Origin of the sequence: Martinezella rhizogenes (genome assembly GCF_007002745.1) — a bacterium.
GTDB classification, from domain to species: domain Bacteria; phylum Pseudomonadota; class Alphaproteobacteria; order Rhizobiales; family Rhizobiaceae; genus Agrobacterium; species Agrobacterium cucumeris.
In genome coordinates this window covers 1-57303 of the sequence record NZ_SGNY01000014.1, presented here as the reverse complement: position 1 = coordinate 57303, position 57303 = coordinate 1, and the positions used below count along the sequence as shown (strand labels likewise).

Sequence of the window (57303 nt, the reverse complement as noted above, 5' to 3'; positions counted from 1 at the left end):
CCAACGAAGGGAGGAACGACAGGAAACGCGGCTGGATGACACGGAAACAGGTCCCGCCAGAACAGAAACGTTGAATAAAAGAAAGCGCTGGCCAAGCGCTCCATTTGCTTATGCGGGAATTTCGCTGTCTGTCGTCGCTGCGGTCGCATTGGTGATAACAGCAGTCCTGCTTGATTTCATACCATGGCCGCCATTTACGAGTGTGCCTGATCACACGGCCTCTGTGGTGGTAATAGTTCGGGATACAACGGCAACTGCCGGAAGTCAGGCCGCGCACTATTTGGCACAGGATTTTTCCGAACTTGTCGTCGGAAAGCTTGTAAACCACGGCGGAATAAAAATAGTCGATGCCGCCGGGGAAGCAGCAGACTTCGTCAGCTCAATTGTTAAGTCTCGCCCCGATGACGATGTTTTTACATTTGACAGCCTGGTGCGGGAAGGGGGCGGAGTTCTCTCCGTCCTCTGGAAATTAAACGATGCCCGCAGCGGTGTCGTCGTCTGGGCAACCGAGGAACCGGTCAAAAACGAGGCACTGCGCGACCCCAATGCTGTCGCGGACGTCGTGATCGGACGCCTGGTCGGGCTCGAAGGGGCAATACCGACTGTGCTTTCGATTATATACGGCGATCACGCTGATCGTAGAGAGTGCCTGACGAAACCACAAAGAATTGCATTTATTTATCACTCAGCATTTCAGCAAAATATGCGGCAATGCCTTGAGAAGGTCGTGGAGAAGGATCCAGCTGATGCGGAGGCCTGGGGCGTGCTTGCGCAGTTGTATCACAGGCTCGGTCGAAACGCTGCGTCTTTTGGAAAGGATACAAGCGAGTTCAGTCAGTTGTTAAGTGACGCAGCCCAGAAAAGCGTAGAGCTCGCCCCTCAATCGTTTCTCGGAATGCAAGCATCGATGTATGCTGCTTACGACAAGAAGGATTTCCAGGGGTTCGAATTTGTAGCCAGACGAATTCTAAGCCGTTTTCATGACCCTCATCTTAAAATCAGGATCGGTAATGCCTTCTCGAACATTGGTCGGGACGATGAGGGAATTCCGCTCACACGAGAAGGGATTGAGGAATCAGGTGAACTGCAGGGCCTGGGCTACCTGTCGCTCGGCTATGAACGATATTACCGGGGAGACATGCTGGGTGCGCTTGAAATGTTAAGCCGCGTTAACGCGGAGGATTATTACCTCGTGCCGTTATTACGCGCAATTACGATGGCGCAGCTCGGTCGATCAGAAGAAATGAACCAGGCAGTAAGCCGGTTGCATGCGTTACGCCCCGATTATGAAGAGAATCTCTATTACGACTTTAATCATAACAACGTTACAAAGCCCATTATCGACAGCATTGCGGTCGGATTAAGAAAAGCCGGGTTGCAGGTCGTTGATCCTCAGGCCCAGCTAAATTGACTGCCGCCAAAAGCGATCGTGACGTCTGTGCAGGAATTTCTGGCGGGAGCCGTGTGTTTGGGGCCTTCCTCCGAAGCGTTAAAACAACAGGCTCTGACGAATTGGGTCTATCGGCGAATGCTCAGGTAAAAAACCTTTCGGCCTTGGTTTGCAAATAAAATAGCCCTGCACATGTGTCGCACCAGCTGCAGCCGAGCGTATAAGATCTCGAGCGTCCTCAACCCCCTCAACGACGACCAGCGGCGCGACGGCTTTCGCAAACCCGATAATATGATGGAGCGAAGAATGGTTTTGCCCGCTCGATCGGATATTTCGTAGCAGCGACTTATCGATCTTCACAATATCGACTTCAAGTCTCAAAAGCATAGCTGGTGACATGTAGCCATCGCCAAAATCATCCACGGCAATGCGGCATCCCAAGCTGCGAGCCTGGGCAAGATTTTCAATGAACGCGTCAATATGCGCGATCGGACGAGTTTCGGTTATTTCGATGATCAATCTGTCTGCGAGATGAGAATTTTCTGCGATGATTTTGTAAATGCTGTTCCAGGCGTTGTTGTCCTGGATGGTATCGACAGAAATATTACACCCAAGTGCGCCCCGTTCGGTCTGATTGAGATGGGAAAGCGCAAGTGTGATCATGTGCTCGTCTAACAGGCTGATGTTGCCGGCAGCCTCCAATTGCGGAATGAAGGCATCGGGGGCCACAAGGCGTCCTTCGCGGTTCACCATACGGACGAGACATTCACCGTATAGTTCCAGCGTGTTGTCCAGTGCGCAGGAAATTGGCTGAACAACATAAGTCATCCGATCCTGAGCCACCGCAGATAGAAAGTCATCTTTTGCGGATGGCTTTTTGATAAAAGGGAAATTCATGCTTATCACGTTCGACCTACAAATTGGTGGATATAGGACGGGTAATGCTCAGTTGTATCGCAAACGTCCGATGCGCAAATCTGGCATTCTTTAACGGAAAAGATCAGTTTGATACCGCTACAGCACGGTACCAAGCGCGATTGGGCGTCGCGCTCCCGCAGTTCTAATCCGGCATTACCTGAGGTTATGGCGCCCCAGAGCGTGAGGCGAGATATCGCTGTGAGTATTCGGACGTGGGTGAAATCGCACAGCTAAGCAGGGTTCAATGAATGCTGGGCGCACTTTTTGTGCTTGAGGAGAGAAACCTGATTTTGCGAATCTCCGGGATCACTGCGTTCGAAGCAGAATTGTAGATATTCATTACCTCAATAGTCCCAAAACGTACGTCGACGAGTGTATCGCTGCGCGTAGAATTGCCATTAAAAAACAATGGCTTCTATTCTTTTTTCTCCGTTTGCAACATGTCTCGCAACGGTATCACACCTCCCGCACGGTCCTGTTTGAGGTTAGCAGGCGCTTCGCATGCAGCTGGGTCTTCGTTTCAAAATCGTAATCCCGTCTGCACTGAAAATTTTGACGGGCCTATGTCCGGCTTGCAACTGGGAAGAAGTCCATAATTATGAAGCATAAAGCGCAAAGTGCCAAAACTGCAAAAGAAAAGGTTTCTCGTTTTGCAGAGAATTGGTTTGGCAAAAATGCAGATTCCCGTTTCGCACGACGCCGATTGTTCGCCATGCTGCGTATGGCTTACCGGGTTCTCGGCATCAAATCGCGGCGTGGCCTAGGACTTTTGGGAATTGCCGCTGGACTCGGTCTCCCGTCCGCCTCGCTTGTAATGGCGAATGGCATATACATTAATGCAAACACAGACGGGCGGTGCGTGAGCATCAACGATCCGCAGGACAGCTTCGCAGTGGGTTCGCCGACTTTTATCCAGGACGCAACGGCCTATATCAACTTGCGCAACAATGCTGCCGAATGTAACTCGAACAACAAGGCAACCCAGACAAATTCCGTTCTGTTCTACCGTCCAGCAGGTGTGAACGGAGTCGGAGCCACTTCGCTGAGCTTAGGAGGCGAAATTTACGTCAACGGGCTCGCGATGCTCAACGGCTACGTTCATATTCCGATGGCAACTCTTCAGATGGGAAGAGATACAGGGGCCGGATTCAAGATCGGAAGCGCAACAACCAGGACCGTACACGCCGGCGATATCGCGATCGGCGGACAGGCCTCGGCAGACGGAAGTGTCGCGGATGGTGCCGCGCAAGGTTTTGCGGTCGCGATCGGTAATAATTCAGAGGCGATCGGGACCTATGCCCTCGGGGTCGGTACGGCAGCGAAAGCAAGAGGCCAGCGATCCACAGCTGTAGGTCCATCGACGCAGGCGGAGGGATATTCCGCTCTGGCCGCAGGTCGATTTGCACAGGCCTATGGACCCAATACAACTGCAGTCGGACGGAATGCAATAGCAGGGATCGCAAACCAGTTGACTGTCGCAGAAGGCGCCGTCGCTGTGGGCTACGGCGCACGGGCAAGAGCGGAAAACGCGATAGCATTGGGAAGAAACGCCCTCGTTGAGCAGAACATACGCGACGCAATGGCGTTGGGATTCGGAGCCACTGCTGAAAATGACTTCAGTGTTGCGCTGGGTTCCAATGCGAGAACCGGGAACATGGTTGCATATCCAACAGCAACCTTGGCTGGAACAGTCTATAACTTCGCAGGCGGTGCACCACACGCCGAACTCTCAGTTGGTAGTTTGGCACAGCAAAGACAGATCACGAATGTTGCATCGGGGCGGATCAGTTCCGAGAGTACGGACGCCATAAATGGTTCGCAGCTCTTTGCCGCTTTCTCAGAGATCGGGAAAACACACAGTCGGGTCAACGATCTCGAAACAAGGATGGCCGCCCTTCCAGCTGCCGGAACGAACCCCGGACAGACACGTGTGGACGAATCCGTGCGCGCTGCGATCGGAGGCGGCGCGGTGATCAATGAGGCAGGCGGTCTCGTCATGCCGCAAATTACATTGAATAGCCTTGGAGCAAGAGTTGACGGCAACGGAAACACGGTCCCAGCCGAACAACCCGACAGCCTTCTGGGTGCAATCGCCGCGCTCGACAATGAAATGATCAAGAATGACCGCGCCATTGGAGCAATCATTGAAAGTGCGCTGTTGTGGCACCCTGACAAAAAAGCCTTCGATGCTGAGCGCATCGTTCCCCAGCTTGATGGTGATGGAAGGCAATTGCTGGACGGTGATGGCAACCCGATGATGGTGCGTGAAAATGGAAAGATAACAAATCTCGCACCCGGAGCTCTTACCCCGGAATCGTCGGATGCGGTAACGGGTGGTCAATTGTCCGAGACCAACGACCGCGTTACCGATCTTGCCACCAAGGCTGACCGCCTTGGTGAGGATTCACTGCTTTGGAACCAGACGTCCGGTGCGTTCGATGCCCGCCACGGAACATCGGCAACCAGCAAGATCTCCAACATTGCCGATGGCGTGCTTGTAAATGATGCCGTCAATGTCGGGCAGTTGCAAACTGTGGCATTGGCCGCCAGCACCGCGCAGACCGCTGCAGACGCCGCCAAGACTGCCGCTGATAACGCCCAAGCATCTGCCAATGCTGCCCAGACTACGGCCGATGGCGCCAAGACCGCTGCTGATGCCGCGCAAGGTACGGCCGATAATGCCCTGACTGCGGCGGGCAACGCCCAGACGACGGCCGACGGCGCGAAGACCGCCGCCGATGGTGCTCGGGCTGCCGCCGATGGCGCGCAAGGCACCGCCGATAATGCCCTGACTGCGGCGGGCACCGCCCAGACCACGGCCGACGGTGCGAAGACCACCGCCGACGGCGCTAAAACTGCTGCCGATGCCGCGCAAGGTACGGCCGATAATGCTCTGGCTGCGGCGGGCAACGCCCAGACGACGGCCGACGGTGCAAAGACCGCCGCCGATGGCGCCCGGACCGCTGCCGATGCCGCGCAAGGTACAGCCGATAATGCCTTGGTTGCAGCGAGCGCCGCCCAGACGACGGCCGACGGTGCCCGGGTTGCCGCCGATGGCGCTAAGACCGCTGCTGATGCCGCGCAAGGTACAGCCGATAATGCCTTGGCTGCGGCGGGCACCGCCCAGACTACAGCCGACGGTGCTAAGACCGCTGCCGATGGTGCCCGGGCTGCCGCCGATGGTGCAAAGACCGCTGCTGATGCCGCGCAAGGTACAGCCAATAATGCCCTGGCTGCGGCGGGCACCGCCCAGACCACGGCCGACGGTGCAAAGACCGCCGCCGATGGCGCCAGGGCCGCTGCCGATGCCGGTAAGTCCGCTGCTGATGCTGCGCAAGGTACCGCCGATAATGCCCTGGCTGCGGCGGGCACCGCCCAGACGACGGCTGACGGTGCGAAGACCGCTGCCGATGGCGCCCGGGCTGCCGCCGACGGCGCTAAAACTGCTGCTGATGCCGCGCAAGGTACAGCTGATAATGCCCTGGCTTCGGCGGGTACTGCCCAGACGACGGCCGACGGTGCGAAGACCGCTGCCGACGCTGCGCAAGGCACCGCCGATGCTGCTTTGGCTGCGGCCGACACCGCCGGTTCTCAGCTCGCAGGGATTGGTGCCAACGAAACCGTTGCTGGCCGTATTGCCGGCGTTGGACAATCGACCGCCGATGCTCTGGGCGGCGGCTCGTCGGTGAACTCGGATGGCACGGTGACAGCGCCGGCCTACGAGATTGCCACGATAGGGGCGGACGGTACGGCGCAGGACCCGACGGTGCATCACAATGTCGGGGATGCAATTTCTGCACTCGACGGCAATATCGACACGGTCAACACACGCGTGGATGATCTTGCCGATGACAGTCTGCTTTGGAGCGAGGAGGAAGGTGCTTTCAGCGCAAGCCACGCCCTTGAGAAAACAAGCCGCATCGCGAATGTGACGGCGGGTGTTGCTGAGACCGATGCCGTGAATCTGGGGCAGCTGGACTCCGTTCGAAACGCTGCAGATGCGGCGCAGATTGCGGCGACTGCCGCACAAGGCACTGCCGACACTGCGTTGAGGGCTGCGGGCACTGCCCAACAGGCGGCGCAGGGCGCAGAAACCGCGGCTGGCGCCGCGCAGACCTCTGCGAATGCGGCGCAGGTCGTGGCTGATAACGCTCTGGCCGCGGCAGGGGCTGCACAGAATACGGCCGATACCGCACGGGATGCGGCGGCGACTGCACAAAACACGGCTAATGCCGCTCTGGCCGCTGCGGGGAACGCCTCATCCCAGCTGGCCGGGGTTGGCGCCGATGAAACCGTTGTTGGCCGTATCGCAGACCTTGGTCAGTCGACTGCCGATGCGCTTGGAGGCGGCGCGGCCGTTAATTCCGACGGTACGGTGACGGCCCCGTCCTACGGGATTGCCACGATAACGCCGGACGGTACGAAGCAGGATCCGACAGCGCATAATAATGTCGGAGACGCACTCTCCGCACTCGACGGCAATATCGATACGGTTAACAGCCGTGTCGACAATCTGGCTGGCGACAGCCTGCTGTGGAGCGATGACGAAGGCGCCTTCAGCGCCACGCATGGCAACGAAAAGACGAGCAGGATTGCCAACGTGGCGGCGGGTGTCGCTGACACCGATGCCGTCAATTTCGGGCAACTGGAAGCGATCAATAAGCGGGTGAGTGATGCATTTGATCTGACAGAGGAAAGCTCTCAACAAGTTGACGGGCTTAAAGAGGCATTGGTGCAAGCACTTGGTGGAGCCGCGGTGCTGAATGCCGATGGAAGTGTTGCGGCACCGGCATACGGAGTTGGGACCATCAGCCCCGACGGTACGGTGCAGTCCCCGACAATCTTCAGCAATGTTGGCGATGCACTTGGAAGCCTCCGTGGCAATGTCGAAGTCGTCAACAGTCGCATTGATAATCTAGCTGATGAAAGCCTTAGGTGGGATGCAGGCGAGGGAGCTTTCAGCGCTAGCCATGGCGATGACAAGACCAACCGTGTCGGCAATGTCGCTGCCGGTACACGCGACACCGATGCCGTAAATGTCGGGCAGCTGAATGCCGTCAGCGATGCCACAAATGCTGCGCAGGGGACGGCTGATGGCGCCATGGCTGCCGCTACCGCCGCCCAGTCCCAGCTGGTTGGGATCGGACCCAACGAAACTGTTGCTGCCCGCATCGCCGAAGTTGGACGCTCTGCCGCGAATGCGCTCGGTGGTGGTGTCACCACGAATTCCGATGGCACATTAACGACGCCGGCCTATGAGATTGCCATGATCGGAGCGGACGGCACGACCCAGGGCCAGAGGCTGTATAACAATACGGGCAGCGCACTTGCCGCCCTCGGCGACAATATCGGTACAGTCAACACCCGCGTCGACGATCTGGCAGAGGCGCAGGCAGCCAGCCTGACCTACGACGCTACACCGAACGGCTCCCGGGCAAACTCGGTAACATTGCTTGGCGGTGACCCTAATGCCCCTGTCTTGATCAGGAATGTGGCGATGGGTGTCGATGAACAGGACGGGGTGAATGTCCGGCAGTTAAAACAGGCCCAGCAGGAGCTGGAAGCGCAAGATCGTCAACGTGCGACGGAGGCCCGTGCCTATGTTGATCAATCCAATGTTGATACCCTGGTGGCCGGCAAGTCTTATGCCGATGAGGTCGGGTCAAACACGCTGACGACCTCCATGCAATACACCGACCAGTATGTCGGCTCGCTTGCGGGCGATATGAATGAAGGCTTCAACAGGCTCAGCTCAAGCATAAACGAGGTGCGTGGGGAGGCAAGGCAGGCTGCGGCAATCGGACTGGCGGCGGCCTCGTTGAGGTTTGACGACAGGCCCGGCAAGCTTAGTCTCGCGGTTGGTGCAGGCGCCTGGCGCGGAGCCGGTGCCGGAGCTTTCGGTCTCGGTTACACCAGCGAAACCGGCAACATGCGGATGAATGTTTCCGGTGTCATGACCGAAGGGAATTTCGGTGTGGGCGCCGGCCTGAGTTTTACTCTCAATTAATTGGCTGAGCTATGCGTCTCTTTTACACAATGCTGTTGATTTCGATCGTGTCTGCCTTTGATGGCGCAATTGCTGCCGCGGAGGACGGTTCGCGGCAACCGTTTCGGTTGAAGCCCTCCGACGTGGTGGTGCCGGCAGGATCCGTACTTGGCAACTATCAGCGGGTCGTTCGCCCATTTGAGAACTGGGAGCTGATCTGTGACGAAAACCTCGTTTCGATGAAAAAAATCTGCAATGTGACCCAGTCTATCGTGGACGGGGAGGGAAAGGTTGCCTTCAGCTGGTCCCTGGCTGCCACAGACGGGGGCCAGCCTGTCATGATACTGCGGACACGTCCCGATCCGGACGGAGACAGGATGATTGTCTTAAACGTGCCCGGGCGCCAAAAGCCGGTCAGCATCAAAATCCAAGCCTGCGATGTATCCGTCTGTACTGCCTTTTTGCCGGTAGGGGCGATGATGCGTGAGCAAATCCGCCAAAAGGCCACGATAGAGGTCAGCTATTCATCCGCCGCCATGGGCAATGTCAGTTTAAAGGCGCCATTGGCGGGGCTTGTTGCCGCTTTGGCCGCTATCGAATAGTCGCGCCCCGATGAAGCGCGTTGCGGACACAATCTTCCATTTGAACCTGTCAGAGATCGTTGTGCTTATATGAAAACAGTCATGAAAATTACCGCGAGCATCGGAGCTTTCCTTGTCTTGGCGGGCGCCACTTTTTCGCACGCCCAAACACCGACGTCACATACGTTACCAGGAGGAGCGACCTCCGTCCGTGAGGTTTTTCGCGACTGGATCGTCGAGTGCCAGGTGATCGGGAACGCCAGTGACTGCATAATTTCACAGGAGCAGACTCAAAGCGACGGGCGACGCCTGCTGCTGATCAACATCCGGCCTCAGAATGAAGGCACGGTAAGTGGTACGATGGTCCTGCCATTTGGGTTGATTTTGACACAGGGCGTCAGAATCCAGATTGATGAGGGAGCGGTAGGCGATGTGCCACTGCCCTTCCACACCTGCCAGCCTATAGGTTGCATTGTCGAGTTCACATTGAGTGCGGCTCTTGTTAAGGCAATGCGCGCCGGGGCGGCTCTCAACATCCTGGGCACGGTGCCGGACTCAAAGGAGCATCCTTTTCGGATCCCGCTGGGCGGCTTTTCCGCCGCATCCGAGAGAGCCCTTTTGTTGATGCGTTCTTGAGCAGAGCAATGCTTCGCGCCGGATAAATTCCGGTGCATTTGTGGACTGAATATTCCACTAGGTGTTGTGAGAAATTGCTGCACCTCATAAGCGGCGGAAACGGTTTGCATGGAGTTTCGTTTCTAGCCGCTTCGGCTGAGCCGATATGAGCAAGATACGAACAAGTTCTCGCCTGAAGTCCTCGAACGTAAGATCCGTATGACGCTGGCTCACGGAGCAGAACACCCTTCGCGCCAGCCCGCACGACATTCTCGCAAGATGGCTTGGAGCCGGCTTGACCGGCAGCTCGAAGCCCCCGCCACTCAGCAGGCTTTACCTGTTCCGTCACCTGTCAGGGCTTCGCCTGTCGCTTTGTCGGCTGGTCGGCCAGCCCGCCGGCACATGCAAGCTTTGTCCTGGATGCCCGGTCATCGATACGTCGACAACACAGGCGAGTGATGATTAGAATGAAACCACCCGGGGGGCCAAGACGTTTAGGGGAATATACGTGTCAAATTGAATTGCGGGCAACTGCCGGATGGGCCTAGTGCCAAATGGAGCAGATGGTCGAAGGGGTGGAGATGGTAGGAGCTTTAAAGGCAAGAACGGGTGTCTCCGGGTTGGATGACATTCTCGGAGGAGGCCTGTCCAAAGGTCACGTGTTTCTTCTTGAAGGCAATCCCGGAACTGGAAAGACAACGATTGCCCTGCAGTTCCTGCGCGATGGCGCAGAGGACGGAGAACGGGGTCTCTATATAACCCTGTCCGAGACCGATACAGAACTGCGAGAAGGGGCGAACTCGCATGGAATGGAAATCCCCGGTTTAATCGACGTCTTTGAACTTGTGCCGCCAGAAAGCCTGCTTGACGCGGAACACCAGCAGAGCCTTCTTTACTCGGCTGATCTTGAGCTTGGCGAGACGACAAAGCTGATATTCGAAGCATTTGAGCGGGTCAAACCCGCGCGTGTCGTGCTCGACAGCCTTTCGGAAATACGGCTGTTGGCGCAGAGTTCGCTGCGCTATCGTCGGCAGATTCTCGCCCTGAAGCATTACTTCGCGCGTCAGGGGGCCACGGTCCTGCTGCTTGACGACCTGACGGCCGATGTTCTCGACAAGACCGTTCACAGCGTTGTTCACGGTGTTATTCATCTTGAGGAACTGGCTCCCGACTATGGGGCAGAGCGCCGTCGGTTGAGGATCGTCAAATACCGCGGCCAGGCCTATAGAGGCGGCTATCACGATTTCACCATCAGGACAGGCGGCGTGGCGGTGTTTCCGCGGTTGCGTGCCAATGAGCATTTCACAACCTACGACCGCCATCAGGCCCGCAGCGGAATTGCGGAACTCGATGCATTGCTGGGTGGTGGGATCGAGCAGGGCTCCAGCACGCTTGTGCTTGGACCTGCCGGAACCGGTAAAACGATCTTTACCATGCAGTTTGTCGCAGCAGCGATCGCCCGTGGAGAAAAGGCAGCGTTTTTCGGCTTCGACGAAGAGCTGGGGCTTCTGTCAAATCGCATGCGCGGGATCGGTATCGATATCGACGCCATGCGTGAAAGCGGCATGCTGCATATTGAGCAACTCGATGCGGCAGAACTGTCGCCGGGGGAATTTGCCCATAGGGTGCGGGAGCGTGTCGATATTGCCCAAGCCAAGACGATCGTAATCGACAGTATTAACGGCTACCAGGCCGCGATGCCGCAAGAAAATGCACTCATTCTGCATATCCATGAATTGCTGCAATATCTCAACAGGCAGGGCGCCAACACGTTTCTCACTGTTTCCCAGCATGGCCTTTTCGGCGATATGAAATCGCCTGTCGACGTCACCTATCTCGCCGACAGCGTCGTCCTGCTGCGTTACTTCGAGGCCATGGGAAAGGTGCGCCGCGCCGTGTCGGTCGTCAAGAAGCGCACTGGAAGACACGAAACGACAATTCGGGAATACAATATCGGCGAGGGCGGTCTGGTACTCGGCGATCCACTCGCGGGCTTCAAGGGTGTCTTGCGCGGCATACCCCATTTTGTCGGCGAACAGAAAAACATGCTCGACATTGGAGGGAATTCCGATTCCTGATCGTGACAGTGTCGCCCTCATTTACGCCCCGAACGGTCGCGACAGCGTTGTCGCAGCATCCATCCTGCAGGAGCGCGGTATTTCATCGCAGCCGGTGGCAAGCCTTGAGGCCCTGGCCGAGTGCCTTGGAGAAAATGCTCTTTTTGTCGTCGTCGTGGAAGAGGTCCTTCGCTCCAGCAATCTCGGGCCTATCAACGCCTGGGTGACGTCCCAGCCAAGCTGGTCGGATCTCCCTTTCATCGTCCTGACGCACAAAGGAGCGGGGCCGGAGAGAAACCCTGCTGCCGCAAGAGTTGCCCAGGCACTTGGAAACGTCTCCTTTCTGGAACGACCGTTCCACCCGACAACTTTCGTCAGCGTCGTGGAGTCGGCACGCAAGAACCGTCGGCGGCAACTTGAAGCTCGCAACCGCATTATCGAATTGCGTGAAAGCGAGCTCAACCTCAAGACTGCATTGCTTGCAGGGCATCTAGGCACATGGAGCCTAGACCTCTCGAGTTGGGAGCTTGGTTCCTCCCCCGAGTTTCGTCAGATTTTCGGCCGATGTGCAGACAAGGAGCTGAGTTACGACGAGCTTACAGCCTCCGTGCATCCCGATGACAGGCAAGGCCGTGAAGATGGTCTTCGACGCAGCGTGGATGCAGGCGAAGACTACGTCTCCGAATATCGTGTTATCTGGCCGGACCAAAGCCTGCATTGGGCGGAGGTTCGCGGCCGTCTTGTCCATGATCAGCGTGGCAAGCCCCAGCGTCTTATTGGTGTCGGTTCCGACATCACATCCCGCAAGCATGCCGAGGCGGCGCTACGCTCGATGAATGAAACGCTGGAACGTCGGGTCGAAGAACGAACCGAGGCGCTGAAGGCGGAAATAGCCCAGCGGCAGGATACCGAGCAGAAGTTGCTTCAATCGCAGAAACTTGAGGCGATTGGCCAGTTGACGGGCGGGGTCGCCCACGACTTTAACAACCTGCTCATGGCCGTGCTTGGCAACCTCGACCTCGCCAGAAAACATGCTGCCGATGATCCGAGACTGACACGTTTGATCGATGGCGCGCTTCAGGGTGCGCGGCGTGGCGCCTCCCTGACACAGAGACTGCTGGCGTTTGCACGCCGGCAGGATCTTGAGGTGGAGCCGACAGATCTCTCCGAACTTGTGGCAAACATGCAGGAACTGCTGGCACGCTCCGTCGGCTCGTCCATTCAGCTTACCACTGCCGTCGCCGGCGGCCTGCCATTGGTTCTGGTCGACGGCAACCAGGTCGAACTTGCTTTGCTCAACCTTGTCGTCAATGCGCGCGACGCCATGCCGGAGGGCGGCCAGTTGTCGATAAGCGTCCGCGCTGAAGAAAGCGTGGTACCTTCCGAGGGGCTTCCTCTGGGTGCATATGTATGTCTTAGCGTAAGGGACACCGGATCCGGGATGGACGAAGAAACCGTTCGGCGTGCCGTAGATCCGTTTTTTTCCACCAAAGAACTGGGCAAGGGGACGGGGCTGGGTTTGTCGATGATCCATGGTCTGGCTGTCCAGCTCAATGGCGCACTGACACTCACCAGCACACTGGGCGAGGGCACATTGGCCGAGCTCTGGCTTCCGGTGACCACAGAAGTGCGCCGTCAGGTATCGATGCCCGACCCGTCAGATGAACTGCCGCGCGGGCCAGCGATAATCCTGCTGGTTGACGATGACGCGTTGATCGCCATGAGTTCCGTCGACATGCTCGAAGATCTCGGACATCGCGTACTCGAAGCAAATTCGGGGCAACAGGCGCTGGATATCATCAAAAATGAGCCTGCCATTGACCTGATGATTACTGACTTTTCGATGCCAGGCATGAATGGAGCTCAACTCGCAAAGGCCGCACGCGAATTGCGCCCAGCCCTGCCGATCCTGGTTGCGACGGGTTATGCGGATTTGCCGGCCGGGACCGAAATGGGTCTTCCACGACTGGGAAAACCCTACACGCAGGAACAGTTAGAGCGAGAGATCGCCAGAATTCTTTCCTGAACTATAGCGCCCCCTTTTCCGGCGCCACAGCCTCAATCTCGCGAATTTCCCCAGGCGTCAGGTCACGACGACATTGCATCTTCTTTACATCGCCGCCGTTCTTCATCGGTTTTCTGTCAGCCGGAGGAAACCAGCGCCGCTTTCGCGGATTATCCACTGGTAGACATTTAAAGGAGGACATCATGACGATAACCCGACGCACCATTCTCGTAACAGGCGCGGCGGCAGCTGCCGCAACAGTCTTTCCGCTCCCTCACATCGCCCGCGCAGCCTTGCCTTTGAAGCAACCGGCCCTTCCATTTGCGGAAGCTGATCTCGCGCCGGTCATTTCGGCAAAAACGGTTGGCCTGCATTACGGCAAACACCACAAGGCCTATTTCGACAAGCTCAACACACTGGCAGCTGGCAGCCGTTATGCGGATATGGACCTGATCGAGATCGTCAAGGCAGCCGCCAAATCGAAAGGCGCGGATGATGTCAAGATTTTCAACAATGCCGCGCAGGCCTGGAACCACGTTGCTTATTGGGATCAGTTCGTTCCCGGTGGCTCAAACCGCCCGACAGGCAATCTTGCAGCTTCTATTGACGAGACCTTCGGCGGCTATGACGGCTTTACCAAACGCGCCGTTGATGTGTCGGATACGGTGTTTGGAACCGGCTGGGTCTGGCTTACACGCGACGATGACAACAAGCTCGCCCTGATCGGATATGAAGACGGCAACAATCCCGTCGCCGTCGGCCGTCCCGCCTATCTCGGCATCGATATCTGGGAACACGCCTATTACCTGGATTATGAAAATCGCAAAGCAGAACATATCCGCGCAGTTCTCGACAGGTTGATCAACTGGAAGGTCGTTGAAGAGCGTATCAACGCCTGAAGATCGCTGGTGCGAAATCCACGGTGAAAACTCGGCGCTGCAATTCCTGCGCCGATTTCATTTAGCATGCAGGCAACATGGGTCTGCGGCGACTGTCCGGGCACCCATTCATCTTTCTGCAGGTGGGGCAGCAGAGATTTCGGGCGATTGTAGCCCTCGATATCATTTTTCTATCAATATGTTCTCTGCACAGCGCTTCGATCAGGACATGCGGTTCTTCCGTTCGCTCTTGAAGCATACCCGTGCTTCCTAGCTGGTCTGCGAAGCAGCTTCGACTTCAAGCCGGTAGCGGGTGGTGAAAGTCCGGTCTGGCTCGAATGCGATTGCAGTCGCTATGCCGGATGATGCCAGCGGGTTGGCAGCGTTTGACACCGCAGGGCCGAGGTCGAAGGCGGAAGCGACCGGCTCTACACCAAGCGCCAGGTGCCGTCCATTCCACGGATAGGCCTTTCGTCCGTGATTGCTGTACCAGAGGAGGAGGCTGGGAAAGTGCTCCTTCTGCCACGTGAGCCGTGCGCGAAAACCCTCGTCGCGATAGTGAAGCGCCAGCCTGCCATCAATGCCGGAAAGCTGTAGAAGGTCCTCGGTGTTTTCGGCAAGGGGTACTTTCGCTGCATCGACCGTCGAACCGCCGCGCGTCTCGACCGTGCCGAGCGAGGGCCATTGCCGGTGGGGTGCAAACAGCGCAGCACCCGGTTCGACATCGCCGGGGAAACTCCAGACCTGATCGCAGGCGCCGGGCTCGATAATGACGGACCCTGGCCGCGGCGACAGCCGGAAGGTCGGGTGCAGGCCAATCGGAAGGCGGCAAGGGTGCCGTACCTCGATCTCCAGGATGATGTCGATGGCAGCCGCGCTTTGATCCGGAATGATCCTCCGGCGAAGCAAGCGGATCGGATGAAGGTCGGGATAGCGGCATTCCATTGCGATCTGTCGCTCTTCGCAATTGTTCCAGGTCCAATGGACATTCGAGCTGTAACCATGCGGCACGCCCGCGCCGTCGAAACTCTCGCCCGTTGCGGACCAGCCTGGTGGGAGCCTTCTGCCCGCGTCGCTGCCGAAGGGAACGCAAGGCCATTCGCCGCGAAGCTCCTGCAGGATTTCCGGCAGTTTCTCGCGCTCAGCCTCATTGCCCCAGGGTGCGACATGCAGTGGGCTGACCTGCCGCCCGTCAGGCAGCAGGAACAATACCGGACCAAGCATACCGCCGAGCGACTGCACCGCGACGCATCCATGCGCCCAGGCAAGCGCACGTCGTGTGGTCATTCCGCTCATGGTGTCGCTGCTCCGTAGCGGTTTTCCGGAAGGCCGGCAATGTCTACCCGGATGGCATAGAGACTGCCCGCGAGGCGCTCGGCGGGTCCCCCGCCTGCCGTTGTGATGTAGAGCGTTTTCAGATCCACGCCACCGAAGGCGCAGGTGGTGATGTTGGTGACCGGCATATCAATCACCTCCGCCAGGCTGCCGTCAGGTGCGATGCGGGCCAGACAACGGCCGCCATAACGGCAGTTCCAGAGGAAGCCTTGGCTGTCGATCGCCGAACCGTCGGGCGAACCGCGCTCGAAGCCGGCGAAGAAGTGCCGCTCTGCCGATATGGCACCCTTCGATACATCGTAGTCGAAAGCGTAAATTTCGTTCGCGAGCGTATCGCCAAAATAGAAGGTGCTTCGGCCCGGACTCCAGCAAAGCGTATTGGAAATTCCAAGGCCAGCCCGCCATTCGCTGACAGCACCGTCCGGCGCGATCCGGTAGAGGATGCCTTCGCCGGGCGCCACATCGCCCAGTTGACCATCGGGAAGGACGTTGTTCTTCATGGAACCGACCCAGAAGTTTCCGGCCGGATCGGCGCGTCCGTCGTTCAAGCGGACGCGTGGGGCACCGGGCAGGACAAAGCCGTGATCCTTGCGCCGGTCGGTCTGTGGCCACCACCAGATCAGCTTCGAGCCGAGGGCGACAAGCAGTCGGCCATCTTCGTCTGTGAGCGAGATAGCGACCACCGGCTCCTCGAAGAGCCACGTCCTGACGGCGAGTGTTTCCTCTTCGTAGCGATGAATGAGAAAACGGTTGATGTCGGTCCAGTAGAGTGCCGCTTCCGGCGCCGACCAGACCGCACCTTCACCGCAGCGGTCGCCCACGGGCGCGACACAGACAGGTTCGCGTGCCATCCGCACCTCCTATTCCGCCGCCATGCTTGCGGTGATCGACCGCGACGGGCCGAGAGCTTCGGCGTTCTGCACGAGCGCCTTCATGTATCCAAGCGCGAAAGCCTTGCCCGCATGCCAGGAAGCACCGCAGGTCATGGCCGGCGTATGGTCGGGGATCAGCACGCCCTGGTAATTCTCGTCACGCAGGATGCGGATGATTTCGGCCATGTCGATATCGCCCTCATCGACGAAGGTTTCAACATAACGCGGCATTTTTCCGCGCACGTTGCGGAAATGGATGTAACCGATGCGGCCGGAGCGGGCGAAGCGACGAACGTGCTCATAGATGTCGCCGCCCGGCATTTCCTGCAGCGACCCGAGGCAGAGTTCCAAACCGTTCGAGGGCGAATCCACGATCGCCATCAGCCGGTCGTACTTTTCCGGGCGGTTGACCAGCCGTGCCGTGCCGCGCAGTTCCTCTGCCGGCGGATCGTCCGGGTGAGCGCCAAGCACGACGCCCGCCTCTTCGGCAACGGGCACGATCTCCTTCAGGAAACGGCCAAGGCGGTCCCAAAGTTCAGCCGAACTGACCGAGACGGAGGCCGCGTCAGCGACCGCGCGGCGATAGCGCATGTTCCAGACCATACCATCCGGGATCGGTGCGTCCGGACTGGGCGCAATACTGTTTTCGACGCCGAAGCCAACGGATTCCGCGCCGCCGCGGGCATAGGGACCGCGCGTCCACCCATAGACACCTGCAAGGGAGAAATTGTAGCCGATGCAGGGAATGCCGGCGCGTCCGGCGTCTCGGATAAGCTGTTTCAGCCCCTCGATCTGTTGAGCCCGCTCCGGTCCGTCGAGCAGCACGTCATGCCAGAAGCGCGGCGAGAAGTTCTCGATCGCTGCAATCTCCAGACCACCGGCGCGCACGTCCTTCACCAGAGCCGAAAGTTCCTCATAAGACCACAGCCGGTCGCCGGAACAATCGCCCCAGCCACCTGTGTCACCGCTGTCGATCTTGGGATCCTTGCCGGCAAAATAGTTGGTCAGGTGCGCAACGACATGGGTTGCACCCGCTTGCTGCGCAAATTGATAATTGTCGGGGGTGAGCTGCTCCCGGTAAAGTCCAAGGCCGATCTTCATGTTGTCGTTTCCCGTCTGATTATTTGACGCCAATGCCGGCGGTAAGACCACCGTCTATGCGGAAGTCCGAGCCGGTGACGAAGGCTGCGCGGTCGGAGGCGAGATAGGCCACGAGTTCCGCCACTTCCTCCGGTTCACCGATGCGGCCGATGGGGTGCGCGGCGCCGAAGCGGGCGAAGGCTTCCGCTTCGCTGACACCCTCACCGCCATAGGTGCGGGCCGCAAGCGCAAGCAGCGGCGTGCGCACCGATCCGGGGCTTACTGAATTCACCCGGACTTTCGCTGCCGCATGGTCAAGCGCCATGGCGCGGGTCAGTGCATGGATGGCGCCCTTGGAGGCGACATAGGCTGCAACGTTCTGCTGGCAGGCATGGCCCTGTACCGAGGAGATGTTGACGATCGCACCGCCGCCGCGCTTCGCCATCTCCGGAATGCCGAAGCGACCGGTGAGGTAGATGGAGCCGACATTGACGGCGAGGCAGCGGGCAAAGGTCTCGGCGCTGGTATCGAGCACCGTGCCAAAAGGGTGGACGGCTGCGGCGTTGACGATGATATCGAGCCCGCCATGACGCAGGACTGTTTCGCGCACGGCCGCCTCGACCTCTGCCTCCACGGCGACATCGGTGAACCGTGCCGACATCGGCAGGTCGCGCTCCTTGGCGATGCGGTCGAAAATCTCGTTGGTGGCGGCGTCGTTACCGCATGCAAGCACGGTCGCGCCTGATGACGCCAGGCGGATCGCCGAGGCAAGACCGATCCCGGAGGTGCCGGTGACGAGCGCGATTTTTCCCTTGAATTCAGTCATGATTGTCTCCGCGACAGATCGTCATGGTTTCAGTCCGGACAGGCCCGAAACCATAAGCACGATCAAGTTTCATAGGGGAACGATATGCAAGGCGTCTGCCTCAACGCACCCGTTCCAGAACTTGGTTGAGAAGCACGGCGCCGAGGATGATACCGCCGCGCACGACGTACTGCCAATATTCACTGACATTCATCAGTGTCATGCCATTAGAGATGCAGCCGAGGAACAGGACGCCAATGAGAGTGCCCCAGATGCGGCCCTTGCCGCCGAAGAGCGAGGTGCCACCGATGATCACGGCTGCGATGACGTCGAGCTCCATGCCGGTGGCCGTGGTCCCGGTTCCAGCGCCGATCTGCGAGGCGATCAACGTGCCTGAGAGGGCCGTCAGTGCGCCGGTAAGGCCCAGTGTCAGCGCCTTCACCTTCCAGATGTCGATACCGGAAAGGCGGGCAGCTTCCATATTGCCACCAACGGCATAAACCTCGCGGCCGAAGCTCGTGTACTTCATCAGGAAGTGCATGACGGCAAATGTGAGCGCGAAAATATAGACCGGAAACGGAATGCCGAAGAGGTATCCGCCGCCGAGGAAATCGAAGCCGAGCGGGAAGGACGACAGTGGAAAACCGCCGGTGATGAGGTTGGCAACGCCGCGCAGCGCCGCAAACAGGGCGAGCGTGGTGATGAAGGTCGGCACGTTAAACCATTGGCGGAAACGGCCGGTGAGATAGCCGAGCGTGAAGCCGAGCAGGAGCGCCACGGCAAAGCCGACCGCGACTGCGCCCCAATCGCCGAGGACGCCGGCAAAGCGGTCCGCGAACCAGGCGACGATGCAGCCGGCGAGGGCGGCGCCGGCACCGACAGACAAGTCGATCTCGCCGCTAATGATCACGGCCGTCATGCCGAAGGCGATGATGCCAAGCATGGAGACGGTACGAAGCACATTGAGCATATTGGCAGTCGAGGCAAAGCCGGGCGCAACCAGGATGAGGAAAATCACCAGTGCCGCGAGGATGATCTCCATCGGGTAGGTCTTGAGAAGCTTGAGCAGCGTATTCTGGCCACGGGCTTCCGTTGTCGGGTTTACAAGCGTCATTGTCTGGCCCCTTCCATGCATAGGCCGTAAAGTTCGGTAAGGTCGGTTTTTGCCGGGTCCACCTCGGCAACGACTTCGCCGTGGTGCATGACGAGGATGCGGTCAGCCACTTCGAGGACTTCCTCGAGTTCCGTCGAGACAAAAATGCTGGCAAGACCGTCAGCTGCCTTCTGCCAGATGATATCGAAGATCTGGCTCTTCGCCTGAACGTCGACACCGCGGCTCGGTTCATCAAAGAACATCACCGAAGGCTGCCGGTTTAGCCACTTGCCGATCACCACTTTCTGCTGGTTGCCGCCTGACAGCGACGACACGGGCAGTTCGGGGTCACCACACTTGATGTGGAGCGCCGTGATCTGGCGGCGGACAAACGGCTGTTCGCGCCGACGGGAAATGAAACCTCCGCTGGAGATCGGACCAAGGCTCGCCATGCAGAGATTGTCGGCCGTCGAGAGCGATTGCACGAGGCCGACTTCCTTGCGGTTTTCCGGGGTGTAGCCGAGACCGGCCTTGCGCATGTCGCGTGGGCTGGCACCGGTCATATCACGGCCGTTGAACATCACTGAACCGCCGTCAACCGGGTCAGCACCGAAGATTGCCCGCATCAGTTCGGTGCGGCCGGCGCCGAGCAGGCCCGCAATGCCGAGGATTTCGCCGGGGTAAAGATCGAAGGAGACATCCTGGAAATGCCCGGATCGACTGAGGTTGCGGACCTCAAGCACCGGCTCGGCGCGATCGAGTGTTCGCCGTGGCGGGCGTGTGGCGCGTGCGGCATCGCCGAACATCATGCCGACGATGGCCGATGGCGTCGTCTCCTTCATCGCAACCGCGCCGATGTAATGGCCATCGCGGATCACCGTGCAGGTATCGGCGATTTCGAAAAGCTCACTCATCCGGTGGGTGATGTAAATCATCGTTACGCCGCGGGCGCGCAGGCGTTCGATGAGTGCGAAGAGCTGTTTGACCTCGCGGGAAGCAAGCGCCGAAGTCGGCTCGTCCAGAAGCAGGATCGACGGATTGAAGGACATCGCCTTGACGATCTCCACCACCTGCTGCTGACCGACGCTGAGCGCGGACACCGGCTGACGGGAATCGATCGTCAGCCCCATGTCGGCGAGCAGTTCGCCGGCGCGGCGATGGAGCCCCACCCAGTCCACGACGCTGAAACCGGCGCGGCGGCGATGAGGCAGGCGTCCGAGAAAGATGTTTTCGCCGACCGAAAGCTCCGGCACCAGCGAAAGCTCCTGGTGCACCGTGACGATGCCGGCTGCGAAAGCGTCATGCGGCGACGTGAAGCGGCGATCCTCGCCATTGACGCTGATCGTACCGGATGTCGGTTCGGTGACACCGGCAAGAAGTTTGACAAGCGTCGACTTACCGGAGCCGTTCTTGCCCATCAGGGCATGCACCTGGCCCGGCGCGAAACTGTGGGTGAACTCGGAAAGGGCGACCGTCGGGCCATAACGCTTGGTCACGGCCTGAAAGTCCAGCCGTCCCTGCGCCCCTTGCAACGCGGCTGACCTCAATTGCGGATTGCTCATACGGATTTCCTGCTGTCGGGTGCGAAGGCGCGGCGGGCAAAACCCGCCACGCGGCTCACGTCCTGGCCCTATTTCAGGGCCTTCAGGCCTTCCTTGTAGGCAGCGATGCCTTCGGCGTTGGCGCGTGTCAGAGGCAGTACCGGCACGTTGACCTTGGTCTCGATCTTCTTGCCGTCGAGCAGGTTCTGCGCCGCCTCGATCGCCTGCTTGCCGACTTCGAGCGGCTGCTGTGCCGTTGTCGCCTGCAGCACGTTGTCGGAATTCAGGAGCATGTTGGCAAGCTGCTCGGAACCGTCTGTGCCGAAGACGAAGACCTTGCCTTCCAGGCCGGCCTTCTTCACGGCCTGGACGGCGCCAATCGTGCCGCCTTCGTTGGCGGCATAGATGACGCGGATACCCGGATTGGCCGTCAGCATGTCACTGGCGACGGCGAGCGCCTTTTCGGCAAGCCAGGCGTCCTGCTGGGCGACGATATCGACCTGATCGCTAACGACGCTCAGGAAACCCTCGACGCGGGCATTGGACTGTTCGGGCAGCAGCGCCTTGAAGGCGAGCATGCCGATCTTGACCTTCTCGCCGTTGCCGAGTGTCTTCAGGAAATCAGTCGCGGCCTTGCCGGTGCCGATGCCGATATCGCGGTCGGAGCTCGTCACTGTCGCCTGGGCGACGTCGCCATTGGCCGAGGTGCCGTAGGTAACGACCGTAATACCGGCGTCACGTGCCTTCTTCAGTGCAGGAACCGAGGCGTCGGCCGAGAGTGGCGCAACGACGATCGAGTTCACGCCACGGGCGATATAGGTGTCGATCAGCTGGGCTTCCTTCTCGAGCTTGCTATCGCTGTTACCCGCCAGGAGCTCGTCACCGGCAGCTTTCGCCGCCTTTTCCATGCCGATTTGGATGCCACGGAAATATTGGTCCTGCTGAAAAACGATGCCGGCGATTGCCTTGCCACCGGCCAATGCGGCATTCGGCGCAAAGCTTACGGTGGCAAGCAGCGCGGCAAGCGCCAGACGTTTCATGTTGCTCATATTGGTTCTCCTCCCAAAGTGCCCTGTTCGTACCGCCGGACCAACGGGCGAGTGGATCCGGAAAACGGCTGCCTGTACCGCCCACAATGGGAGCGGTTCAGCTAAAATCTCATATGCTCATCACAACGGTTGACCCCGAGGCGCCGCATCGACAAAGCGGATGCCGAACTCCAAGTGACGGCTCATCAGGTAAACATAGGCGATGCGATCGCGAGCCCTCAATGCACGGACGATCTCCGCATGCGTTTCGAAGGTTGCCGCATGCACCGGACGTTCCGTCTTGCCGAGCCGCATGACCTCCTCAATCACCGAGCGCAGCATGTGATAGGCGGCAAGGGTCGTGCGGTTGCCGGAGAGTTCGACGATCGCCGAATGGAATTCGTAGTCGCAGCGCGCTGCCGCCTCGACGCTTTCGGCCTCCAGAATTCGCGCATTGATCGTGTCGAGCCTGTCGAAATCCGCTTCGCTTGCGGTGAGGATGATGTGTTCACCGATGCCGGTTTCAATGATGCGGCGGAAGCCCTGCAGATCTCGGAAGGAGTCCGGCGAAATACCGTTGTGAAAGGCGAAAAGGCGGCGGATTGCCTCGCCATGGCCACCGCTGATGACGGCACCGACCTTTGGCCTGGTCTCGACCATGCCAAAGGCACGAAGCACCTGCAGTGCCTCGCGCACGGTGTTACGGCCGGTCTGAAACTGCTCGCCGAGATCGCGCTCGGTTGGCAGCGCGTCGCCTATCCCAAGGCCGCGTTCCGAGATCATCTCGCGGATCTGATCAACCAGCCGATCGACCGCCGAGGTCTTGCCGGGTTCGACAATCTCCATGCTCGACAGCGCATCTTCCCTTGCAGAACTGCTCACCGATCATCCTCCGTGCAATGGCTTATTTGTTGGTCCAGATTTAAACATCAGTCAAGAGAACCTCTCAAAATATTTTCCTATCAGGGCTTAAATCGCAAAATTACATAATGTCAGGCTTGAATTGTTGGGCCAATTGGACATTATCGGTCTTTGTGGTCCAACAATAGCCACCTGAAGCGGTAGGAGTTCTGCATGAGACTGATGGAAGAGTGCTTTCGCTGGTACGGGCCAAACGATCCGGTGCCGCTCAGCCATATCCGGCAGGCAGGCGCTACGGGGATCGTTTCGGCGCTGCACCACATCTATGATGGCTCGCCCTGGTCTGACGAAGCAATCCTGGCGCAAAAGGCGCAGATCGAAGCTGCCGGAATGCGCTGGAGCGTCGTCGAGAGCATCCCGGTTCACAACTCGATCAAGCTAGGAACATCAGACAGCGCGCGCTATATCGGCTGGTACAAGGACACGCTGCGGGCATTGGCGCGCTCTGGCATTGAGATCGTCTGCTACAATTTCATGCCGGTGGTGGACTGGACACGCACCGAGCTGATGCAGCCCCTGGCTAATGGCGGTTATGCGCTGCGCTTTGACGCGGTTGATTTTGCCGCCTACGATCTTTTCGTGCTGAAGCGGCCGCGTGTCGAAGAAAGTTACTCCAAAGAGCAGATATTCACGGCGCGTCAGCGTCTTGATGGCATGGATCAGGCAAAGATCGACCGGATCGAGCGCAATCTCATTGCCGGCCTGCCGGCAACCGAGCGCCAGTTCAACCGAGCGAGCTTTCTCGCCGCGCTCGCCGAATATGACGGTGTGGCTGCTGATGTCCTGCATGCGAATCTCGCGCGCTTCCTGAGAGAGATTGTGCCCGTTGCCGAAGAGGTCGGTATACGGCTTTGCATCCACCCCGATGATCCGGCCTTTTCGCTCTATGGTCTGCCGCGTATCGTCTCGACGGCCGCCGATGTCAGACGCATACTCTCCGCTGTCGATAGTCCCGCCAACGGTATCACTTTCTGCACCGGCTCATATGGCACACGCGCCAACAACGACCTGCCGGCCATGGTTCGCGAGTTCGGCCCGCGCATTCACTTCGCGCACCTCCGCAATGTCCAGCGCGAGGATGATGGCTCGTTCTACGAAGCCGATCATCTCGGCGGATCGAGTGACATGCCGGCGGTGATCCTTGCACTGATGCAGGAGCAGGAACGGCGCGTAGGCGAGGGCCGCGCCGACTGGCAAATCCCGCTTCGTCCGGATCACGGGCACCTGCTAGCCGATGATATCGGCAAGGATCGGATCAATCCCGGCTATTCCCTGATTGGACGCTTGAAGGGCCTCGCCGAAATCCGAGGCGTGATGCAAGGCATCGCAATAGCTCTCGCGCACAGTGAATGACGAATTTCCCCGTGCCACGAAGCCGTGTCTCCACGAAAATCGCGATAGTCGGACTGGTGTGACGGCTGGTATCGATCGGCCCGTGGGCAGGCGTGGCAGAGCCGCGCTATTGCCCCGAGCCTGTGCACGACTTGGCTCTGGATCGAGAAATGGTGGCGGTCTGCGCCTCATTTGGAGATTCCTTCGCTTGCTGTCTTTGGTTGGCGTACGCGCCGCGGCGGGTGCCCGTTGAGGACGATGGCGGCGGCGAGGCCGATTAGCAGGCCCCAGAACGCCCCACCAATGCCGAGCAATTTGATATTGGCGGCAGATGCGAGGAAGGTAATCAGCGCCGCCTCGCGGGAACTCGGCTCGGCCATCGCTGCCGCAAGACTGCTGCCGATGGTACCAAGAAGTGCAAGACCGGCGAGCGTGGTGATGAAGGTTGCTGGAAACGCCATGAAGAGGGCGGCCAGCGTTACGCCGAACACGCCGACCAGAATATAGAAACAGCCAGCGGCAACTCCGGCAATCCAGCGTTTGGAAGGATCGTCATGAGCTTCCTTGCCCGTGGCGATCGCCGCCGTGATCGCTGCGATGTTGAAGGCATGGGAGCCGAAAGGAGCCATGGCGAGCGAACCAAGTCCGGTCACGGTCACAATGGGATTGGCGCTTGTCTTGAAGCCGTCATTCCGCAAGACCAGCATTCCTGGCATATATTGGCCGGATAGAGTAATCAGGAATAGCGGAAGCGCGACCGACAGCAGCGCATTCAACGAGAAATCCGGCATGGTGAAGACCGGCGCTGCAAACTTCAGGGTGAGGCCGGACAGATCGACGCGACCTTGCGCCAGAAGGAAAACAAGCCCCAGAACCAGAATACCGACCACTGCGTAGCGAGCGGAGAGCCTTTTCAATGCCACGTAGGCGAAGATTAGCGAGCCGACCAATAGCGGATCGACACTTGCGCCAGCGAAGGCTCCGATGCCGAATTGCAGCAGAATGCCGGCAAGCAAACCTGAGGCGATACCGGGTGGAATCAGGCGGATGACTTTCTCGAAATAGCCGGATATGCCGAGCACGACGAAGGCCGCCGCCGAGATCATGTAAGCGCCAATCGCCTCCGCATATGGTGTTGTCGCCAGTGCGGTGACAAGAAATGCCGCAGCCGGTGTCGACCATGCCGTGATGATCGGTTCGCGATAGCGCAGGCTGAGGAAAAGCCCAGTCAATCCGACGCCGATCGAGATCGACCACACCCAGGATGCCGTGAGTTGTGGGCTCAGGCCTGCAATCTTCGCTGCCTGAAAGACCAGAATGAACGTGCCGCCATAGTTGACGATGACAGAGATCAATCCCGCAACAACGGGATGGGGAAGGTCGTCAAGGCGGACGGATGAAGGCGAGAAATGCGGTGGCATAGTCTGGGAAATCTCCTGGAGTTTGAGCAGGCCGTGAACAAGGCGCATTGACATTTAGTCCATTAATGGACTGATTAACCCAGCCAATTTTGACACTGCGAGCAGACCATTTGTTCAAGCATTCCCAACTCGAAACCGTAAAGGCTTGGATTGCCGATCCGGCCCATGCCGCTATGCCGCTTCACGTGCGGATTCAAAGGGCGATCCGCCAATTGATTGTCGGTGGTGCATTGGGTCCGGGCAGGCCTTTGCCCGCCTCACGCGCGCTTGCCAAATCGCTGGAGGTATCGCGCGATACAATCGAAGCGGCCTACGCCCAGCTTCACGCCGAAGGTTTCATCGACCGGCGTGTTGGCAGCGGCAGCTTCGTCGCGGAGATGACGGAGTTCACGCCCGGCCCCCGTCTTTCCCGGCAGGCCATGCTCCTGCGCAGTCAGGCTCCCAGTCTCAGCAGGCGGGGAGCAGCCATGTTTCGCAGCGGCGGCGTTCGCGAGATGCTGTCACCGCAGCCGTTCGCTCATGGGATACCGGAGACGCGCACCTTTCCGCTTCAGGTCTGGGAGCGTCTCGAACGGCAGGTTCGCAAGGAGGTTGGCGCGCAAACTCTGCTTCACGGTGACCCGCAGGGAGCAGAACCGCTTCGGCGCGCCATCGCCGATTATGTCAACCTTGAGCGGGGTGCACGCGCGACTGCCGACAGGGTGCTGGTATTGACCAGTTCGCAGCAGGCTATGTCGTTGTGCGCCAACATGCTGCTTGATCCCGGCGATCGGATCTTCATCGAAGATCCCGCCTATTACGGCGCGCGCAAGGCGTTCGATGCGGCGGGACTGGAATGTGTTTCTATACCTGTCGACCGGCAGGGCGTCGTCATCGAGCAGATCATGGCTCACCCGCGCCGGGCCAAGGCGATTTTCCTGACGCCATCCCATCAATTTCCGACTGGTGCGACGCTGGCTCTGGACCGTCGGCTGGCGCTGATTGAATGGGCGGCCCGGCATCAGATGTGGATCATCGAAGACGACTATGACAGTGAATTTCACTACGCCGGCAAGCCAACTGCCTGTGTGCAAGGTCTGGATCCCCACGACCGGACTATCTACATCGGCACCTTCACCAAATCGCTCTTTCCGGGTTTGCGGATCGGCTATGTCGTGTTGCCGTCCCAGCTCGTCAAGCCGATGACCATCGCGCGCACATTGCTGGACGGTCATACGGCGCCGATGGCGCAGCTGACGCTCGCCCGCTTTATGGAAGGCGGGCATTTCGGAGCGCATGTTCGCGCCATGCGCGGCATCTACGCCGAACGGCTCGACGTGCTGGCTCGTCTCGCCAGCAAGCATCTGTCGGATTTCATCGAGCCGCATGTTCCCGTTGGTGGGCTGCAAATGTCCTGTGTATTGACTGGTGAACTTTCGGAACGCGCTGCCGTTGATGCGGCACGGCGCGTGGGCATCGAGCTTCTAGGGTTATCAGGTCTATACGCTGCCGGTGACCCGAAGGCCGGTTTCCTGATGGGTTTTGCTGCATACACACCTCTCGAGATAGAAGAGGCCATCAAGAAACTGGCGAAGGCGCTTCGGGCGGTGGCAAAACCATGATTTCACCTGTCCCAATTTCCTGAACGGTCATAAACGCACACGTAAGCGCGGTCCAATTGTCAGTCGCGGATTGGTGATTGCGTGGTTAAGTGCTCCTAATCTGCGTCTCTGCGGAGGTCTGACGTTTTCCAGGCCAGGCCGCAAGTGCAAGGTCGATCAGCCGTTTCAGCAAGGCATTGCAGGCGCCGTCGCAAGCCTGGGCGGACATGCCCTGGATGATCGCGCCATAAAAGCGTGCGAGCGTGTCGGTATCAGTATTTGCAGACAGCGCCCCTTCCTCGACGGCGCGGTCGAAACGGGCTTTGAGTGTCTGCATTGACGTTTCGCGCAAGGATGCCGTCATCCGCGCCACGGATGTATTTTCTTGCGCATGTTGCAGGACGGCCGTCGAGACCATGCAGCCGGGCGGTTTGTCTGGCTGGGTGTCTCCGTCAGCGATATCGTAAAGATAGAGCCTCAGAGCTTCATAAACCGGAAGATCCGATTGCAGGATGTTCGACCGGCGGCTGTTTTCACGGGCAATGCTGAAGTCGAGCGCCTGACGGTACAATTCTTCCTTTGAGCCGAAGGTCGAATAGAGAGTTGGCGGATTGATACCCATCGACCTCGTAAGATCGGCGATCGATGTCCCTTCGTAGCCATGTTCCCAGAACAGCCGGGCCGCGATGTCGAGGCCAATATCGCGGTCGAACATGCGGGGTCTGCCGCGTTTGCGGACTGGCTTCTCCATTAAAATAGCGATCCCTATTAAATAGTTGACAGACGTATTTCAGCTCTTATTGTAGGGATCACTATTTATTTTAGCAACGGAGTGATCCATGTCCAAGCGTCTCGCAGGCAAAATAGCCCTCATTACTGGAAGTTCACGCGGTATCGGCCGGGCAGTTGGCCTCGCTTTTGCCAGGGAGGGCGCCGCCTTGATTGGCGTCCACTACACCGCCAATTTGGATGCGGCCAATGCAACGGTACGCGACATCGAGGCGCTTGGCGTCAAGGCCGTCGCGGTGAAGGCCGACCTCAGACAGGGTAAGGAGGCGGCCGACAGCCTGTGGGCGCAGTTCAGTGAAGCCGCGCGTAACGAAACGGGTTCGTCCGGTTTCGACATACTGGTGAACAATGCCGGCATCGCGCCTGCGTTGCCGTTGAAGCAGACGAGCGAGTCTGTTTTCGACGAGGTGATGACGATTAACTACAAGGCGCCGTTCTTCCTGATCCAGGCGGTCGCCGACCATATTCGCGAGAACGGCCGGATCATCAATGTCTCGACCGGGTTTACACGGATCGCGGCGCCGACGCATCCCGCCTACGCTGCTTCCAAAGGTGCGCTTGAGACATTGACGCTTGCACTGGCGCCTGAATTTGCAGCACGCGGCATTACGGTCAATGCCGTGCTACCGGGCGTGACGGAAACGGATATGAATGCCGAGTGGCTGGCATCGCCTGATGCGCGCGCCGGTGCGGAAGCCCTCTCGGTCTTCTCGCGTGTCGGACGAGCGGAAGATATTGCCGACGTCATTGCCTTCCTCGCATCGAACGATGCGCGTTGGACGACGGGGCAGATGATCGATGCAACGGGTGGCGCCCGGATCTGATCAGTCGGGCTCTCCTTTGCAAGGAGGGCCTACGCCTCCTCAACGGTGCAGCACCCGGGTCCGTGGGATGCTGCTGCACGCGCCTTCTATAACAGCCGCGCGCTGCCGACGGCGATAACGGGGCCGGTTGCCTGACCGGTTGGCGATCCGCCGAAGGGCTCCACGCTGATTGCGAAGGTCGTGCCTTCCGTGATTGTGCTGCGCATATCGGCGGGGATGATGAGATCGCCAGACGTGCCGGGCTGGAACACGCCCAGCGAGCGCGTCTTGCCACCATCCATGACCAGCCACAATTCCAGTGATTTTTCGTCCGTCTTGCCGGTTGCGACGGGGATGATGCGCATCCGTCCGGATTCCGCATCGTAGGAGGCAAGAAGATTGACCTGGCTGTCGGTTGTCGCAAGTTCCGCCACCAGCGGGGTGACGCCCTGCCGTTTTTCGGGGAAGGCGGCGTAGACCACGGCGGCCACGGCGGTCGCGCTGGTGGCAACCGATATCCAGCGCCAGAAGGACGCGGAATTCCACAGGCTGCCGTTGGCGTTGATATCCCTGCTGCCGAACAGGCGCTCTTCGATGCGAGCAAGAACAGCCGCATTCGGTACCTGCTCTTCATAATCGGCATTGAAGTCGGAAAATTCCTGCTCCCAACGCTGCACCAGTTGCGCGAAGACCCTGTCGTCCTCAATACGCCGCTCCAGTTCGCGGCGCTTTTCTAGCGGCAGGACGCCCAGCACATATTCGCCGGCGAGGATTTCGTCGCGCGAGTGCATTCCGCCGCTCTGGTCGCCCGTTGTCATCGCTGCATGCACTCTCTGAGTTTGAGAAGACTGCGCCGCAGCCACGTTCTGACCGTGTTCAGTGGCACGCGCAATTCATCTGCCAGTTCGAGATAGCTTAAACCCTCAACATAGGCTCGGCGTACCGCCTTTGCGTGAACAGTTTCAAGTTCACGCATGCAATCCTCGATCCTGCGGCCTTCGTCCGCCAGAACGACCTGCTGTTCAGGATCGCGAATGCCATCGTCGGCCAGCTCATAGGCCTCATCAATATCATCGCCTATGGGTTTACGGGCCCGGATCGTGTCGATCGCGTGGTTGCGGGCGATGGCGGCAAGCCATGTGGCCGGCTTGCCGGCGCTTGCGGCAAATGTGCGGGCGCGCTGCCACACCTTGATATAGATTTCCTGCAGCGCCTCTTCGGCTTCGGTTCTGTCCCGCAGGATCTTCAGGCAGATCGCGAAAAGCTTCGGACTGGTTGCCTGGTAGAGCGAGACGAATGCTGAACGATCACCCATGCCGACACGGTTGATTAGGCTTGCTATCTCTGTGCCCTGCATTCGAACCTTCCTTGCTGCGCTTCCTTTATAAGGTCGTCTTTCACACGAAGACAAGGGACGAGGAAGAGGAAGTTCACGATGGGACCCCCACAGGAGGGCCGCACTTGCGCCGTAGCCGAGAGGAAGCGTCGTCATGATATGCCCGTCGAATTTTCCAGCGGGCCGAGGAGGCGCACCGTGACGAGGTAACCGATGATCGCCGCTGCGGCGGAAACGAAGGTTCCCCAAAAAAGATCGGCAATGGTGAGGGTGGTTGGCCAGTTCTTCAACGTCGCCTGATTGGTCAGATCATAGGTGGCGTAGGCCATGAAACCGACAATCGCGCCGTAAAGCAGCGCCGTCGTCCATTCACCGGAAAGCAGGGCCGGGCGCACGGCAAGAAAGGTCAGTCCGCCGGCGTAGATGAGGTAGAAGACGACCGCTGGAGCGAGCCGGAAATTTTCCGCCAGGAGATCGCCGATAGCCGGGCGGTAAAGACGCGACGCCATGGTGCTCAGCCAGATGAAATCGATCACCAGAAACGCGACGAGCGTGAAAAAATAGGCTGCGAAATAGGTCTTCATCGGTGTTTTCCTTTGCCGGGCATTGAGAAGGCGGCGAGTTTTTTTCGTTCGGAAGACAATGCAATTAATAGATGGAACGGCGCGTGATCTGCGCTAGTCGATCCGGGTCCAGCTTATGCCCTTGCACAGAAGGCCGGCGACGATACAGCCCTTCGTGGTCATGTTATTGCCGGCAAGGGTCACTGTTATCCTGTAGGATTTGTCCCGCTGAGGATCGAAGGCGGTGCCGGAATAGATGCCCGCTTCGCTCTCTTTGATGTCCATGATCAGGCGGTCGCCGGTCTTTTCCTTCGGCGTGCCGGGTTTGATCCAGGTGTTTGTGGCGCATATTTTTTCACCGCAGGGCGCGATCAGCACTTTTGCCTTGCCGTCGCCGCGCGCCCAGTTGCCGTCGATCTCCGCCGCTGTCGCGCCGAGGCCGACCAGCATCGGGGACAGGGCAGATACAATTGCCAATCTAATGATTTTCATTGTCTTTCTCCACCGGTTGGCCCCGCCTCATCCTTGTTCTATCGTGTACAAGCCGACATTTATCGTCCCCTCGGCAAAACCTGCTTCGCAATAGCAGAGGTAATAATCCCAGAGCCGCCGGAAGCGGTCGTCGAATCCAAGCAGGGAAATCGTCTGCCACCGGGCATGGAAACGCTGACGCCACTCCGAAAGCGTGAGCGCATAGGACTGGCCGAAAAGTTCTGTCTCCGTGAGCTTCAGGCCGGCTTGCCCGACGGCTTTTTCGAGCGCTGAATCGGAGGGCAGGAAACCGCCGGGAAAGATGTATTTCTGAATGAAATCTGCCTTGCGCCGATAGGTATCGAAGCGGTTTTCCTCGATGGAGATGATTTGCAGCACCGCACGGCCGCCGGGTTTCAGGCAGCGTTTCAGCGTTTCGAAATAACTTGGCCAGTAGGCTTCACCGACCGCTTCAAACATTTCCACTGAGACGATATTGTCGAATTGGCCGGTCACGTCGCGGTAGTCCTGCAATCTGAGATCGATCCGGCTGGCCTTGCCGTCTTTTTCCACCGCATTTTTCGCCCAGTTCAACTGGGACGGGGACAGGGTGATGCCGGTCACGCTGGCATTGTGCTGCGTGGCGAGGTGGATGGCGAGCGCACCCCAGCCGCAGCCGATTTCCAATACGCTCTTGTTGCCGGTTAACTGGAGTTTTTCCGCAATGCGCTCGAGTTTCTTACGTTGCGCGGCCTCAAGGCTGGGTGTCGTGCCGTCGAAAATCGCCGACGAATAGAGCATCGAGGGGTCGAGCCATTGCCGGTAAAACTCGTTGCCGAGATCGTAATGCGCCTCGATATTGCGGCGGCTGCCGCGTCGGGTATTGGCATTCAGCCCGTGTGCAAGCCGGTTGATGAGGCGCATGGGCAGGCTGCCGCGCATCGACCTTGCAAATGCCTCGCGATTTTGAGCGGCGAAACGGATGAGCGCCGTCAGGTCAGGCGTAGACCAGTCATTCTCGATGAAGCCTTCCGCGAAGCCGATATCGCCGTTGACGAGCAGCCTGCGGATTGCCCGCCAGTTATGCAGCACGATAACGGCGTCGCTGCCTTCCGATTTTCCTGATTTTTCGACGGTTCCGCCGCCAGGAAGGACGACGCGCAGCCGTCCCCGGTCGATATTGTTCAGCAGCCGGTTGATGAGCCATATGCCCATGCCTGTGCGGCCCTTGAGACGGGTATTCTGCGCCGGTAACTCGGAGAGATTTTCAAACGGGGTCATGACTTCTGGCCTCGATTTGCGACGATGAAGGGGAAACGAAGGAGATTGGCTCGACGGGTGGCAGCGGACGTTTTCTCAGCCGCACGCCCTTCAGCCAGATTTTCAGGGCTTCCCAGTGAATGCCGACAACGACTTTCAGCGTGAGAAAGGGGATGGCGACGAAGGCTTTCAGCAGCGCGCCATCAGTCAGCTCGACCCTTCGGGCGAGATGGCGGGCTGTCAGGACGGCGCCTTCATCGTCGAAAGTTTCAATGATGATCTTCAGCGTGTCACCGGGCGGGACGACGCGGAAAACATAGTGGAGGTTCATGTCCATGAAGGGCGAGACATAAAAGGCCTTGTCGCATCGCTGGACGATCTCTGTCCCCGCGCCGGCCTCTATCGGGATCAGATAGGAGTGCCTTTGGCCGAAGGTGTTGTCGACCTGCCAGAGGATGGCTTTGAGTGACATGTCGCGCCCGTGGCAGAAGAACACGCTGAGCGGGTTGAAGGCCCAGCCAAGCAGGCGCGGCATGGTAAGCAGGCGGATGGGTCCGCCATCGGCGGCCATGCCCGCCGCCGCCATGGCCGTTTCTATCTGCTGGCGCAGCCCGATCGTGTTGTCACCGTTGCCGCGATCCTTGCGATGAAATGAAAACAGGTTGAAACGGTCGACAGAGAAAAACCGCAATTTCCGGTCGAGCGTCTCCAACTCATCGAGATCGAGAAGCAGCGAATAAATCCGGTAGTCCAGTTTGTGGGTTTTTGGCTTGAAACGCGCATGGGTCACGTGGCCCGGGAAAAGCGCCGATGTGAGGGGAGGCGTCATGACGTTGCCTCCATGAGTTGTGTGTCCGTCGCAATCGCCGCCAAATCCAGGCGAATGATCCGGCCGCTGTCGTCCGCAACCTTCCATGGGCGGGATACGCCGCCAAGATCTTCGGCAACCGCAAGGCCCGCCTGAAGGCCGTCTTCATGAAAACCAGAGCCGAAATAGGCGCCGCAGAACCAGGTGTTTCGCAGGCCCTGCAAGGCCCATAATTCCTGGCGCATCTGTTCGGTGCCAGCGTCAAAAACCGGGTGGTGATAGGTTTCCTCGGCGATGATTTTTCCTTGATCCGGTTCTCGCGCCGGGTTCAGCGTTACAAAAGTATCAGGGGTTTTGCCCAGCGGCTGCAGCCTGTTCATCCAGTAGGTGATGCTCGGCTGACGAGCTTCAATGCTCTTGTCGGCCACATAGTTCCAGCTTGACCAGGCAGCGCGCCGGCGCGGCATGAAGCTGCTGTCGGTGTGAAGCACGGCGCGGTTTCGGGTGTAGGTAAAGGCGCCGAGAATGAGCCGTTCGGCGCGCGTTGCATCCACGAGCATATCGAGCGCCTGATCCGCATGGGTTGCGATCACCACGTCATCGAAGCGAGCGGTTTCGCCCTCCGCAGTGATGATTTCGATGCCATCAGGCAGGCGGTGGATGCGCGTCACCGGCGTCGAGAGGCGAATTCGATCCGCAAACGGTGCGGTGATGCGCTTTACATATTCGTGTGCGCCACCGACGACGGTGCGCCAGACCGGCCGATTGCGTAGCAGCAGCAGACCGTGATTGCGGCAGAATTTGATGAAATGCGCCGCTGGATAACGACCGACCTCCATCGCCGGCGTGGACCATATGGCCGCGGCCATGGGGTAAAGATGATCGTCGCGGAAGGCCGCCCCGTAGCGATTGTGTGTGAGATAGTCGTCGAGAGACACGTCACCCATCACATGCAGGTCTCGCGGAGCGTAGCGGTAGAACCGCAGCAGGTCCGCGAGCATCGACCAGAAACGGGGTCGTAGCGCATTTCTCTTTTGTGCCAGCAGGCCAAGACCCGTTCCGCCGGAATATTCAAAGCCGCCATTGTTCAGGGAAACGGCGAAAGACATGTTGGAGGCTGCCGTCGGCACGTCCAGTGTCTGAAAAAGCGCGGTGAGATTGGGATAGGTCGATTCGTTATAAACGATGAAGCCGGTATCGACGTGAACCGGCCCATTATCCGTGTCGAATGTTACCGTGTTGGTGTGGCCGCCGATGCGATCCGCCGCCTCGAAGACCGTGACATCGTGCCGTTGCGACAAAAGCCAGGCCGCCGACAGGCCGGAAATTCCTGTTCCCACTATGGCGATGCGGCGCCGGCTATGTCCTCGTGTTGCTTCGGTGTCGGTCATCTATCCTCGCTATCGCATTACAAAAATTTGCCTTGGGACAGCGCAGATACGAGGCCGGCGCATGATAAGTTTCAGCGGCCGGCAGTTTTTTTGATTTTTTTCCGAATGCTGAAACTCTTTTGCCGGTTCGCTCGTATTTGCCATCACGGACACCCGGCCTCGATCTGTTCAAAACGGTGAGTGAAGTAGTGATGTTTTCTGTGATCCTGATGCTTGCCATTCTCATGTCGCTGCTCATGGCCGGAGCGTGGGTATTACAGAGAGCAACCGGCTCTAGCGGCTGGATCGACACCGTCTGGTCCGCGAGCGTGGGGCTTGGAGGCGTCTTGGCTGTTTCATTGGCGGAAGGAGACGGCGGGCGACGCGCTATCGTATTTTTGCTTATTGCCGTCTGGTCCCTGCGGCTTGCCGGCCATATCGGCCTGCGCACGCGGGGCGGCGGGGAAGATCCCCGTTATGCGAAGCTCATCGAAAAATGGGGCAGTGCTGCCTCCCTGCGGCTTTTCATCTTCCTCCAGATACAGGCCGTTGCCGCCTTCGTGCTTGTTCTGGCAGTCTATCTTGCGGCTGGTAATGGCCAGAGTTTCCCGCGTGTTCTCGACCTTCTTGCCACCATGATTGCCGTTGCGGCGCTGGCAGGGGAAGCTCTCTCGGACGCACAGCTATCGAAATTCAGGAAAACCCCTGAAGCAATAACCGGCGTCTGCGAAGCCGGTTTCTGGCGTTACTCCCGCCATCCCAATTATTTCTTCGAATGGCTCTTCTGGTGCAGCCTGCCGTTGCTGGCAGTTCAGGCCCACGCCTTGTCATGGGCCTCGCTCGCCGCACCGGTCATGATGTACTGGCTGCTCGTCCACGTCTCCGGCATTCCGCCGCTTGAAGAGCACATGCTGAAATCGCGCGGGGAAAAATTCCGCGCCCTGCAACGCCGCGTCAACGCCTTCTTTCCGGGGCCGCGCAAGAACGAGGAAACGCCATGAACATGCTCTCCTTCGCCATCAATGCCGCGGAACGTACGCCGCTCAACGACAGCGTCACTCTCGCCGGAATAGATATGCTCTGCGCAAGAACGAAACGGCGGCTTGCAAAAATCCCGGCCGATGCCGAATTGGTTTTTGCGGCCGATATGGCGAAATTCCCCATTGCCAGCCATACCGACGAGGCGAACAGGCAGCACTATGAGGTCCCCGCGGAATTTTTCGCGCTCGTTCTTGGGGGCCAGCGCAAATATTCCTGCTGTTACTATCCCGATGCCGCGACGACCCTCGATGAGGCGGAAACTGCGGCACTGGCCGAGACCGTGGCCCATGCCGGGTTGCAGGATGGTATGGACATTCTCGAACTCGGCTGCGGCTGGGGCTCGCTTTCCCTTTATATGGCGGGGCGTTTTCCCAACGCGCGGATCACGTCCGTCTCAAATTCCGCATCGCAACGCGAATATATAGTCGGCTGCGCCCGGGAGCGCGGCTTTTCCAATCTGTCGGTAGTGACCGCCGATATGAATGATTTCACCGTTGGCGCGCGTTTCGATCGCGTCGTTTCGGTGGAAATGTTCGAGCACATGTCCAACTGGCGCGCATTGTTTGAGCGTGTTCATGCATGGTTGAAGCCGGAAGGCCGCTTGTTCCTGCACGTCTTTAATCACCGTGACCGATCCTACCGTTTTGACCACAACAATCCGGCGGACTGGATCGCGCAGCATTTCTTCACCGGCGGCATGATGCCTGCCTTCGATCTTCCCCATCGTTTCGACACGCTTTTCACCGTCGAACGGGAATGGCGCTGGTCGGGATCGCATTATCGTCGGACAGCGCTCGACTGGTTGGCGAATTTCGACCGGGAGATCGAGCATATACGACCGATCCTGCAACGGGTTTATGGCGTTGATGCGCGGCTGTGGGAACGGCGCTGGCGACTGTTCTTTCTGGCAACCGCCGGGCTTTTTGGCCATGACGGCGGTGACGTCTGGGGGGTGGGTCATTATCTCATGGCGAGCGTTGGGTCATAGCGACTGGAGTGACGATCTTCGGAAATACCGGTGGTCGTCCTGACACGATTTGCTGAAAACGAGCGTTTACATCGCCGCAATAATCAATAGGTTGGCGGCATCTTTTGAGCAGGTCGATCGTTCTTCTACAAAGAGCGGCTGGAGAAAGTCATGAGTTCAGTTACGCCGAAACTGGATAGTTGCGGCGCCGAGCCCATCCACATCCCCGGCGCTATTCAGGAACATGGTGCGCTTCTGGTCCTGGCTGCCAGCGAATTTTTCGTCGTGCAGGCGAGTGATAATCTCCATGATTATATTGAGGCGTCCCTGCCGATTGGTGCGGCTGCAAATGTTACGGTCCTGCCGTTCATAGTCGCCTTATCCGAATGGTATTCCGGTGACGAAAACAATTTCAGATATGTCTGGACCGAAAAGGCACTCGATGTTTCTGCGTATCGATCCGGCGCCCTGATCATAATCGAATTCGAAAAAACGAGGCACGGCGAATCGGCTGAAAAGTTGATGGGCGAACTCACCGGTTTGGCGCAATATCTGAACAGCGCACCCTCGCTTGAAGACGCGCTTTTGCGGACGACCCAACTGGTATCCTCTATCAGCGGCTATGACCGTACCCTGATCTATGACTTCGGGCTGGACTGGAGCGGCCATGTCGTTGCGGAGGCCGGAAGCGGCAATTTGCCGTCTTATCTTGGGCTTCGCTTTCCGGCGGCCGATATTCCGCCGCAGGCACGGCAGCTCTACACGATCAACCGCCTGCGGATGATCCCCGATGTCGATTATCGACCGGTCCCGGTCACACCGCAGCTGAATGCGGCAACGGGGGCGGTGCTTGATATGAGCTTTTCGCAGCTTCGCAGCGTATCGCCGGTCCATCTCGAATATATGCGCAACATGGGTACGGCTGCTTCCATGTCGGTGTCGATTATCGTCAACGGCACCCTGTGGGGTCTGATTGCCTGTCATCACTCCGCGTCTCATTCGGTGTCCCTTGCCGTGCGTGAAGCCTGTGATTTTGCTGCACAGCTCCTGTCGATGCGGATAGCCATGGAGCAGAGTTCCCAGGATGCGTCCCGCCGTGTGGAGCTTGGCCATATTCAGGCGCGCCTGCTGAAGGGGATGGCAGGGGCCGAAAAATGGGCTGATGGCCTTCTTGAAGGCGATGATCAAAGAGAAGACCTGCTGAAACAGGTGGGAGCGGATGGCGCTGCGCTCGTCCGGGGCAATGCATATGAGCTGGTCGGCAAGACACCGTCACGGCAGCAGGTTGAAGAGTTGGTCCTGTGGCTCGGCGAGCAGGCGGTCACGGATGTCTTTGCGGCCGAGTGCCTTGTGAACTATTATCCTGCAGCTGCGTCTTTTGCCGGCGCAGCAAGCGGAATTATCGCGATGCGCATCTCGGAACTGCACGGCAGCTGGCTTATCTGGTTTCGGCCGGAAGTCGTAAAAACCGTACGCTGGGGGGGAGATCCGCATAAGACCGTGCAGGAAAGCGGGCGCATTCATCCCCGCAAATCCTTCGAAATCTGGAAGGAGCAGGTGCGTAACACGGCTTTGCCGTGGTCTGAACCGGAACTTTCGGCGGCACGGGAGCTTCGAAGTGCGATTATCGGCATTGTTCTGCGCAAGGCCGAGGAAATGGCGGATTTGACGCGAGAATTGCAGCGAACCAATAAGGAACTGGAAGCTTTTTCCTATTCCGTTTCGCACGACCTGCGCGCGCCTTTCCGCCATATTGTCGGCTTTGCACAGTTGCTGCGCGAGCGCAGCGACGCCATGGACGACAAATCCCTGCATTATCTGCAAATGATCTCCGAGGCGGCTCTGGGGGCAGGCAGGCTCGTGGACGATCTTCTGAAGTTCTCGCAGCTTGGCCGCACGCAAATCGCCATGAAATCTGTGGACATGGAAAAGGTGGTGAGCGAGGTTCGCCGCTCTCTTGCCCCATCCATGACTGATCGTCAGATCGAGTGGCGTATTGGCCATCTGCCGGTTACGCGCGGCGATCCGACCCTGTTGCGGCAGGTCTGGTACAATCTCATCGACAACGCGATCAAATATTCCCGCCAGGAACCGGTCTCGATCATCACCATTGCTGCGGTTGAAACCGAAGACGACGTCACTTATTCGGTGGACGATAATGGCGTCGGCTTCGATATGGCCTATTACGGCAAGCTCTTTGGTGTGTTCCAGAGGCTGCAACGTGTCGAGGATTTTGAGGGGACAGGTATCGGGCTTGCTCTCGTCAGGCGCATTGTTGAGCGCCATAACGGTTCGGTCAGCGCACAGGGAACCGTAGGCGAGGGAGCCTCGTTCTCCTTCACATTGCCGGTTATGAAAATTGAAGAGGAAGAAATTGCCTGAACTCAGACCTATTTTGCTGGTGGAAGATAATCCACGCGATCTGGAACTAACGCTGACCGCACTTGAGAAATGTCAACTTGCAAACGAGGTTGTTGTTGCGCGGGACGGAGCCGAGGCACTTGATTATCTCAATGTCACGGGCGCTTATCACAATCGCCCAACGGGTGATCCTACGGTCGTTCTTCTTGACCTCAAATTACCAAAAGTAGACGGGCTTGAGGTTTTGCAGATGGTCAAGGGCAGCGATCACCTGCGGCATATCCCCGTTGTCATGCTGACCTCGTCCCGCGAAGAACAGGATCTTGTGAAGAGCTACGAACTCGGCGTGAACGCCTTTGTCGTCAAGCCCGTCGAGTTCAACGAGTTTTTCAAGGCCATCAAGGATCTCGGGGTTTTCTGGGCGCTCTTGAACGAGCCACCACCGGGTGCGCGTCGCAATGGTGAATGAGGCAATGCTGCAAATGGAAGCAAGCAGGCTTCTTCTCCTTGAGGACAGCTCTGTTGATGCGGAACTGATCGAAGAGCAGCTTTCGCGCATTTCGCCGCCGCCTGCGGTGACAAGGGCGGTAGGCAAGGCATCGTTCATGGAGGCATTGGAAAACCAGCAGTTCGATATCATCCTTGCTGATTTTTCTCTGCCGGATTTCGATGGCATGTCTGCGCTCGATGTCACCATGCAAAGGTTTCCAGACACACCGTTCATTTTTGTGTCGGGCATTTTGGGTGAAGACGCAGCAATCGATGCATTCAGGCGCGGTGCGACCGATTACGTCCTCAAACAACGATTGGCAAGATTGCCGTCTGCTGTCGAACGGGCGCTTGCGGAAGCGCGGGAGAAACAGGAGCGGAAGCGGGCGGAGATCCACAAGGAATTGCTTGTCCGTGAGCTTAGCCACCGCGTCAAGAACACCATGGCGATGGTCATTTCCATCATCCGCAGAACGGCAAAGGGCAGCACTTCCGTCGACGATTATCAGGAGAGGCTTGTGGCCCGCGTGACGGCCCTTGCCGAAAGCCACGCCCTGCTTTTTCAAAGCAACTGGGGCGAGACAGATCTGAAGGATGTCGTGAAGCGGGCGATTGAGCCCCATAACAGTTTCGCAAGCCGGGTCGAACTTGAGGGTCCTGAAGGCGTTCAGGTGTCACCAAAATCCGCACTGGCGCTCGGGATGATCCTGCATGAGCTGCTGACGAATGCTCAGAAATACGGCTCGCTTTCCGGAGCGCACGGGAAGGTGGAGGTTTTCTGGAAGACGCTGCGTGACAGTCAGGGGCGCGATCATGTCGATCTCCGGTGGCAAGAAAGCGGTGGGCCCCCGGTTTCTGCGCCCCAGGAAACCGGTTTTGGAACGACCCTGATAACAAAAGGCGCCAGATACGAACTGCAGGCGGAAAGCGAAATCCACTATGATCAGGCCGGTCTGCAATACCAGGTAGCTTTCCCACTGGATTGATGTGGAAGATAAAGGGACCTGCGTACGGGGTGGCGTATTAAGCCCGGAATTCTCGCCTCAGTGATTGGGTGAGAATTCATTCGCCAGAACATGTGAGAGATCGTCAAAATTGCAGGGTTTTGAAACCACTGTCAGCCCGGCCAGCTGCGCTCGCACTCCGGGTATTTCCGCATATCCGCTGCAAACGACGAAAGGCACCTTTGCGGCCCTCAGTTCTTCGATAACCGGAAAGGACAATTCGCCCCTCAGATTGAGATCGATGACGGCACCATCCAGCTCGGTTGCGTTTATTTTTTCCAGCGCCGCTTCTATGTGGGAGACGGGTCCGACAACGTTGACACCCAGATCCGACAGAAAGTCTTCCATATCCATCGCCAGAAGTGCGTCGTCTTCCAAAACAAGGATCTGTTTTCCCTGAAAGTTATATCTCATGTCACCGCATTCACATCGTTTCAGCCGTGTCGGGGGCTGTTTTCACCAACATTGCTGAACTCCTGAAATCTGACGGGGTTCCACGGTTGCGTAAAAAGAAATCATTCGCATCTGCCGCAACCGTCATCTAGTTTGTCGCACTTATTAGCTGCCTACCGGGAATGTTATTGCTGTGACTGGTTTTTCACCGTTTGCCCAGCGAAGCCTTTTGATGCTTGCTGTGGGTGTCGCAATTTTGATTGGCATGGTCTCCATGTCATTATGGCTTGTTCAGGTGAACAACCGGTACTCTCAGGAAACCGCGGAACTGCGACGTGTGCGTGCAGCGGTTCTTGATGTGCTGACAACAATGCAGGACATTGAAACCGGCCAGAGAGGATATCTGCTTAGCAACAATGTCGATTATCTGGTGCCCTATGAAGAGGCGTTGCGCGGCCTGCCACAGCGTCAGTCCAGAATTCTCGATCTCCTGAAGGACGAGGACCAATATAAACAGGCCTTGTCGCAGTTGACCGAAGCGATCGATGCGAAACTGGCCGAGACCCGCGAAACGATCGATTTGCAAAAGGCCGGCCGCATGACCGAGGCGGTGGATGTCGTCCGCAACAATGACGGCAAACGCTTCATGACCGAAATCAGGGATGTTCTGTCGCGCTTGCAAACAGACACTGACGATCGGTTGCGCATCATCGTTGGCGATCAGCTGGGTGCAGCCAATACGCTTCGATGGGTGACGGTGGGCGGCGCCCTTGCAATTCTCCTTGTCGTCGGCGGTTCGATCTTTCTCGTTTTCACCTATATCCGCGCTCTGACCAGGTCTCGAGAGGATGTTGATGAGCTCAATCGCCATCTGGAAGAACGTGTCGAGGAAAGGACGCGTGATCTTCGCCGCGCCAATCAGGAAATTCAGCGCTTTGCCTACATTGTCACCCATGACCTGCGCGCGCCGCTCGTCAATATCATGGGTTTCCTCTCCGAATTCGATACCTCGCTCAAGCCGGTGACCAGTTATGTCCTGGCCGACGGTAAAACCCCACCGGAAGAGGTGGTCCGGGAAGCACGGCTGGCGGTTCAGGAGGACATTCCCGAGGCCATTGGCTTTATCCGTTCATCAACGCGGAAAATGGATCAACTGATCAACGCCATCCTGAAAATATCCCGCGATGGTCAGCGGAAGCTGCAGCCGGAGAAGGTCGATATCGAAACATTGCTCTCGTCACTATCCGAGACGGTGCGTCATCAGATCACCGCCAATGGCGGCGAGATCGATGTTGATACGCCAAAGCTCACGATTGTTACCGATCGCATATCCCTCGATCAGATTCTTGGAAATCTCTTTGACAATGCGGTGAAATACCAGATGCCGGGTCGTCCGTTGCGGTTGACCGCGCGTGCCTACCCGGCCGGGCGCGGAGCGATTTGTATCGAGGTTGGCGACAATGGGCGTGGTATCGGCGAGCAGGATCTTGAACGGGTCTTCGAGCTTTTTCGTCGGGCAGGCAGTCAGGATCAGCCGGGAGAGGGAATAGGTCTCGCACATGTTCGTTCGCTAATAAGAAATTTAGGCGGGGACATTAGGGTGGAGTCCAAACTCGGTGATGGCAGCACGTTTTTCCTGCTGCTGCCGAGTGACCTCAGAAGAGTGACGAAGGAAGGCGACAAATGAAAGCGACCGGTCAGGAAGTAACGATCGTGATGATCGAAGACGACGAGGGCCATGCGCGCCTGATCGAAAAAAACGTGCGGCGCGCCGGCGTGAACAACGAGATTGTGCCCTTTACGCTCGGTGCGAAGGCGCTGGATTACATCTTGGGCGAAAGTCGGGATGGGCTTGTCAGCAAAGATCGCTATCTTCTCGTGTTACTCGACCTCAATCTCCCCGATATGTCGGGCATCAACATCCTTGAGCAGATCAAGAGCAATGAATACACACGCCGTTTGCCTGTGGTGGTTTTGACGACAACCGATGATGAGACTGAAATTCAGAAATGTTATGATCTAGGCGCGAATGTTTATATAACCAAGCCGGTCGATTATGAGGGCTTTGCGAATGCCATCAAAAACCTCGGCCTGTTCTTTTCCGTAATCCAGATACCCTGAAAGCATGATGGCTCTGCGCATTTTGTATGTTGATGACGATCCGGCTCTGGCACGGCTTTCGAGCCGCGTTCTTGGTCGTCACGGAATGGAGGTGGTTCATGCCGCCTCCGTAGCGTCCGGACTCGAGCTTTTTCAAAACGGGCAGTTCGATGTCGTGGTTCTCGACCACTATTTCCAGACGGCGACAGGCATGGAATTTCTCGCCGCGATCCAGACGATACCGGCGCGCGTTCCGGTTCTCTATGTGACGGGGTCAAACGAGGCCCAGATCGCCATAGATGCCATCAAGGCGGGCGCTGCGGACTACGTCATCAAAAACGTCGGAGACGACTTTTTTCCACTCTTGCTCACCGCCATTAATCAGGCTCTGGAAAATCATCGCCTGCGCCAGACGAAGGAGGAGGCTGACCGTCTGCTGGTAAAAGCCAAGGAGCACGCGGAAATGATGGTGAAAGAGATGAACCACCGTGTCGCAAACAGCCTTTCGCTGGTCTCGGCCATGATCCGCCTGCAAATAAATACCCTGAAGTCGCAGGAAGCAGAAACCGCGTTGCTGGAAACGCAAAGCAGGATTTCCGCTATCGCCGGTGTTCATCGCAGCCTCTATAATACAGCCAATGTGGGACTTGTATCCCTCGGTTCGTACCTGACCTCCATCATCAGCGATCTGTTTCAAGCCGTACCCGGCTCCTCCTCCATCACGGTTGAAACGTCGCTATGCGAGATTGATCTGAACGCAGATCACGCCGTTGCTCTCGGTGTCATCATTACCGAACTGCTGACCAACGCGCTGAAATATGCCTATCCCGATCAAACCGGGACCGTGCGGGTCAATCTGTCAGAGCAGGACGGACAGTTCGTTCTCGTCGTGGAAGATGACGGAATAGGATCGGGGCCTGATGCATCGCCGAAGGGCACGGGGTTAGGCACAAAACTGATCATGGCAATGGCGAAGAACATCAATGCCCGCGTCAATCAGACGTATACTCACCCGGAACGGAACGCGGGAACGCGTTACACGATGACGTGGAACGAAAAGTAGCGGCTGCGTATTGCCTTCCTGACATGTATTTTTGCATTTGAGGCGACGCTCAAGCTCGTCGCACTCTTCTTGGTTCGACAGGAAAAATCGGTGAGTTCCTGACTGGCCCCTCTCCCAAACGGTTACCTTTGCCGAAAGCGAACATCGCGCCTTTTAGATGGCGACCAACGGCTCTCGTGCATAGGCCTCTTTGAGGATTTCTATTAAGGTCGCTGACGAGGGTACAGAAACAGCATCAAAGCCGCTGACAGCAACACCCGGTGTCCACGAATTCATGAGTGCTGCGCCTTTCATATCAGCCAGCCGCGCGAGTGTGATCTGCTCTTCCCGCTGGGTAATTCCAAGGATTGCAAGTTGACGGCGGATGATCCCCATCGTGACGCCTGGCAGAAGCGCTGCCTTGGGCCAGATAACGGCTTCGCCGTCCCAGAACACTACGTTCCAGATAGTGGCTTCGCTTACATGTCCATGACTATCGACGAATACCGCATCGTCAAAACCATTTTCAACAGCGCGTCGGAGATACTGCGTTTTTGATGCCTCGCCGACATGTTTGATCGTTGGAAATGGCCTCTCGTGCTGGACGACGGTCAAGCGCAAAGGTCCCTCAGGGCCATCGAACGAGGGTGCTGTGCGCACTAAAACGGCAGGATCGTTGTCAGCCCCGGTCGGCGTAAACTCGCCGCTCCGAGAGTACATCGTTGCCGTTACCGAAACTGCCGAAGGCGCACCCTGTAAGGCGTTCCGAATACGTTCACGCACCAGATCGTCGGACAGTGCTTGCCCAAAAAACTCAACCGATGCCCGATGCAACCGGGCTAAGTGAAGGTCCAATCCCTTTACTGCGCCATCGCGAACTTGCATGGCCGTAAAGTGCGCGAAGCCTGCGAAAGCCAGGGAAGAGAGAGCTTCGACTGTAGCCTCACTGCCGTCGATCTCCGCCCGAAAATCAAACTGATTAGTCATTCTAATGCTCCTTTTGCAATTTACACTCTGGAGCCTTCTCCCTACAGTCTGACAGCGCTGTCAGAGTCAAGGGCTAACATGAAGATCGGCGAATTGTCTCGAAGGACCGGCATCAGCATAAGAATGCTGCGTTATTACGAAACAGAGGGTCTTCTCTCACCGGTTCGTACTCAATCAGGATATCGTGATTACAGTCATGCCGATGTGGAGACCGTGGGACGTATCGGATTGCTTTCAGATGCGGGCATGACATTGGCAGTCATCCGGCAGTTCCTGCCGTGTTCCCTTGACCGACGGCACGCTTTCGAACCCTGTGACGAATTGAAGTCGCAATTGCATACGCAAATAAGTTCGATTGATGAGAAGAGCCGCAAACTGTCGGAAAGCCGGAACCTTTTGGCCGGGTTACTAAAAGCGTTTGAAGAATCGACGCCCACGTAAACTCCCTCGAAGACACACGGCCGGCAACGCCAAATGGTCGGTGCATCTGAGATCCGCCGTAGTGGGCGTGAGCGTTACTCCGGCGGCACGAACAGGCCGAGTTTGACGTCGCGCAGCACTACATTCGTGTGCATTCGGCGGATCTGCGGATTTTCCGCCATGATCAACGCGGCGATGTCGTCATAATGTTCGACGTCGCGGGCGGTGACGATCGCAATCAGATCGACCGCGCCGGTAACGTAATAGACCTGCTGGATATGATCCTGCTTCTCCACCCAGACGCGAAACTTCGCCAGCGCGTCATAATTGTCCCGCTCGATCTCCATTCCGACGATGAATACCATCGATGTTGCCGTTGCTTTTCGATCGATGATGGCGACTTCCGCTCTGATAATCCCTTCTTCGCGCAGGCGCTTCAACCGTCTTTGTACGGCCGAGGCGGACAGGCCCACCCGTTCCGCGATGGTTTCGGCCCTCAACTGGCAGTCTCGCTGAATGATATCCAGAATGTCACGGTCAAAACGATCCAGTTGTTCCATTGTCTGATCCAGTTCGGTTTCAGTTGCGGCCCTTCAGGTATTTCGCCGCACTTGCCGCATAAAGAAGATTATTTTGCATGAAAAAAGCAAAATAGATAGAAATTGCGCGAAAAAACCGCGTTATTTTGTCATTATTCTCCGCAAATTCAAATTAGCCGGAACCATGCATGCCAGACCAATCCTTTCCTGCTCTTCGCGTCGAAGATCTCCACAAAAGCTTCGGCCCGCATCAGGTTCTCAAAGGGATTTCGGTGCAGGCCCACAAGTCTGATGTGATTTCCATTATTGGTTCGTCGGGTTCTGGAAAAAGCACCTTCCTCAGATGCATCAATTTTCTGGAAACGCCAGATCGCGGCAGCATTGCTGTGAACGGCGAGGAGATAGCGCTGAAGGCCGGTCGCGACGGGCGGTTGCAGCCGCGCAGCTGGCGACAGGTTGAACGGCTGCGCACCGGGCTTGGCATGGTCTTTCAAAGCTTCAATCTCTGGGCGCATCGCACAGTGCTGGAGAACGTCATCGAGGCGCCTGTTCATGTCATGGGCATGCCGCGGCGTGAGGCGATCGAAAAAGCCGAGGCCCTGCTTCACAAGGTCGGACTTTTCGAAAAGCGCGACACCTATCCGGCCTTCCTTTCCGGGGGGCAGCAGCAGCGTGCGGCGATCGCCAGAGCGCTTTGCGTCGACCCTGATGTCATGCTGTTCGATGAGCCGACATCGGCGCTTGATCCGGAACTGGTCGGCGAGGTTCTCAAAGTCATCCGCGATCTCGCGGAAGAGGGCAGAACCATGCTGATCGTCACGCATGAAATGCGCTTTGCCCGCGATGTCTCGAACCGCGTTCTCTTCCTCCATCAGGGACAGGTCGAGGAGGAAGGCCCGCCGGAACAAATATTCGGTGCACCCGTCAGTGCCCGATGCCGGGAATTTACCGGCCTCATCGCCCACTGACGCATAACCCGCCATCATCGACAACACCCATCAGGAGAAACCTTGCGAATGAAACTGCTTCCCATGTTTTTCGCCGGCGCGGCGTTTGCGCTGTCTGCCTTCACGGCACAGGCCGAAGTCCGCTTTGGCATCATGAACGAATCCTATCCGCCCTTCTTCGCCAAGGACGCCTCGGGCACATGGCACGGATGGGAAATCGACCTGATGAACGCGGTCTGCGAAGAGATGAAGGAAAAATGCTCCATCGTCGACATTTCCTGGGACGGTCTCATTCCGGCCCTGCAGAGCAAAAAGTTCGATGTCATCTGGTCGTCGATGTCGAACACGGCGGAGCGCTCAAAGGTGATCGACTTCACCGACAAATATTACAACACGCCAAGCACGCTGATCGGCCCCAAAGACCAGAAGCCCGGCGCCACGGCTGAAGACGTCAAGGGCAAGACGATCGGCATCCAGGTGTCGACCATCCAGTCTGAGTACTACAAAAAGTATTTTGCCGGCGTCGCCGACGAAAAGACCTATCAGACACTCGATGAGGCATTCCAGGATCTGGCTGCTGGCCGCATCGACTATGTCTTCGGTGATTCACTGGCACTCGACGCCTTCCTGAAAAGCGAGGGTGGCAAGGATTGCTGCGTGAAAATGGGCGACGTTGCCGATGACAAGGAAATACTTGGAGCCGGCGTTTCGGGTGGCCTGCGCAAGGAAGATACCGAACTGAAAGCCAAGCTGAACAAGGCGATAGCTGCGGTTCACACCAATGGCCAGTATGAAGCGATCACGAAGAAATACTTCGATTTCGACATCTACGGCGCGAAGTAAACAGTCAGCAGATGGCGAACGCGCAACAGGGTATTCTGGAACTGCTGTCTCCCTATCCTCCGGGATGGGGCGGCGTGCTTTTGGCAGGTGCCGTCGCCACGGTCGCCATCTCGGCCTGCGCATTCGCGATCGGGCTGTTGCTCGGCACGGCCGGTGCGCTTGGAAAGCTTTCGGGTCATCCTTTGCTCCGGCTCCCGCTTGATCTCTATACGACGGTGATCCGCTCCGTTCCGGAATTGATCCTGATCGTCGGGCTCTATTATGCGGGCACCGATGGTCTCAATCGGCTGCTGGCGGCTCTCAACCTGCCGCCTGTCGAGGTCAACGGTTTCATTGCGGCCGTCGCCGTGTTGGGTTTCGTTCAGGGCGCCTACATGACGGAAGTGCTGCGCGGCGCAATCCTCGCCATCCCCGCCGGGCAGATCGACGCCGCCAAGGCCTTTGGCATGGGGCCGGTCCTGAGGTTCCGCCGCGTCCTATTGCCGGCACTTCTGCCCAATGCGCTGCCGGGCCTTGCCAATCTATGGATGTCGGTCACCAAGGATAGCGCGCTGGTCGCGGTGGTCGGTTATCAGGAACTAGCGCTCGCCACCCGCCTCGCCGGGGCAAGCACCAAACATTACTTCCTGTTCTTCCTGGCGTCGGCATTTCTTTACCTCGCCATCACGCTCGTTTCCAACGTCGTCGTCAAAATGATCGAAGGACGGGTGCGGCGCGGACAGCCGCGCCTTGCCTGAGGAAAGCACCCCATGAGTTTTGACTGGATACCGAACTATTGGCCCCTGCTTCTCACGGGTGCGTGGCAAACCGTGGCGCTACTGGTGATCTCGGTGGTGTTCGGCTTCATCCTCGCCATCGGGCTTGCTTTCGCGCAGGTCAGCGGCGGCAGGCTGACGCGGCTTTTGGCTCGCGGCTACTGCACCTTCTTTCGCGGCACGCCGCTGCTGATCCAGCTCTGGCTGCTTTATTACGGGGTCGGTTCGCTGCTGCCCATGGTTCCCGGGCTTCGCCAGAGCCTGTTCTGGCCGATTTTGCGCGAGGGCTTCTTTTTCGCCGCCGTCAGCTTCACGCTGAATTATGCGGCTTATGAGGCCGAGGTCTTGCGCGGAGCGCTGCTTGCCGTTCCCAAAGGCGAACTCGAAGCCGGTCGGGCCTTTGGCCTTTCACCCTGGAAGCTGACCCGCCGCATCTGGCTGCCACGCGCCATTCGCATCGCCCTGCCGACGATTGCGGGAGAAATCATCATGCAGCTAAAGGCGACGCCGCTCGCCTTCACCGTCACCGTGATGGATCTCTATGCGGTGGCCAACAAGGTTCGCCAGGACACCCTGCTGGTCTATGAGCCGCTGCTCGTTGTTACCTGCTTCTATCTTACCCTGACGGCCGTGATCGCCCGTGTCTTTCGAGGTCTGGAAGCACAGGTGCCGGTTCGCCGCTAGCTGGACGGACAATCCACCACATTGTTTTGAAAATTCCGCTGCCGGTGACGGCGCGATAGCCTGAATGGAGATGAACTCATGAGCACAATACGAATTCTCGACGGCGGTATGAGCCGCGAGCTGCTGCGGCTGGGCGCCGAGCTTAAGCAGCCTGAATGGTCGGCACTGGCCTTGATGAATTCACCTGACATCGTGCGCGAGGTTCACAGGGAATTCATCGCTGCGGGTACGCAGATCATCACCACAAACAGCTACGCGCTCGTCCCCTTCCACATCGGCGAGGAAAGGTTCCGGAACGAGGGGCCAGCGCTGATCCGTCTCGCAGGCCGTCTGGCGCGGGAAGCAGCCGATGCGGTCACGGATCGCAAAGTGCTGGTTGCCGGTTCGCTGCCGCCGATCTTCGGCTCCTACGAGCCGCAGAATTTTCAGCCTTCGCGAGTGCAGGACTATCTGAAAGTGCTTGTCGAAAATCTTGCACCCTTCGTCGACGTATGGCTCGGCGAGACGCTGAGCCTGATCGCCGAGGCGGATGCCGTCCGCGAAGCGGTGGCGGCAACCGGCAAACCGCTCTGGATTTCGTTTACACTGGAAGATGGCGAGGCAGCGATAAGGGGCGACGAACCGAAACTCCGGTCAACCGAAACTGTAGAAAATGCCGCATACTGGGTGGCTTCATCGGGTGCCGAGGCGATCCTGTTCAATTGCAGCAAGCCCGAGGTCATGCAGGGGGCCGTAGAGGTGGCAGCGCGTGTCTTCCGGGAGAAGAATGTCCGCCTCGAAATCGGTGTCTACGCCAATGCCTTCGAAGGTGAACAGGGTGAGGCGGCCGCCAATGAGGGCCTGCACGACACGCGCAAGGATTTGAATGATGATGTCTATTCGCGTTATGCCTGCTCCTGGGCAGAGGCCGGCGCGACGATCATCGGCGGCTGCTGCGGCATCGGGGCTGCCCATATTCACCGCTTGAGGATGACACTTCCAAATGGGCAAACAGAAAGGCCGCAATAGCGATCGCGATCTGCGAAGTTTCCCCGATCAGGCGCTGCCCGCTGGAGATGAGATGACGGATTGCTTTTTCGCAATCCCCATCACCCACATATGAAATTCTCTTCCATAGGGTTTCTCAAATGCGGAGCGATCCCAGGCCAGATAATAACTCTCGGGAAGTGGAAGGCGAATATCAAACGGCACGATAAGAGTGCCTGCCTCCAACTCGTCCTCGATCATAGAAAGCTGAGCCAGAACGAAGCCGTGGCCGTTGACGGCGGCGTCGATTGCGTTGCTCGAAAGTGCGAAAAACAGACTTGAGAGTCGTTCATTCACGGTCGCACCAACGAGTTGCGCCCATTCGCTCCATTGTGGCGGCCGGCTGTAATGGGATTCCCACTCGATGTTGAGCAAAGGGAATTTGAGAACGTCCGCTGCGGTCGCCAGGGTGCGGTCTCCCAGCAGACGGGGCGAGCAGGCGGGAACTACCCAGTCCGTGTAGAGAGGAGCGAAATGGGCGTGCACTTCTGCGCGCTTTCCATAGGTTATGCGGAAATCGCTCTGCCCGGCTGTGAGGCTGGGCTCGTCGTCCTTGCCGATGATGCGAACATTGGCTTCGGGGTAGAGAGCCTGCCAATCGAAGATCTTGCGGCCGATCCATTTGTTGACGACCGAACTGAGAGCAGTGAGCACAATGCCGGTCTGGCTCCGCGCCCGCTCAAGCACATCGACGGAATGATGAAGCTGGTTGAAACCCTTGGCGACTTCCTTGTGAAGAAGGACGCCCCATGACGTCAACTCCACACGGCGTCCCACGCGCTCAAGAAGCGTGACGCCGAGATGATCCTCAAGCTTGCGCACCTGTTGGCTGATGGCGCTGGGTGTCACGCCAAGCTCTTTTGCAGCGGTCCTCATCGTACCGCACCTTCCAACGGCTTCAAAAGCTTGCAGGGCATGGAGGGGAGGCATGGCCAAGACGGTATCTCCGATTCTGTCTTTTGTTAAGTTTTTCTAAACAAGAACGCAATGGAAATCCGCTTGTCGGCCAGCGCCACAAAGAAAATACTTCTCTCACTGGAAGCTGGAATAAGGGGAAGAAAAATGTTTCTCAGGAATGCCTGGTACGTCGCGACATGGGATCATGAAATCGGCCGCGACCTGACGCCCGTTACGATGCTCGGCGAAAATATCGTCCTATATCGCCTGCAGAGTGGAAAGCTGGCAGCCCTTGAAGATGCCTGTCCCCATCGCAAGCTGCCCTTATCCATGGGGCGCATCAAGGGCGATGATGTTGAATGTGGTTATCATGGCCTGACCTTCGACTGTTCGGGCGCCTGCACCCGCGTGCCGGGGGCAGAACGTATTCCACATGTGGCCTGCGTGCGGTCCTATCCGGTCGAAGAACGTTACGGCCTTGTCTGGATCTGGATGGGTGATGCTGCGAAAGCCGATCCAGCCGAGATTTTCCATGTCGAGCATTTCGGTGATCCGTCCTGGGGCGTCAATCGCGGCGAGTCCATGACGATCAACTGCAATTACCTCTACATGACGGACAATCTGCTTGATCCGTCCCACGTCGCCTGGGTGCATCAGAGTTCGTTCGCCAGTTCGGCCTGCGAAGAAACGCCGCTGGAAACGACGGTGAAAAGCGATGGCGTGGTGGTCTGGCGGTGGATGCTGGATTCGGAACCCGCGCCTTTCTACGCTCCCTTTCTGCAGTTCGAAGGGACGTGCGACCGCAAACAGCATTACGAGGTTCGCTATCCCAGCAACGCCATCATCAAGGCGATCTTTGCACCATCCGGTTCCGGTGGCGAGGGCCGGGAGTTGCCGGACAATACGTTCCTGATGGACAGCTACAACTTCATGACGCCGGTGGATGAAAACCGCACGAAATATTACTGGTTCCAGATGCGCAATTTCGCACCCGATGACCCGGATGTTTCGGCGCGTTTTGCAACCTCCGTTCGCGGTGCGTTCGAAGAGGACCGTATCGTGCTGGAAGCGGTTCATCACGGTATTGCCAACAAGCAGACCCCCAACCTCGATCTGAAGATCGACGTTGGCCCCCTGCGGTTCCGGCGTAAACTTTCGCAGATGATCGAAAGCGAGACTGTGAGCATGGTCGCTGCCGCAGAATAATCGCCAGCGCCGGAATGCTTTGGCAATACGTTCTTCGCTTGGCCCACGGAGCCAGGCGAAGATCACACAAAATAATCGGGAACATAGCGGGTGAACGGCAAAAGCCGACCTCTGCAATCAATCGGGAGTATCCTTGATGCGCCACATCAGGCAGCCTGAGCTTTATTCTGTGGACTATACTGTGCTGCGACAGCGTTTTCTCTCCGCGGCACGCCGGTCCGGCGCTGCCCTGTTTGAATACAAACATCCATTGCATGGCCCCGGCGGCGAGCCGCTTTTTACCGATGTTGCTTATCTCGGTGAACGCAATGCATCGAAAAAGCTTGTCATCCTGTCCGGCACCCACGGGGTGGAGGGGCAATTCGGATCGGCATGCCAGGCCGAATGGCTCTCTGCAAACAATCCGTTGCCCCTCGCCGCCGATATGGCTGTCGTGATCATTCACCTGATCAATCCCTGGGGGACGGCATGGAGCCGTCGGGTCAACGAAGACAATGTCGATCTCAACCGCAATTTCATTGACTGGGAAGCCGCCGTTCCGCGAAATGAGCGATATGCGACGCTTCACGAGGCCTTTGTCTGCGCCGAGTGGGATGGGCCTGATCGTGACCGTGCCGATCAAAAACTGAAAGACGCCAAAGCCGCAGCCGGTGGTCATGCCGGCATCGCCGCAATCGTTGAAGCAGGCCAATATGACTGTCCGGACGGGCTGTTTTACGGCGGCAGCGGTCCGACGTGGTCGAACCACACTCTCAGGGATGTTTTGAATACCTTCGTCAGCGGTGCATCCGATGTCATCGTCTTCGATCTACACACCGGTGCCGGACCTTACGGATATCCCGCTTTGCTCAGCGTCGCCGAAGAGGACCATGACGGGCTGGAATGGGGCAGGAAAACCTATGGGCATGCGCTGGCGGTCGTGATGACCGGCAAGGGCGCAACGACAGACACCGGCATTGCCGCGACCGCCACGGGTTATGTCTCGGCAGCGGTGCGCAAATCCCTGCCGAACAGCCGTGTGCTGCCGCTTGTGATCGAATGCGGAACCCTTGAGGGCCCGGTTGTGATGGACGCCGTGCAGGCGGATAACTGGCTGCATCTGTTCGGAAATATCGAATCTCCGCTTGGCCGGAAAATCAAGACGACGCTGCGCACAGCCTTCATTCCGGTTGATCCCGAATGGCAGCAGAACTGTCTTGGGACAAGCCTGCGATATTTCGACCGCGCACTGACGGCGCTCGCCTCGGTCGCCGGGCCGAATAGGGAGGAAGAAATCGCGACAGCGGCCGCCCCTGCGTCCGTCGTCAACTGGCCACCGGCGATCCCGGTCAACATCAAGCGTCATGACCGACCAGCCGTTGAAGTTCGCGATCTGCATAAAAGTTTCGGCACGCACGAGGTGCTGTCAGGTGTCGGGCTGAGCGCCGACCCCGGCGAAGTCGTCTCGATGATCGGATCGTCCGGCTCCGGCAAGAGCACGTTTTTGCGCTGCATAAACCTGCTGGAGCAGCCCAGCAGCGGCACGATCGTCATAGATGGTGAGGAAATACGGATGAAGAGCGCAGGGAACGGCCGCTCTCATCCCGCCGACATGCGCCAGGTCGAGCGTATTCGCGCCCGCGTCGGTATGGTGTTTCAGAACTTCAATCTCTGGCCCCATATGTCCGTGCTTGAAAACATCATCGAGGCGCCCGTGCATGTGCTGGGTGAACGTCGTCAGGATGCGATCGAACACGCCCATCAGTTGCTGAAGAAGGTCGGGCTCTCGGAAAAACATGGCCAGTATCCCGGTCAGCTCTCCGGCGGCCAGCAGCAACGCGCCGCCATTGCCAGAACGCTGGCAATGCGGCCGAAAGTCATCCTCTGCGATGAGCCGACATCGGCTCTCGACCCGGAACTCGTGGGCGAAGTCCTGCGGGTGATCCGCCAGCTGGCGGAAGAGGGCAACACCATGATCCTCGTCACGCATGAAATGCAGTTTGCGCGCGAGGTATCGCACAAGATTCTGTTCCTGCACCAGGGAAAGGTGGAGGAAGAGAGTACGCCTGCGGAATTGTTCAGCAATCCGCGATCGGAACGACTGCGTCAGTTCCTGTCGCGGACTTTATGAGCTGCCGCCGACTTTCTGTCGGACGGCGTCCGGCACCTAAAACGCAACAAATAACCAATAGGGGAACTCGCGTTATGAATTTTAAAGTCTTGTCTCTTGCCCTGCTTCTTGCCGGCGTCAGCACGGCCAACGCCGCGGAAGGTGAACTGTCGATCGGCACCGAAGGCGCCTATCCGCCGTGGAGCATGGCCGATTCCGCCGGCAAGGTGACCGGTTTTGATGCGGATGTCGGCAATCTGCTATGCACGAAACTCGCCATGAAATGTCGGTTCGTCGTGCAGGCCTTCGATGGGCTGATACCGGCCCTCAAGGCGAAACGCTTCGACATCATCATTTCCGGGATGTCGATTACCCAGGATCGGAAAAAGGAAATCAATTTTTCGGTCGGCTATGCCGAACTGGCGAACATGTTCCTGGTCCCCAAGACCTCGGATCTCGCCGGCATCAAGGACATCGACGCCTTGCTGAAGGGGCTCGATGGGAAAGCCATCGGTGTGCAGACTGGCACGACACACGCCCACTTTGTCGAAAAGCGGATCCCTGGAGCCAATCTCAAGACCTACGACACGCTCGACAACATGCAGATTGATCTCGCAAGCGGCCGCATCGAGGCGGCATTTGCCGATGCCTCCGCGCTGCAGGATTTTCTGGCCAAGCCTGAAGGCAAGGACTTTCAGTTTGTCGACGTGAAGGTTCAGAGCAAATTCGATTCCACCCTCGGTGAAGGCATCGGTGTCGGCATCGCCAAAGAAAACACAGAGCTGAAAGCAAAGATCGACAAGGCCCTCTGCGACCTCGTTGCCGATGGATCGATTGGAAAGTCGAGCCAGAAGTGGTTCAAAATGGATATCTCCCGACCTTGCAACTAAGTGTCTGCCCCGCTCTCTACCGGAGTGCGGGGCGATCGTTCCATCGCAAGCTCTAGGGGTTTGTACGGTCGAAAATGCTGGCGACGCCCGGTGCCGGCAAGGTGCTGGAAGAGCCAGCAAAACTTGGGGGCAGGTCTCATGGAGTCTAGTCTGATGCTGGTTTGGCAGGGTGGGTGGATAAGGGCCATTCTGCAGGGCGCGGCGATAACCATTGCCGTCGGCACGGTGAGCATCGTTGTCGGTGCGCTGATCGGAACCTTGTGCGGGGTTATCAAGTGGGCGCGGATATTTCCGCTGACACTTGTGGTGGACGCCTATACTTCGCTTGTGCGCGGTGTGCCTGAACTGCTGATCATCTATCTGCTGTTCTTTTCCTCGGTGGAATTCGTCACGCAGGTTGCCACGGCATTCGGATATGCGGCTCTCGCCGACAGCGGATACGCCTTCATCATTGCCGTGGTTGCCGTCGGAACGATCTCGGGCGCCTATTCGACCGAGGTCATCAGGGGCGCACTGGCCTCCATCCCGGCAGGACATATCGAGGCGGCGCGGGCCTTGGGAATTCCCGGACGCCGTATCTTCAGGCGCATCATCCTGCCGCAGATGCTTCGCATCGCCATTCCCGGCATGAACAATGTCTGGCAAACAACCATCAAGGACACGGCGCTGGTCTCGGTCGTCGGGTTGCAGGAATTGATGCGTACCGCCTCCGTTGGTGCCGGCAGCACGCGCAATCCGCTGATTTTTTTCCTTATCGCAGCGTCCGTGTACTTCGCGATCACCCTGATCAGCCAGGCCGGCTTTGACAGGGTGGAGCGTCTGGTGAGACTTAGGGCAAGGACATAACGCGATGGATATCGAATTTTGGGAAACATCGTTGCCGTTCCTTTTAAGAGGTCTTTCGACAACGGCGGCGATAACCGTGATATCCGTCGCGATCGGTTTCAACCTCGGTCTTGGCCTTGCCTTGATGAGACTGTCCGAAAACCGCTTCGTTTCGGGGTTTGCGAAATATTACAGCATGGTTTTTCGTGGGACGCCGCTTCTGGTGCAGCTGTTCCTGTTTTATTACGGGCTCGGCCAGCTCGGCTTCATCAAAAACAATGCGATCACCTGGTGGATCGTCAGTGACGGCACGCGCTGTGCGGTCATGGCCATGGCTCTGAACACGGCGGCCTACACATCCGAAATTCTGCGTGGCGGGTTGCTCTCCGTTCCCGCGGGTCTGAAGGAAGCGGCCAAAGCCACCGGAATGTCGCCATTTCTGCGCTTCCGCCGGATCGAATTCCCGCTCGCCATTCGTCAGGCGCTGCCAGCTTACGGCAATGAGCTTATCCTCGTCGTCAAGGGGACAAGCCTTGCCTCGACAATCACGGTTCTCGAGATCACTGGATATGCAAAACGTCTGATGAGCCAGACCTTCGCGATTTTTGAAGTCTTCGCCCTGGCTGGCGCGATCTACCTCGTCATCAATCTCACCCTTGTGATGCTCATTCGCGTGGCCGAGCGACATATGATGCGGCATGCGGCGCGCTGAGAGTATATGATGCCGGAGAGACAACGGCATGCATCGTCTGATTGCCGATAAGCTGACCATGGTGTTTCGCCGGAATTGCCAGGCGAACCCTGTCGCTTGATTGCCGAACCTCGAACAAACATGAAAAGGAAATTGAGATGGACGTACGCGCCGCTGTTGCCATTCAGGCAGGAAAACCGCTTGAGGTCATGACCGTTCAGCTGGAAGGTCCGCGCGCCGGCGAAGTGCTTGTTGAGGTCAAGGCGACC

The 57303-nt window shown here is 58.0% G+C and carries 51 protein-coding genes and 1 pseudogene (1 of these 52 only partly in view); 30 read left to right on the top strand and 22 right to left on the bottom strand.

From position 1 onward, the window contains the following. A protein-coding gene (locus tag EXN68_RS26540; RefSeq protein WP_142843588.1) for a tetratricopeptide repeat protein crosses the window boundary here: on the top strand, nt 1-1411 show its 3' portion. It extends 341 nt beyond the left edge of the window; the window shows 1411 of its 1752 coding nt (coding positions 342-1752); its start codon lies beyond the left edge, outside the window; it ends in the stop codon at nt 1409-1411. Nucleotides 1412-1489: 78 nt separating this feature from the next. On the opposite strand, the gene EXN68_RS26535 is transcribed toward EXN68_RS26540, so the two are convergent. Next, a complete protein-coding gene (locus EXN68_RS26535; protein ID WP_142843587.1) occupies nt 1490-2287 on the bottom strand; it encodes an EAL domain-containing protein in 798 nt (265 codons plus the stop codon). Nucleotides 2288-2906: 619 nt separating this feature from the next. Here EXN68_RS26535 and EXN68_RS26530 point away from each other — a divergent pair. The 6 genes from EXN68_RS26530 (at nt 2907) to EXN68_RS26505 (ending at nt 14451) form a co-directional block, all read left to right on the top strand. Then, entirely contained in the window at nt 2907-8315 is a 5409-nt protein-coding gene (locus EXN68_RS26530) for a YadA-like family protein (protein WP_142843586.1), read from the top strand. An 11-nt stretch (nt 8316-8326) separates the two neighbouring features. Continuing rightward, nucleotides 8327-8896, top strand: a complete 570-nt coding sequence (locus EXN68_RS26525) for an invasion associated locus B family protein (RefSeq protein ID WP_142843585.1) — start codon at nt 8327-8329, stop codon at nt 8894-8896. Between the two features lie 81 nt (nt 8897-8977). After that, nucleotides 8978-9511 carry an invasion associated locus B family protein gene (locus tag EXN68_RS26520; RefSeq protein WP_161991488.1) on the top strand — a complete coding sequence of 178 codons (534 nt, stop codon included), beginning with the start codon at nt 8978-8980 and terminating at the stop codon, nt 9509-9511. Between the two features lie 560 nt (nt 9512-10071). Then, the gene (locus EXN68_RS26515; protein ID WP_161991487.1) at nt 10072-11568 is read left to right on the top strand and encodes an ATPase domain-containing protein; all 1497 of its coding nucleotides are present in this window, start codon (nt 10072-10074) and stop codon (nt 11566-11568) included. Continuing rightward, the gene (locus EXN68_RS26510) at nt 11546-13573 is read left to right on the top strand and encodes an ATP-binding protein (RefSeq protein ID WP_404944536.1); all 2028 of its coding nucleotides are present in this window, start codon (nt 11546-11548) and stop codon (nt 13571-13573) included. The genes EXN68_RS26515 and EXN68_RS26510 overlap by 23 nt, the downstream gene beginning before the upstream one ends. A gap of 182 nt (nt 13574-13755) precedes the next feature. Then, nucleotides 13756-14451 carry a superoxide dismutase gene (locus EXN68_RS26505; protein ID WP_142843583.1) on the top strand — a complete coding sequence of 232 codons (696 nt, stop codon included), beginning with the start codon at nt 13756-13758 and terminating at the stop codon, nt 14449-14451. A gap of 249 nt (nt 14452-14700) precedes the next feature. Here the strand turns inward: EXN68_RS26505 and EXN68_RS26500 are convergent, their stop codons facing one another. From EXN68_RS26500 to EXN68_RS26465, 8 genes are all read right to left on the bottom strand, one after another. Beyond that, complete coding sequence (locus EXN68_RS26500; protein WP_142843582.1) at nt 14701-15726, bottom strand: hypothetical protein; 1026 nt, start codon at nt 15724-15726, stop codon at nt 14701-14703. After that, nucleotides 15723-16616, bottom strand: a complete 894-nt coding sequence (locus EXN68_RS26495) for an SMP-30/gluconolactonase/LRE family protein (RefSeq protein ID WP_142843581.1) — start codon at nt 16614-16616, stop codon at nt 15723-15725. Before EXN68_RS26495 ends, EXN68_RS26500 begins: the two co-directional genes overlap by 4 nt. Before the next feature lie 9 nt (nt 16617-16625). Next, nucleotides 16626-17738: a mannonate dehydratase gene (locus EXN68_RS26490; protein ID WP_142843580.1), complete on the bottom strand. Its 1113-nt coding sequence runs from the start codon at nt 17736-17738 to the stop codon at nt 16626-16628. Nucleotides 17739-17757: 19 nt separating this feature from the next. Next, nucleotides 17758-18543 carry an SDR family NAD(P)-dependent oxidoreductase gene (locus tag EXN68_RS26485; RefSeq protein WP_142843579.1) on the bottom strand — a complete coding sequence of 262 codons (786 nt, stop codon included), beginning with the start codon at nt 18541-18543 and terminating at the stop codon, nt 17758-17760. A gap of 100 nt (nt 18544-18643) precedes the next feature. Beyond that, entirely contained in the window at nt 18644-19636 is a 993-nt protein-coding gene (locus EXN68_RS26480; RefSeq protein WP_161991486.1) for an ABC transporter permease, read from the bottom strand. Next, the gene (locus EXN68_RS26475; protein WP_142843577.1) at nt 19633-21177 is read right to left on the bottom strand and encodes a sugar ABC transporter ATP-binding protein; all 1545 of its coding nucleotides are present in this window, start codon (nt 21175-21177) and stop codon (nt 19633-19635) included. Before EXN68_RS26475 ends, EXN68_RS26480 begins: the two co-directional genes overlap by 4 nt. 68 nt (nt 21178-21245) lie before the next feature. Continuing rightward, a complete protein-coding gene (locus tag EXN68_RS26470; RefSeq protein ID WP_142843576.1) occupies nt 21246-22205 on the bottom strand; it encodes a substrate-binding domain-containing protein in 960 nt (319 codons plus the stop codon). Nucleotides 22206-22325: 120 nt separating this feature from the next. Then, a complete protein-coding gene (locus EXN68_RS26465; protein WP_142843575.1) occupies nt 22326-23066 on the bottom strand; it encodes a FadR/GntR family transcriptional regulator in 741 nt (246 codons plus the stop codon). A 201-nt stretch (nt 23067-23267) separates the two neighbouring features. Here EXN68_RS26465 and uxuA point away from each other — a divergent pair, with 201 nt between their 5' ends. Then, a complete protein-coding gene (uxuA, locus tag EXN68_RS26460; RefSeq protein WP_142843650.1) occupies nt 23268-24458 on the top strand; it encodes a mannonate dehydratase in 1191 nt (396 codons plus the stop codon). Between the two features lie 167 nt (nt 24459-24625). On the opposite strand, the gene EXN68_RS26455 is transcribed toward uxuA, so the two are convergent. Next, nucleotides 24626-25858 carry a benzoate/H(+) symporter BenE family transporter gene (locus EXN68_RS26455; protein ID WP_142843649.1) on the bottom strand — a complete coding sequence of 411 codons (1233 nt, stop codon included), beginning with the start codon at nt 25856-25858 and terminating at the stop codon, nt 24626-24628. A gap of 110 nt (nt 25859-25968) precedes the next feature. Between EXN68_RS26455 and pdxR the strand changes: the two genes are divergently transcribed. Further along, nucleotides 25969-27459 carry a MocR-like pyridoxine biosynthesis transcription factor PdxR gene (gene pdxR, locus EXN68_RS26450; RefSeq protein WP_142843574.1) on the top strand — a complete coding sequence of 497 codons (1491 nt, stop codon included), beginning with the start codon at nt 25969-25971 and terminating at the stop codon, nt 27457-27459. A gap of 85 nt (nt 27460-27544) precedes the next feature. On the opposite strand, the gene EXN68_RS26445 is transcribed toward pdxR, so the two are convergent. After that, nucleotides 27545-28189 carry a TetR/AcrR family transcriptional regulator gene (locus EXN68_RS26445; protein ID WP_142843573.1) on the bottom strand — a complete coding sequence of 215 codons (645 nt, stop codon included), beginning with the start codon at nt 28187-28189 and terminating at the stop codon, nt 27545-27547. Between the two features lie 88 nt (nt 28190-28277). On the opposite strand from EXN68_RS26445, the gene EXN68_RS26440 reads away from it, so the two are divergent. Next, the gene (locus EXN68_RS26440; protein ID WP_142843572.1) at nt 28278-29051 is read left to right on the top strand and encodes an SDR family oxidoreductase; all 774 of its coding nucleotides are present in this window, start codon (nt 28278-28280) and stop codon (nt 29049-29051) included. An 86-nt stretch (nt 29052-29137) separates the two neighbouring features. On the opposite strand, the gene EXN68_RS26435 is transcribed toward EXN68_RS26440, so the two are convergent. From EXN68_RS26435 to EXN68_RS26405, 7 genes are all read right to left on the bottom strand, one after another. Continuing rightward, a complete protein-coding gene (locus EXN68_RS26435; protein WP_142843571.1) occupies nt 29138-29848 on the bottom strand; it encodes an anti-sigma factor in 711 nt (236 codons plus the stop codon). Beyond that, nucleotides 29845-30387 carry a sigma-70 family RNA polymerase sigma factor gene (locus EXN68_RS26430; RefSeq protein WP_142843570.1) on the bottom strand — a complete coding sequence of 181 codons (543 nt, stop codon included), beginning with the start codon at nt 30385-30387 and terminating at the stop codon, nt 29845-29847. The genes EXN68_RS26435 and EXN68_RS26430 overlap by 4 nt, the downstream gene beginning before the upstream one ends. 131 nt (nt 30388-30518) lie before the next feature. Continuing rightward, nucleotides 30519-30950, bottom strand: coding sequence for a DUF2177 family protein (locus EXN68_RS26425; RefSeq protein WP_142843569.1), 432 nt, complete (start codon nt 30948-30950; stop codon nt 30519-30521). 93 nt (nt 30951-31043) lie between these two features. Next, nucleotides 31044-31421 carry a DUF2147 domain-containing protein gene (locus EXN68_RS26420; protein ID WP_142843568.1) on the bottom strand — a complete coding sequence of 126 codons (378 nt, stop codon included), beginning with the start codon at nt 31419-31421 and terminating at the stop codon, nt 31044-31046. A 27-nt stretch (nt 31422-31448) separates the two neighbouring features. Continuing rightward, a complete protein-coding gene (locus EXN68_RS26415; protein WP_142843567.1) occupies nt 31449-32681 on the bottom strand; it encodes an SAM-dependent methyltransferase in 1233 nt (410 codons plus the stop codon). Continuing rightward, nucleotides 32668-33489 (bottom strand): DUF1365 domain-containing protein, encoded by an 822-nt coding sequence (locus tag EXN68_RS26410; protein WP_142843566.1) that lies wholly within the window; start codon nt 33487-33489, stop codon nt 32668-32670. Before EXN68_RS26410 ends, EXN68_RS26415 begins: the two co-directional genes overlap by 14 nt. After that, nucleotides 33486-34859, bottom strand: a complete 1374-nt coding sequence (locus tag EXN68_RS26405) for an NAD(P)/FAD-dependent oxidoreductase (protein ID WP_142843565.1) — start codon at nt 34857-34859, stop codon at nt 33486-33488. The genes EXN68_RS26410 and EXN68_RS26405 overlap by 4 nt, the downstream gene beginning before the upstream one ends. Before the next feature lie 191 nt (nt 34860-35050). Between EXN68_RS26405 and EXN68_RS26400 the strand changes: the two genes are divergently transcribed. From EXN68_RS26400 to EXN68_RS26380, 5 genes are all read left to right on the top strand, one after another. Then, entirely contained in the window at nt 35051-35839 is a 789-nt protein-coding gene (locus EXN68_RS26400) for a DUF1295 domain-containing protein (protein ID WP_142843564.1), read from the top strand. Further along, entirely contained in the window at nt 35836-36867 is a 1032-nt protein-coding gene (locus EXN68_RS26395; RefSeq protein WP_142843563.1) for an SAM-dependent methyltransferase, read from the top strand. Before EXN68_RS26400 ends, EXN68_RS26395 begins: the two co-directional genes overlap by 4 nt. Nucleotides 36868-37017: 150 nt before the next feature. Beyond that, the gene (locus EXN68_RS26390; protein ID WP_142843562.1) at nt 37018-39228 is read left to right on the top strand and encodes an ATP-binding protein; all 2211 of its coding nucleotides are present in this window, start codon (nt 37018-37020) and stop codon (nt 39226-39228) included. Further along, a complete protein-coding gene (locus EXN68_RS26385) occupies nt 39221-39676 on the top strand; it encodes a response regulator (protein WP_142843561.1) in 456 nt (151 codons plus the stop codon). The genes EXN68_RS26390 and EXN68_RS26385 overlap by 8 nt, the downstream gene beginning before the upstream one ends. Beyond that, nucleotides 39666-40682 carry a sensor histidine kinase gene (locus tag EXN68_RS26380; protein ID WP_237681504.1) on the top strand — a complete coding sequence of 339 codons (1017 nt, stop codon included), beginning with the start codon at nt 39666-39668 and terminating at the stop codon, nt 40680-40682. Before EXN68_RS26385 ends, EXN68_RS26380 begins: the two co-directional genes overlap by 11 nt. A 57-nt stretch (nt 40683-40739) precedes the next feature. Here the strand turns inward: EXN68_RS26380 and EXN68_RS26375 are convergent, their stop codons facing one another. Next, nucleotides 40740-41114, bottom strand: coding sequence for a response regulator (locus tag EXN68_RS26375; protein ID WP_142843560.1), 375 nt, complete (start codon nt 41112-41114; stop codon nt 40740-40742). 211 nt (nt 41115-41325) lie between these two features. Here EXN68_RS26375 and EXN68_RS26370 point away from each other — a divergent pair, with 211 nt between their 5' ends. The 3 genes from EXN68_RS26370 to EXN68_RS26360 are packed head-to-tail and all read left to right on the top strand — an operon-like array spanning nt 41326 to nt 44256. Then, entirely contained in the window at nt 41326-42780 is a 1455-nt protein-coding gene (locus EXN68_RS26370; protein WP_142843559.1) for a sensor histidine kinase, read from the top strand. Further along, nucleotides 42777-43214, top strand: coding sequence for a response regulator (locus tag EXN68_RS26365; protein WP_142843558.1), 438 nt, complete (start codon nt 42777-42779; stop codon nt 43212-43214). The genes EXN68_RS26370 and EXN68_RS26365 overlap by 4 nt, the downstream gene beginning before the upstream one ends. Nucleotides 43215-43218: 4 nt before the next feature. Further along, nucleotides 43219-44256, top strand: coding sequence for a sensor histidine kinase (locus EXN68_RS26360; protein WP_142843557.1), 1038 nt, complete (start codon nt 43219-43221; stop codon nt 44254-44256). A gap of 153 nt (nt 44257-44409) precedes the next feature. Here EXN68_RS26360 and EXN68_RS26355 read toward each other — a convergent pair whose 3' ends face one another. After that, on the bottom strand, nt 44410-45222 hold the full coding sequence (locus EXN68_RS26355; RefSeq protein WP_142843556.1) for an aminotransferase class IV family protein: 813 nt from the start codon (nt 45220-45222) through the stop codon (nt 44410-44412). Between the two features lie 78 nt (nt 45223-45300). On the opposite strand from EXN68_RS26355, the gene EXN68_RS26350 reads away from it, so the two are divergent. Further along, entirely contained in the window at nt 45301-45663 is a 363-nt protein-coding gene (locus tag EXN68_RS26350; protein ID WP_142843555.1) for a MerR family transcriptional regulator, read from the top strand. Nucleotides 45664-45737: 74 nt separating this feature from the next. On the opposite strand, the gene EXN68_RS26345 is transcribed toward EXN68_RS26350, so the two are convergent. Next, nucleotides 45738-46202 (bottom strand): Lrp/AsnC family transcriptional regulator, encoded by a 465-nt coding sequence (locus EXN68_RS26345; protein ID WP_142843554.1) that lies wholly within the window; start codon nt 46200-46202, stop codon nt 45738-45740. A 167-nt stretch (nt 46203-46369) separates the two neighbouring features. Here EXN68_RS26345 and EXN68_RS26340 point away from each other — a divergent pair, with 167 nt between their 5' ends. The 5 genes from EXN68_RS26340 to EXN68_RS26320 all read left to right on the top strand — a co-directional run bounded on the left by EXN68_RS26340 (nt 46370) and on the right by EXN68_RS26320 (nt 50418). Continuing rightward, complete coding sequence (locus EXN68_RS26340; RefSeq protein ID WP_142843553.1) at nt 46370-47149, top strand: ABC transporter ATP-binding protein; 780 nt, start codon at nt 46370-46372, stop codon at nt 47147-47149. Between the two features lie 48 nt (nt 47150-47197). After that, on the top strand, nt 47198-47971 hold the full coding sequence (locus EXN68_RS26335; RefSeq protein ID WP_142843552.1) for a transporter substrate-binding domain-containing protein: 774 nt from the start codon (nt 47198-47200) through the stop codon (nt 47969-47971). Nucleotides 47972-47982: 11 nt separating this feature from the next. Continuing rightward, complete coding sequence (locus EXN68_RS26330; protein WP_142843551.1) at nt 47983-48708, top strand: ABC transporter permease; 726 nt, start codon at nt 47983-47985, stop codon at nt 48706-48708. A gap of 12 nt (nt 48709-48720) precedes the next feature. Beyond that, nucleotides 48721-49410: an ABC transporter permease gene (locus EXN68_RS26325; RefSeq protein ID WP_142843550.1), complete on the top strand. Its 690-nt coding sequence runs from the start codon at nt 48721-48723 to the stop codon at nt 49408-49410. Nucleotides 49411-49488: 78 nt separating this feature from the next. After that, nucleotides 49489-50418 carry a homocysteine S-methyltransferase family protein gene (locus tag EXN68_RS26320; protein ID WP_142843549.1) on the top strand — a complete coding sequence of 310 codons (930 nt, stop codon included), beginning with the start codon at nt 49489-49491 and terminating at the stop codon, nt 50416-50418. A gap of 27 nt (nt 50419-50445) precedes the next feature. Here the strand turns inward: EXN68_RS26320 and EXN68_RS26315 are convergent, their stop codons facing one another. Continuing rightward, the gene (locus tag EXN68_RS26315) at nt 50446-51366 is read right to left on the bottom strand and encodes a LysR family transcriptional regulator (protein WP_142843647.1); all 921 of its coding nucleotides are present in this window, start codon (nt 51364-51366) and stop codon (nt 50446-50448) included. 132 nt (nt 51367-51498) lie between these two features. Here EXN68_RS26315 and EXN68_RS26310 point away from each other — a divergent pair, with 132 nt between their 5' ends. From EXN68_RS26310 to EXN68_RS27515, 6 genes and pseudogenes are all read left to right on the top strand, one after another. Then, nucleotides 51499-52539: an aromatic ring-hydroxylating dioxygenase subunit alpha gene (locus EXN68_RS26310; protein ID WP_142843548.1), complete on the top strand. Its 1041-nt coding sequence runs from the start codon at nt 51499-51501 to the stop codon at nt 52537-52539. A 136-nt stretch (nt 52540-52675) separates the two neighbouring features. After that, entirely contained in the window at nt 52676-54649 is a 1974-nt protein-coding gene (locus EXN68_RS28095; RefSeq protein WP_142843547.1) for a DUF2817 domain-containing protein, read from the top strand. A 74-nt stretch (nt 54650-54723) separates the two neighbouring features. Continuing rightward, nucleotides 54724-55518, top strand: coding sequence for a transporter substrate-binding domain-containing protein (locus EXN68_RS26300; protein WP_142843546.1), 795 nt, complete (start codon nt 54724-54726; stop codon nt 55516-55518). Nucleotides 55519-55656: 138 nt separating this feature from the next. Next, nucleotides 55657-56364 carry an ABC transporter permease gene (locus EXN68_RS26295; protein ID WP_142843545.1) on the top strand — a complete coding sequence of 236 codons (708 nt, stop codon included), beginning with the start codon at nt 55657-55659 and terminating at the stop codon, nt 56362-56364. 4 nt (nt 56365-56368) lie between these two features. Beyond that, complete coding sequence (locus EXN68_RS26290) at nt 56369-57055, top strand: ABC transporter permease (protein ID WP_142843544.1); 687 nt, start codon at nt 56369-56371, stop codon at nt 57053-57055. A gap of 137 nt (nt 57056-57192) precedes the next feature. Then, nucleotides 57193-57303: pseudogene (locus EXN68_RS27515) on the top strand (S-(hydroxymethyl)glutathione dehydrogenase); the annotation flags it as partial.

What these genes read in the sequence shown, in the direction of transcription:
- EXN68_RS26420 (WP_142843568.1), bottom strand. Translation starts at nt 31,421, where the DNA reads ATGAAAATCATTAGATTGGCAATTGTATCTGCCCTGTCCCCGATGCTG.
- EXN68_RS26490 (WP_142843580.1), bottom strand. Translation starts at nt 17,738, where the DNA reads ATGAAGATCGGCCTTGGACTTTACCGGGAGCAGCTCACCCCCGACAAT.
- EXN68_RS28095 (WP_142843547.1), top strand. Translation starts at nt 52,676, where the DNA reads ATGCGCCACATCAGGCAGCCTGAGCTTTATTCTGTGGACTATACTGTG.
- EXN68_RS26350 (WP_142843555.1), top strand. Translation starts at nt 45,301, where the DNA reads ATGAAGATCGGCGAATTGTCTCGAAGGACCGGCATCAGCATAAGAATG.
- EXN68_RS26330 (WP_142843551.1), top strand. Translation starts at nt 47,983, where the DNA reads ATGGCGAACGCGCAACAGGGTATTCTGGAACTGCTGTCTCCCTATCCT.
- EXN68_RS26340 (WP_142843553.1), top strand. Translation starts at nt 46,370, where the DNA reads ATGCCAGACCAATCCTTTCCTGCTCTTCGCGTCGAAGATCTCCACAAA.
- uxuA (WP_142843650.1), top strand. Translation starts at nt 23,268, where the DNA reads ATGGAAGAGTGCTTTCGCTGGTACGGGCCAAACGATCCGGTGCCGCTC.
- EXN68_RS26535 (WP_142843587.1), bottom strand. Translation starts at nt 2,287, where the DNA reads ATGAATTTCCCTTTTATCAAAAAGCCATCCGCAAAAGATGACTTTCTA.
- EXN68_RS26365 (WP_142843558.1), top strand. Translation starts at nt 42,777, where the DNA reads ATGAAAGCGACCGGTCAGGAAGTAACGATCGTGATGATCGAAGACGAC.
- EXN68_RS26375 (WP_142843560.1), bottom strand. Translation starts at nt 41,114, where the DNA reads ATGAGATATAACTTTCAGGGAAAACAGATCCTTGTTTTGGAAGACGAC.
- EXN68_RS26410 (WP_142843566.1), bottom strand. Translation starts at nt 33,489, where the DNA reads ATGACGCCTCCCCTCACATCGGCGCTTTTCCCGGGCCACGTGACCCAT.
- EXN68_RS26360 (WP_142843557.1), top strand. Translation starts at nt 43,219, where the DNA reads ATGATGGCTCTGCGCATTTTGTATGTTGATGACGATCCGGCTCTGGCA.
- EXN68_RS26345 (WP_142843554.1), bottom strand. Translation starts at nt 46,202, where the DNA reads ATGGAACAACTGGATCGTTTTGACCGTGACATTCTGGATATCATTCAG.
- EXN68_RS26525 (WP_142843585.1), top strand. Translation starts at nt 8,327, where the DNA reads ATGCGTCTCTTTTACACAATGCTGTTGATTTCGATCGTGTCTGCCTTT.
- EXN68_RS26505 (WP_142843583.1), top strand. Translation starts at nt 13,756, where the DNA reads ATGACGATAACCCGACGCACCATTCTCGTAACAGGCGCGGCGGCAGCT.
- EXN68_RS26415 (WP_142843567.1), bottom strand. Translation starts at nt 32,681, where the DNA reads ATGACCCCGTTTGAAAATCTCTCCGAGTTACCGGCGCAGAATACCCGT.
- EXN68_RS26390 (WP_142843562.1), top strand. Translation starts at nt 37,018, where the DNA reads ATGAGTTCAGTTACGCCGAAACTGGATAGTTGCGGCGCCGAGCCCATC.
- EXN68_RS26445 (WP_142843573.1), bottom strand. Translation starts at nt 28,189, where the DNA reads ATGGAGAAGCCAGTCCGCAAACGCGGCAGACCCCGCATGTTCGACCGC.
- EXN68_RS26315 (WP_142843647.1), bottom strand. Translation starts at nt 51,366, where the DNA reads ATGCCTCCCCTCCATGCCCTGCAAGCTTTTGAAGCCGTTGGAAGGTGC.
- EXN68_RS26405 (WP_142843565.1), bottom strand. Translation starts at nt 34,859, where the DNA reads ATGACCGACACCGAAGCAACACGAGGACATAGCCGGCGCCGCATCGCC.
- EXN68_RS26485 (WP_142843579.1), bottom strand. Translation starts at nt 18,543, where the DNA reads ATGACTGAATTCAAGGGAAAAATCGCGCTCGTCACCGGCACCTCCGGG.
- EXN68_RS26440 (WP_142843572.1), top strand. Translation starts at nt 28,278, where the DNA reads ATGTCCAAGCGTCTCGCAGGCAAAATAGCCCTCATTACTGGAAGTTCA.
- EXN68_RS26335 (WP_142843552.1), top strand. Translation starts at nt 47,198, where the DNA reads ATGAAACTGCTTCCCATGTTTTTCGCCGGCGCGGCGTTTGCGCTGTCT.
- EXN68_RS26380 (WP_237681504.1), top strand. Translation starts at nt 39,666, where the DNA reads ATGGTGAATGAGGCAATGCTGCAAATGGAAGCAAGCAGGCTTCTTCTC.
- EXN68_RS26430 (WP_142843570.1), bottom strand. Translation starts at nt 30,387, where the DNA reads ATGCAGGGCACAGAGATAGCAAGCCTAATCAACCGTGTCGGCATGGGT.
- EXN68_RS26300 (WP_142843546.1), top strand. Translation starts at nt 54,724, where the DNA reads ATGAATTTTAAAGTCTTGTCTCTTGCCCTGCTTCTTGCCGGCGTCAGC.
- EXN68_RS26530 (WP_142843586.1), top strand. Translation starts at nt 2,907, where the DNA reads ATGAAGCATAAAGCGCAAAGTGCCAAAACTGCAAAAGAAAAGGTTTCT.
- EXN68_RS26295 (WP_142843545.1), top strand. Translation starts at nt 55,657, where the DNA reads ATGGAGTCTAGTCTGATGCTGGTTTGGCAGGGTGGGTGGATAAGGGCC.
- EXN68_RS26370 (WP_142843559.1), top strand. Translation starts at nt 41,326, where the DNA reads ATGCTTGCTGTGGGTGTCGCAATTTTGATTGGCATGGTCTCCATGTCA.
- EXN68_RS26400 (WP_142843564.1), top strand. Translation starts at nt 35,051, where the DNA reads ATGTTTTCTGTGATCCTGATGCTTGCCATTCTCATGTCGCTGCTCATG.
- EXN68_RS26320 (WP_142843549.1), top strand. Translation starts at nt 49,489, where the DNA reads ATGAGCACAATACGAATTCTCGACGGCGGTATGAGCCGCGAGCTGCTG.
- EXN68_RS26515 (WP_161991487.1), top strand. Translation starts at nt 10,072, where the DNA reads ATGGTAGGAGCTTTAAAGGCAAGAACGGGTGTCTCCGGGTTGGATGAC.
- EXN68_RS26290 (WP_142843544.1), top strand. Translation starts at nt 56,369, where the DNA reads ATGGATATCGAATTTTGGGAAACATCGTTGCCGTTCCTTTTAAGAGGT.
- EXN68_RS26355 (WP_142843556.1), bottom strand. Translation starts at nt 45,222, where the DNA reads ATGACTAATCAGTTTGATTTTCGGGCGGAGATCGACGGCAGTGAGGCT.
- EXN68_RS26425 (WP_142843569.1), bottom strand. Translation starts at nt 30,950, where the DNA reads ATGAAGACCTATTTCGCAGCCTATTTTTTCACGCTCGTCGCGTTTCTG.
- EXN68_RS26325 (WP_142843550.1), top strand. Translation starts at nt 48,721, where the DNA reads ATGAGTTTTGACTGGATACCGAACTATTGGCCCCTGCTTCTCACGGGT.
- EXN68_RS26475 (WP_142843577.1), bottom strand. Translation starts at nt 21,177, where the DNA reads ATGAGCAATCCGCAATTGAGGTCAGCCGCGTTGCAAGGGGCGCAGGGA.
- EXN68_RS26455 (WP_142843649.1), bottom strand. Translation starts at nt 25,858, where the DNA reads ATGCCACCGCATTTCTCGCCTTCATCCGTCCGCCTTGACGACCTTCCC.
- EXN68_RS26495 (WP_142843581.1), bottom strand. Translation starts at nt 16,616, where the DNA reads ATGGCACGCGAACCTGTCTGTGTCGCGCCCGTGGGCGACCGCTGCGGT.
- EXN68_RS26395 (WP_142843563.1), top strand. Translation starts at nt 35,836, where the DNA reads ATGAACATGCTCTCCTTCGCCATCAATGCCGCGGAACGTACGCCGCTC.
- EXN68_RS26435 (WP_142843571.1), bottom strand. Translation starts at nt 29,848, where the DNA reads ATGACAACGGGCGACCAGAGCGGCGGAATGCACTCGCGCGACGAAATC.
- EXN68_RS26520 (WP_161991488.1), top strand. Translation starts at nt 8,978, where the DNA reads ATGAAAATTACCGCGAGCATCGGAGCTTTCCTTGTCTTGGCGGGCGCC.
- EXN68_RS26480 (WP_161991486.1), bottom strand. Translation starts at nt 19,636, where the DNA reads ATGACGCTTGTAAACCCGACAACGGAAGCCCGTGGCCAGAATACGCTG.
- EXN68_RS26310 (WP_142843548.1), top strand. Translation starts at nt 51,499, where the DNA reads ATGTTTCTCAGGAATGCCTGGTACGTCGCGACATGGGATCATGAAATC.
- EXN68_RS26500 (WP_142843582.1), bottom strand. Translation starts at nt 15,726, where the DNA reads ATGAGCGGAATGACCACACGACGTGCGCTTGCCTGGGCGCATGGATGC.
- EXN68_RS26470 (WP_142843576.1), bottom strand. Translation starts at nt 22,205, where the DNA reads ATGAGCAACATGAAACGTCTGGCGCTTGCCGCGCTGCTTGCCACCGTA.